The sequence below is a fragment of the Halomonas sp. TP35 genome (assembly GCF_052375975.1).
In the GTDB taxonomy this organism is placed as follows: domain Bacteria; phylum Pseudomonadota; class Gammaproteobacteria; order Pseudomonadales; family Halomonadaceae; genus Vreelandella; species Vreelandella citrativorans.
Map to the genome: position 1 here is coordinate 1 of NZ_JBQSUZ010000015.1, position 57671 is coordinate 57671.

Genomic DNA, 57671 nt, shown 5'->3' on the forward strand with positions numbered 1-57671 from the left:
ACCCCGGCAGCGCGGTGCGCTGCTTTGCGCCGGGCCGCCGCTGCGGGTGCGCTTCGCTTACACCGCACTACATATGCATCATTTACGCGGTGGTGGCATTTTTCCGTTAATGCCCCCAAACAACAAAATCCGGGTTGAGGGTTTCGTTGGGGTTGGCATAACAAAGCGGGGTGCCGTCCAGGGTCACTACCCGTCCACCCGCTTGTTCGACTACCGCTTGAGCGGCGGCGGTGTCCCATAGGCTGGTGGGGCCGAGGCGTGGATATACATCGGCACTGCCTTCGGCGATGATGCCAAATTTCAACGAACTGCCCATGGGCCTTGTCTCGTGAGGGCCTAGCTGCTTTAACCAATCTTCCAAATAGGGGCTGGCATGGGAACGGCTCCCCATTACGCGCCACGGGGTACCTTCTTTTGGCCTACCGGAAACATGAATAGCGACTCGCTGCCCATGCTTATCAATCTTAAACGCCCCCACGCCGCTGGCTGCGATATACGCCACGTTGAATACCGGTGCCAGCACAACACCCAATACAGGCTTGCCGTTCTCGATGAGAGCGATATTCACCGTGAACTCATCATTACGCTTTACAAACTCTTTCGTGCCATCCAACGGGTCCACCAGCCAATAGCGCCCGCTGGCATCCGGCCCGGTGAACGCCTCGCCCCCTTCTTCTGAAAGAACAGGGATCCCCTCTGGAAGCGCTTTCAGCTTGTCTAAAATAACCTGGTTTGCCGCGTTATCGGCGGCAGTGACGGGGCTGTTATCCGATTTAATCGCTACGTCGAACGGTTGAGCGTAAACACGTAAAATAGCATCGCCCGCCTCACGAGCAATCGCACATACCTCTGTTAACAATTCATTCATACCGCCCCCTTATCTGCTACATCGTTTTAACCCGCACCCTAGGCTTTGTACGAAAACTGCTTGCGCTCGACCATACGGCGTTAAAAATCAGCTCGTACGCGAGTCCGATCAAAATATCATTTACCCATGTAAACTCGCGCGCGAGCTCGGTCCGTTTTTTCGCTGATTTTTGCCTTGTCTGGCCTTCGCTCAGCGACTTTTCGTACAAACCCTAAAACGCAAAAGCCGCCAAACGTGGCGGCTTACGATGCAAACATATATGCGTGCTAACTTACAGGCTATAGCCCGCCTCACGGGCAAGCGTGTTATTCGCTTGCAGCCAGCCTTCGATATGGCCGCAATCGAAGGTGCGCCCTTGCATTCGGAACGCCTGGACCTGCTGGCCTTCCTGCATTAAGCGATCAATGGCATCCGTCAACTGAATTTCATTACCAGCGCCAGGCGGCTGGTCGCGTAAAAGCTCCATAATCCGATACGGCAGAATGTACCGGCCAATGACCGACAACCGTGAAGGCGCGTCTTCGGGCTTGGGTTTCTCGACCACGCCACGCATATCCGCGCTTTCACCGGCACTGGGCTCATCGCAGTCAACAATACCATAACGATAAACGTCTTCCTGGGGCACTGCTTCCACCATAATTTGTGCCGCATTACTGGCACCCCAAAGCTCCACCATACGACCCAAATCACAGGTATTACTACTTGGCTGGGGCTTTACCAACACATCCGGAAGGATAACCGCAAACGGCTCATCCTTACCCAGTAAATGCGCGGCGCAAAAGACCGCATGCCCCAAGCCCTTGGCATTTGCCTGGCGCACGCTGGTAATTTTAAGTTCTGGCGGGGCAATGGCTGCAAGCGTTGCCAACAATGCATCTTTCCCTTTACTGGCCAGTGCATCCTCAAGTTCAGCATGGACATCAAAATGGTCTTCAATCGCCGATTTACCTGAACGTGTCACCAGGATAATTTCATTAATGCCAGCTGCCAATGCTTCCTCTATGACGTGCTGAATTAAGGGGCGATCCACAACAGGCACCATTTCCTTGGGGATGGCCTTGCTAATAGGCAATAACCGCGTACCAAAACCGGCGACGGGGATAATCGCTTTGCGCACCTGGCTCATGACTTATTTCCTTATTTCATTTCGTAACGGGCGCCACCTGCTGGCGGGTAACGCGCTATAAAATAGCCGACAGCAATGCCTTGGCACTTTCAATCAACTCATCCAAATGCTCAGGGCCTTTGAAGCTTTCAGCATATACCTTGTAGAGCGATTCTGTGCCGCTGGGGCGTGCAGCGAACCAGCCGTTTTCGGTGGTCACCTTGATACCTCCAATGCTCGCCCCATTACCGGGCGCCGTCACCAGCACAGCGGTAATCGCCTCTCCTGCCAGTGTTTGTGCCGTCACGCTCTCACTGTTCAGCTTTTTGAAAGCCGCTTTTTCTTCAGGCGTACAAGCGGTATCGACGCGTTTATAGCAAGGCTCACCAAAGCGCTGAGTCAACTCGCGGTAGTAAACACTAGGCGTTTTTCCGGTAACGGCTAAGATCTCGGCTGCCAGCAAGCACAGCGCAATACCGTCTTTATCAGTTGACCACGCTGCTCCATCGCGGGTTAGCAAGCTGGCGCCAGCACTTTCTTCGCCACCAAAAGCCAACCACCCTTTATGTAGGCCATCGACAAACCACTTAAATCCAACCGGTACTTCATAAAGCTCACGATTATGCGACGCCACCACTCGGTCGATCATGGAAGATGATACCAGCGTCTTACCGATTTTTAGCGACGCCGCCCACTCAGGCCGATGCGTCATCAGGTAATCAATACACACCGCTAAAAAGTGGTTAGGGTTCATCAAGCCATTGGCATCCACAATACCGTGGCGGTCAGCATCCGGGTCGTTGCCAAAGGCGATGTCGAAGCGGTCTTTCATTGTTAACAGGTTCGCCATCGCCGCCGAACTTGAACAATCCATACGGGTTTTACCGTCATGGTCGGGCGGCATAAACGCAAAGGACGCATCCACCTGGGTATTGACCAACTCCAGTGTCAGCGCATAGTGCTTTGCAACCGCCTGCCATACGGGCAGCGCAGTGCCGCCCATCGGGTCGGCCCCCAGGCGCAGGTCTGCCCGCTGAATAGCCTGCATGTCGATAACGCTGTTCAGCCCTGCCACATAATGAGCGGTAAAATCGTACTCCTTTGCGTAGGCAAGTGCTTCTTCTAGAGAAACAAGCGGCACATCGTCCAATTCGCGCAGCAGGTACGCGTTGGCACGTAACTCAATCCACGATGTCACGTCGGTATCGGCCGGGCCGCCGTGGGCGGGGTTATACTTAATACCACCATCTTCAGGCGGATTATGCGACGGCGTAATAATCAAACCGTCGGCTAACGCTGCGTTGGACGCATTGTGTTGCAAAATGGCGTGGCTAACCAACGGCGTCGCGGTATAGCCGTGCCCTTTTTCAACCAATACGGGTACGTCGTTAGCGACCAATACCTGCAATGCACGCTCCCAAGCAGGCCTGGAAAGCGCGTGGGTATCGAAGCCTAGAAACAGCGGGCCTTGGTAGCCTGCTTCACGCCGAAAATCCACCACGGCTTGAGTAATAGCAGCAATATGAGCAGCGTTAAAGGTACGTTCACCTGCGCGGCCACGGTGGCCAGAGGTACCAAAGGTTACGCGTTCTTTGACAACATTGGCATCGGGAATTTCGTCAAAAAATGCATTTATGATCGCTTCCATACAAACATCTTCCTAATCAGCTTAATCGTTGCTCTGCCGAGCCAGCCAAAACATGACGGTCTGTTCCAAGTCACCCATATATTGTGAGGCGCCAGGACATGGTACCCAACACCAACCCCGGTAGCGCGGTGCGCTGCTTTGCGCCGGGCCGCCGCTGCGGGTGCGCTTCGCTTACACCGCACTACATGAACCACTCCGCATCGATATAGCAAATCGTAGCGCGCGGTAACACAGGCGAGGAACGAGCCTGCGGCACCCGCGAGAGGCGGTGCCAGAGCCGCCCGTACATGGGCACCCAACGTCAACCCCGGCAGCGCTGTGCGCTGCTTTTGCGGGTGCGCTTCGCTTACCGCGCACTACATGAACCATTTCGTATCGATATAGCACATCGTAGCGCGTGGTAACGCGGGCGAGGAACGAGACTGCGGCACCCGCGAGAGGCGGCGCCAGCCGCCCGGATGTGCCACCTTGGCCTACCCCGGCAGCGCTGCCGCCGCTGCGGGTGCGCTTCGCTTACCGCACTACGGTTGAACCACTCCGCATGATATATGCTTAATCGCTGCCAAACAGGTCGCGGGTATATACCTTGGCTTCCACATCCTGAAGCTCTGGCACCATGCGATTTGCTAAAATAATATCGCACTTCTCTTTAAACGCCGCTAAATCCCGCATAACGGTTGAACCGAAGAACCTATCTTCTTCTAATACCGGTTCATAAACGACCACTTCTATACCTTTCGCCTTAATGCGCTTCATCACGCCCTGCATGGCACTGGCGCGGAAGTTATCCGACCCTGTTTTCATAATCAGACGATACACGCCAACCACAGAAGGGTTACGACGCAGTACCGACTCTGCAATAAAATCCTTGCGCGTACGGTTGGCATCTACAATCGCCTGAACCATGTTACTCGGCACATCGGCGTAGTTCGCTAGCAGTTGCTTGGTATCCTTGGGCAGGCAGTAACCGCCGTAGCCAAAGCTTGGATTGTTGTAGTGGGTGCCAATACGTGGGTCCAAGCCAACGCCCTGAATAATCTGCTTGGTATTCAGGCCTTGGGATTCTGCGTAGCTGTCCAGCTCATTAAAGTACGCTACCCGCATGGCGAGGTAGGTATTAGCAAACAACTTGATTGCTTCGGCTTCGGTGCTGTTGGTCAGCAGCACTTCAATATGTTCAGCCGCTGCCCCCTGCTTTAAAAGCGCAGCAAAGGTTTCACCACGCTCGGAGCACTCGCCCACAATAATGCGGGAGGGATGCAAGTTGTCATAAAGCGCTTTGCCTTCGCGCAAAAACTCTGGCGAAAAAATAAGGTTTTGGGTATTAAAGCGCGCCGATGCCCCCTTGGTGTAACCCACGGGCACCGTGGACTTAATCACCATAACCGCCTGGGGGTTAATACGCATCACCTGCTCAATCACCGCTTCAACACTTTGCGTATTAAAATAATGGGTTTGCGGGTCGTAATCGGTAGGGGTAGCGATAATGACAAATTGCGCATCCGCATAGGCCTGCTCGGCATCCAGCGTGGCTGAAAAACGCAGATCGTCACGTTTCAAGAACGCTGTTATTTCAGCGTCTTCAATCGGAGAGTGGCGATTATTCAGCAACTCAACCTTTTCAGGCACAATATCCACCGCGACCACGTCGTGGTGCTGCGCCAACAGCATGGCATTGGAAAGCCCCACATAGCCCGTACCGGCAACAGCAATTTTCATTATCATCGATTCCTAAAGCTGAGCTTAAAAAACTAAAAAAGCCAGCTTCGTCGGCTGGCTTTTAAACACCCATAAACAAACCAACAACGCAGGCATTAATAACAACATTATGACAATACTATGCTAGCGATGCAGCAATGGCTTCAGCTGCCTTTTGTGCTTTGGTAGTGTCTACAGCTTCAACCATTACACGAATCAACGGCTCAGTACCTGATTTACGCAACAGCACTCGGCCACTCTCGCCAAGCTCGGTCTCCACGTTAGCAACTACCGTTTTCACTTGCTCGCTTTCTAATGGGTCAATACCCGCCGCAGCAGCATAGCGCACATTAATGAGTGTTTGGGGCAGTTTCTGCATACCCTGCTTTGCCTCGATCAACGATACATTCTGTTGTAGCAAGCAGGTAAGTACGCGAAGCGAGGCAATAATCGCATCACCGGTTGAAGCGTGATCCAAGCTAAGCAAGTGGCCCGAACTTTCGCCGCCCAAGCGCCATCCAGTAACTTTTAGCTGCTCCATTACATAACGGTCGCCCACCCTCGCACGCTTGAACGGCACCCCCAAAGAGGCAAGCGCCAGCTCTAACCCAAGGTTACTCATTTGAGTACCCACTACACCGCCCGTATAGCCCGATGCCTTGGAATCTTTCGCCAACAGAAACAGCAGCTCATCACCATCGACAACCGTACCTGTGTGGTCCACCATCATCAGGCGGTCGGCATCTCCATCCAAGGCAATTCCCATATCAGCACCGTGATGAAGTACCGCTGCCTGAAGGCTTTCCATTGCGGTAGCACCGCAGCCCGCGTTTATGTTAACGCCGTTGGGCTGGTCATGAATACTCACCACCGTCGCCCCCAGCTCACGATAAACTGCTGGGGCGACTTTGTAGGCAGCGCCGTTCGCGCTATCCACCACTACTTTCAGGCCGCTTAAGCTCAAACTGCTGGGCAGGTTCGCTTTGCAGTATTCGATATAGCGCCCAGCCGCATCGTCTACTCGGCGGGCTTTACCCAACTGCTCCGAGCCCACACACGTCATGCCATCTTCAATGGCGGTATGCAGCAGGCGCTCGATCTCTTGCTCTTGCACGTCAGAGAGTTTTAAACCGCCCTGCCCAAAAATCTTAATGCCGTTATCGTGAAACGGGTTATGGGAGGCACTAATCACCACCCCAGCGTCCGCACGAAAAGTGGACGTTAGATAAGCCACTGCGGGAGTGGGCAGCGGCCCCACCAATGCCACATTCACACCAGCGGCTGAAAAGCCCGCCTCTAGTGCCGACTCCAACATATAGCCACTCGCGCGAGTATCTTTACCGATGATGACTTCTTTAATGCCTTCTTCGCCCAGCACTCGCCCTGCGGCCCAGCCAAGCCTCATGGCGAAATCTGGCGTCATGGGGAACTCACCGACTCGACCACGAACACCATCTGTACCAAAATATTTTCGCATCATCACTTACCTATATTTTGTAAGAATTAAAGCGCGTTTGTTTGATTGCTCTCCTTTTAATTAACTGCTTCTTAAAAAAGCTTACCTTGTTTTCCAACTTTACATTAGAGGACTCTATTTCGTTACGCTTATGAACAATCTGACGAATAACAGATTCGCACGTTGTAAACCCTTTTAAAGCCGGGTCCCAGTAACGAGGATAACGCAATAAAACGCCGACCATTAGCTCACTAAGAGTCAAATCTTTTATACGCCTCTTTAACGCTTGACTGTTTATCGCTCGATCTTCAGTCAGCCCCCATCCAGCATAAAAAGGCTCACCGTACGTTACCACTTTTTTATCTCTAAGCAGTGCATCAAACCCTACCAAAGATGTCATTGTATGAACGATATCACAATACTCAATACAGCTAATTACTGAGCAACTTGTTTCAACAACATCTGCATAATGCGTAATTCTATCAACTGCCCCCGCTCTGTTTGCAAAAACGACATCGGGATGAGGCTTATAAACGATGAGTGCTTGTGGGTGAGACTGCCTGGCTGCTTTCAAGAGTGCCTCATTAGAACTAATAGTTTTAGATCCATAGCGGATGGATGCATCATCCTCCACTTGGCCTGGCACGAGAACTACTTCTTTTCCGTTATCAGCCCAATGAGGTATAGATTTAGGCTCAATATTATACTTTGTAATGCCCTGGCGAATGATAATTTCACGAATCCGACGAGCACGCTGCAATTCTTCGGAAGTGCACTCTAATGAAGCCAAAAGCAGCTCCAGTCTTGATGGCGTAGAGGGATCAAAATAAATGCCATTGTCATCAATTACCAGGGACAGAGGAGCAACCATATTGGCGCCTAAGCCTACCGATCGAATAAAACCATCTTCCATACGCCAATGCCTAGCGCCAGAGCGGGATACGATAGACTGAATTTCAGAAGACATATCCCTCCCCCATACCAGCACCTGGTCATTATTACTAATATTTAGTTTATTTAGTTCATGAGCTGACCTAGCAAATATTAGCTGCTCAGGATTTAAAGAGAGTAGCGGTGCAAGATTAGCAGCTTTCCACTTACGCAAGCCCACCGCAATACGCCTCCCTGGCAATGTTGCCTCTTGCTCTTTTTGCAAAATCAGCCAATTAACAACATCAACTATATTACCGGCTTTGTGAGTAAACGGGTTCAAGTATTTTGTGTAGTGAATATAAGCAGCTGCAAATAATTCTTTAACAGAGCGGTGATTAGTCCTTCTTGCACAATGCTGGCGGTCATCCGTCACGCCCCAGCCCGCATACCAAGGCATACCAAAAACGGTTACGGGCTTGTTGAGCATTAACGCCTCAAACCCCATCGTAGATGTTACAACATATACTTTTACTACATATCGTAACAAACTCACTGGGTTGCATGGTGTAGTGATTTTCACGACTCTAGGATGGTCCGGAAAATCACTTAGATAACCACGCTTCTGGCCGCTTGAAACTTCTGGGTGCGTTTTGATATAAATTACTGATTCAGGATTTTCATCTAACGCCACCTTAACCATTTTCTGAAAATCTGCAACACTAGCCCCACCTTTAGAAACACTAAGGTCTCCGTAAGTCTGGTCTATTACTAACACACCATCTTTTTGCGATTTACCTAAAACATTTTCATCTATATCAGGGACGTAATTGTATTTACTTATTTTGTTTTTTTTAATCAACTGCATAACATGATTAACATTGACATTAATATTATGAAGCACGTTTTGAGGAGATTCCAGAAGATCCTCTAAATCAGATGGCCGTGTCGCATCATAATATATGCCTACCTTATCGACGATTAATGACAACCCAACTGCCTTGGCACCAGGTAAGTAAGAGCGTATAAAACCATCTTCTAAATGCCAGCACTCAACCGAATACTCACTTGCCAACCTTTCAGCGCGCAGGCCACTCGCTTTCACTCCCCATCCCAGAATAGCTTTAGGCTGTTTAAGATATTTTTTTGTTTTTTGATAATAGATAACATCATCAACCAGTAGCTGCGTTGTAATAGAAGATGCAATGGGGCGAGAAGTAGCAATATACAAAACAGTATTCCAAAAAAGCCAGCCTTACGGCTGGCATGTATGTTGGTTAGATAGCGTTAAGATCAAACCTACTCTACAGTTACACTCTTCGCCAAGTTACGGGGTTTATCAACATCCGTACCTTTTACCAGCGCCACATGATAAGAAAGCAGTTGCAGTGCTACCACATGCAACACCGGCGAAAGCAACCCGTAATGCTCAGGCATCAACAGTACGTTCACACCCTCAGACGACTTCACCGCGCTGCCACCATCGGCAAATACATAAAGCTGACCACCACGGGCGCTCACTTCCTGCATGTTGGCTTTCAACTTCTCTAACATTTCATCGTTGGGAGCAACCACCACCACAGGCATTTCGGAATCGACCAGAGCCAACGGGCCGTGCTTCAGCTCACCCGCTGGGTAGGCTTCCGCATGAATGTAAGAAATCTCTTTGAGCTTCAGCGCCCCTTCCAAGGCAATGGGGTAATGCCGACCACGGCCCAAAAACAGCGCATGGTGCTTATTGGCAAAATGCTGTGACCACGCCTCAATGCTGGGCTCTAACGCCAGCACTTTATCAACGGCAATGGGTAAGTGACGAAGCTCGTCTAAATACGCCTTTTCATCGTCATCACTCAAGCGCTGGTTCGCCTTGGCAAGCAGCAGCGTGAACAAGAACAGCGCGCTGAGCTGAGTAGTGAATGCCTTGGTAGAGGCCACGCCAATTTCTGGGCCTGCGCAGGTAATGAAGCGCAGCGCAGTTTCACGCACGATGGCAGATTCCGGCACGTTACAGATCGCTAGGGTGAAGGTATGCCCCTGCGCCTTTGCGTGGTGCAGCGCCGCCAGGGTATCTGCGGTTTCACCAGACTGAGAAATAACCACTACTAGCTGCTTTGGGTTGGGCACGCTATGGCGATAGCGGTACTCGCTGGCAATTTCTACGTTGCAAGGAATCCCCGCCACCTGCTCAATCCAGTGCTTTGCCGTCATGCCTGCGTAGCTAGAGGTACCACACGCCAGAATCAGCACAGACTCCACCTGCTGGAAAATCTCAGCGGCTTCCGCACCAAAAATGCCGGGCTGCAACTGCCCTACCCCACTAATCATTTCCAGCGTGTTGCTAAGCGCCTGGGGCTGCTCGAAGATTTCCTTCTGCATGTAGTGGCTGTAATCGCCCAACTCGACCGCATTGGCGTTCAAGCTAGAGGTGACAATGGCACGTTCGACCATCTGGCCAATACCATCGACCACGACTGCCGCATCGCGGCTCAAACGGGCTACATCCCCGTTTTCCAAGTACATCATACGTTTGGTAACGGAGAGCAGTGCCGAGGCATCAGATGCCGCATAGTAGCCATCTTCTGCAACGCCCAGCATCAGTGGAGAGCCTTCACGGGCAACGATCAAGCATTCCGGCTCTTCCTCACTAATGACCGCTAACGCAAACGCCCCCTTCAAATGGGCAACGGCACACTGCACGGCAGAAAATAAATTTTCGGCGGGTTCGCCCATTTGGCCTTTAAAACAGGCTTGAATCAGGTGAGCAATGGTTTCTGTATCGGTATCCGAGGTGAACACATACCCCATGCCTTGAAGCTGCTCACGCAGAGACTCGTAGTTTTCGATAATGCCGTTATGCACCACCGCCAAACCAGAGGAAATGTGCGGATGAGCATTGCGCTCGGCGGGAACGCCATGGGTAGCCCAACGCGTGTGGGCGATACCTACATGCCCATTAATACCGGCTTGCGCCACTTTGTTGGCAAGCTCCGCCACGCGCCCTTTAGCACGGGCGCGCTGCAACCCATTATTGAGTACCGCCAAGCCTGCTGAATCGTAGCCGCGATACTCCAGGGTGGATAACCCCGCGAGTAGAAAATCGGAGATTTCCTTTGCGCTTATCGCGCCAACAATTCCACACATTGTATACCTATTTATTCAAGGATAAAGGCTTATAAAAAATAACGAACATAAAGTTTCCTGCCACTTTTTCAAAAAAGGTTCCGTACCAATGAAGATTAAAAAACTGGACCAAAAGACGCAAACTACTACCCCAAATATCAACATATAGAAAACATTAATAAAAACCAAGCGAGATAATACACTTGCATTGCACAGCTCACTGCTCTTAGACAAAAAACTTATCTATACGCTTTCACGCTCCACTCTTTATCAAATCTAGCCATCTCTTCAACAAATTTTTGTGTATCAAAAACTATGGAATAAAGATCAAACTTATAACTCTTATCATTTTGCATTCCCTCAAAATACGCATAAACATCTTTACGCAACTCCATAACTTGCCCTTCAAAAACCTCCAACTTCAACCCTGGTAAAAGAGGCTTCCAAAAAGGAAATAAAATACCATGCACACGGACATTAAGGGGAACAGTTGTTACATTTGATAGCACTTGCATTCGCTGAGCCATCACAGGTTCAGCGCCTCTGCTAGGCGCAGGATAAAGCAAATAAGCCTCAATATTAGTTTTATCAATTAACTCTAAAGCGTCAGCGTGAATCAATGCTTTTTTATTATCAATATTATTTTCCCATATTTTAACAAGAGAAGGTGGTGCAACATCAACCAACCCATTATCTTCAAAAAAGTTTTTATCTAGTTTTGTATATGCAGAAAAAGCGAATATTTTAAAGGTAATCTCGGGGAACAATACTGACAGCTTGCTGGCAAATATAAAGCTGCCAGTATTCGACTTACTAGTCCCAACGAAATTAACTTCATTCGGCGTAAGCACATCTATAACTTTTACTATTTCTTCTACCCTCTCATCAATATAATCCAAATACCAATCACCGGTCATTTGTATATTATTTCTCCTAAACCCTCCACAAATATACTTACTAAAGCCAAGCAATACAGTTACAGTTTTGTCACTTGAATCTATAAGATTAAAAACAGTAGGCTTTTCTTTTTTCACTTTACGTCCCCCGTCACTCAATACTTGCAAAAATATAAACAGTCACTACTCTAACGCAGGCTTACAAATCGACATCTATAGAGGATAAGCTCAGTCGAAAACTTCTTTTTCTATTTTATTCTATAAATACGTTTATTAATATTCTTAACAGTACGAATCAAACTAGATATCTCAGGAAAGGGGAATCTGGCATTTTTCAAACAAAATTTAAAAAAAACCCATAGCAGACGGTAATTAAAAATATGAATGCGAAAGATCCCTGTTCTAGGTTTACTTGAAAGTTCGGTTTTATTCAAAAGAGAGTACAGTACAATAGGGCAGGGCGACTGAACAAATTGCAGGTACCAAGAGTTAATCTCAAACTTCAAATTGACAATTTTTTTCAAACGCGCCATGTAACCAGAATATTGAAACAGATCATTACCCCAGCTTTTCTTTACACCTAAGTCACGGATAAAAAGTGTTCTCTTACCCCAAGCCAAGCTACTATAAGCTACTGAAGATGATATGGTTGCCACACGATGAGAACGCCCTACTAACTCATCAATGTCACCCAGTACAAATTCCAGCGGGTTATCGCCAGCCGTTAAATGCTGACTAATTTCTTCCAGACAAAATTCCAAACAATGGGAGCTAGCTTGCCCTTTACGAGCACGTAAAGCGACAACGACTCTCCAACCTGGATGCTGGTGTGCCAGTGCGATCAAACACTTTACTAATCGGGTACGATCATAAAAAGTATTCGGAACTATGGACTGTTCGACAAACAATAGATCAATATCACAACTCTTGTTTGGCATAGGCGGCAGAGAAATCCAAGGCGCACCAAACAGCAATCCATTATCTTGACCCGTTGTGGCTAGTGCTAGCTGTTGATAAAGGTGATAATCTCGCTTGCAATTAAGTAAGACAAAATCACAATTTAATCGACTAGCAAGTGATTCAAAAATGCGCAGATGCAGCACACCGGGGAAATAACCTATAATTCTTGGTAGGGCCTTATCCTTAGGAGCCTCTCCCCTCTCCCCTTTCAACTTATAAATAAGTCGATTAAGGTCACTTCCTCCCATCCCTGCAAAGATCAGATCCGCCTGCTGTAGAATTTTATTTTGCTCAGCCAGACTATTATCCAATGAATCCATATCCAAAAAAACCAGATTCTTGTCTAAGAGTCGCCTAGAGGTAGTAAACCAACTAACCTGCACCTTACCCTGCTCTTCCAGCAATGCGCAAATGTTACGCGCCCCTTTAAGGTATGCATCATGAGCAGAAATAAAGACCACTTGAAGCGGTTGCAACTGATTTATTAAATTCAGCTTCATTTAGCAATATGCGCCTTACCATGCGGAAATTCATTACAGTCATAACGTGGAAGACAAAGCGGTCTCTGCTTTATATCTATAGGGGTAATATCTGAAGAGTCAACACAAAACCCATAAGTAATACCTTGAAGCTGTAACTCAGAGAGTACCTGCTCATTCCATGAATCAGGCCCCCCGTAGGGATAGCAAAAAGTATTTGATGGCTTTTCAAGTACAGTATTTAGTGACTGGACGGAGCCTGTCACTTCACGAGTGAGGGCTCCTTTACTGAACTTTGTTAGCAAGTTATGACTCTTTCCATGGGCACCGAAGGTAAAACCTTCATCTACCATTTCACGAATCTGAGCAGCATTCATATAAAAATCTTGTGCTATCTCGCTTTCATTACCTACAAACTCTTGAAAAAGTTTTTTCAGAACTATATCTTTGCACTCAGGCTTGAGAGCATAATTGACCACTTTTTTCACACGTAAAGAATGATCATCCATCGATTGCATGGAGTAGGGTGAAACTTTGAGTTGTTCAAAAAAACCATCGATAAGTAGGCTGTCATCTAAAAGCTTCTCTAGTGCATTCAGTACTCTTGAGCCACCAAATCGGCCAAGTAAATAATGAACTCGGTGAACATTTAATAACTCTTGCGCCTGCAAAGAGGCACTTGAAACATAAAAAATCCCCCATATATCACGCTCTAACAGAATCGGGCGTACATAACGATAGTGGTCAATCAATCCATCATCAAAAGTCAAAATTACGCCTTCTGGAAGAGCATTTTCTGGCCTCTCTAACGCCTCTTGCCAATGAGATTGCTTTATAAAACCGTATTCATATTCAAAAAAGTCAAGCTGACGCTGAAAATTATCTAAGTGTAGATAGAAAAGGTGCGGCTGCAAAACATCTGTTGGCCGTATGTAGTGATACATTATAGATTTCATAACTCACCTTACACTTATTGAAAAGAAGAAAGAAGCTGGGCCTTATTGGCTTTAGTTACATCCCATAATCTTTCTTTACTTTCTCGTATATTGCAAATAAGCTTATCCTCGTATTTTATAAAGTAACTAAGACGATCAATCATCCCATCAACCACAGCATCCATCGCCGTAGGGTTATAGCTATGTGGCGCAAGATAAATTGGATTATTAAAATAGTCTGTAGGCATAGGCTTGCGTACATCATTTCCAGTTAAAAACAGCGAAGGCGTTTCATAAGCCATAAATGGAAGAAATGAATGTAACCTAGCCCCAAATGCAAACCGGTAGCCAGAAAAACGACTAAAAATGCAGTCTATACTTTCCCACTCTTCCTGTATTCTCGCCGACGATGTAGTTTTATCTTTAAATAAAGAGCTAAAGATAAAACTTTTTAACTCCTCACTAACATCAACATAGTCAAATATGTCAAAAACATATTCATTTATATCCTGTGTATGATTGGGCGAGAACTCACACTCTAAGCCGCATGACCGAGCATAGCTAACAAACCTGCGTATTGGATGCTTTTTATAATTTTCAGCTGTAAGACCGTTCATAAAAGGGAAATTAACAGCTACTTTATTGGTTTTTTTCTTTGCTGACTTTGCCATAGAGTCAATAAAAATAGAAGGGCATGGCTGAAAGATCAGTTTCTCAGCATCTTTGGAGGCACACATAGTTTGCAATCGCTGCCTATCATAATTACCGCGAACATATACACCACTCGAGATTGCAAACAAGTCTGCAATTATTCCTTCACTTACTCTAGAGAAAGGCTTCTGATTTTTTTTTGCTCCTAACGGGGTATTAGTGCCTGTACCAAAAAAAGCTAAGTTTTTTCCCTTCTCCTTCCAATCTTGAACACGCTTGGAAGTGAGGTGTCGAATCAACCACTCATCCGGATGCTTTTCAGGTGTATAAGATCCAGACAAAATACCACCTGGACCAACAAGTATATTGTCCTGTACGTTATCTAACTTATCTGCTCTAATATGATGGTACTTAAAGTTAATTTCACCCTCAAAAAGCTTTTCTATTGCTTTATGGATAAGAACATCGCCAGCATTAGAGCAGGGGCCATATACTAAAAGGCTTGCTTCTATTTTTTCTTTAATAGGAACCTGATTAGTTGATTCGTGCTTTCCAGCAATAGATCTCTTAACTCTACTTAACATAATTAATCCTTAGGCTTTTGGGCAATGATGTATTAGGTCGTTCTTGGTCTCCATCTGCTTTGAATACTGGACCATCAAATCCATTTTCCATAGCACATTGAAGATCAATGTTCTGAGCCACAAAAGGTTCAAAATAATTTGGAACAACTACATCACTTAAACAAGAGTTACGATTAATAAAACCACTTTTCTGTAGCTGCTCACTTAGCTCGCTATATACGTAAAAATCCATATACTCAATCTCTTGTCGCTGCAGGTAATCCTCAAACCAAGCTAGAGACTGGCCTAACAGTAATAACGAACCGTATACATCAACTAATCGTAAAGCATATCCTCCATTCGCGTTCATTATGCGACCGATCGCATAGCTGATCTGGCCGTCACACTCAATGCGAAATAGCTGATAACAAGTAAACGGATTATGTACATACCGATTAATAAAGTACTCTACTCTACGCCCTCGACTATCTTTGATATTTTTAGCGTCTGCGTGCAACTGCTGCTCATCACTACCGGTCAGCTTCACGCTACCGCTAAATGGATGACAACAATATAAAGGCAAGCAACCTCTCAATAGTTGGTAAGAATTCAAATAACGGTTATAAATAAATAATTGATCTAAAGTCTTTACTTGGTATCGTAGCAAACTATAAATTTTACTCGCGGCTTCACTCAACCCCAATACCGCAATTGATCGTTGGGGATAACGCTTTTTTAGTTCCAAAATTAGACGGAGTCCAAGCCCTGGCGCACGAACATCCTCACGCACTTTCCAGAGTGCTAGCCAAACCTCAGAATACTCGGGTGTTGATTGATAAAATCTATCAGTATCAATATAGCCCAAAACACCTATAATATCGCCATCTCTTTTAGCCAGTAAGAAATTAGCCCCTTGCTGAGTTCCATAATACCAATCCAAGACATCTTTTTCTCTAGATAAAATATGTCCTTTCCGCCAGTGTTGGTCGATAAATTTCATCAACGCTGGCAACTCATCACGATTACACTCAGCGATCTGCATAACGAAGATCAATCACTTCAAAAAAATCAAGGCTAAACTGATAAGATGCTGCACTAGCAACACCATTAAAGTTGTCATCAGTAATAATGTTTTCCCGCTTCATAAACTCGTAAACTGGTCGATTTTTAGCGGTTTTCTCATAGCAGACTTCGAGCTGATCTATACCTATTGATTGGGCATAGCGAACAGCACAATCCAGCATTGCGCGCTCAACATCACGCCCCATAACTCGGCAACTAAGAATAAAGTCTGCTAATTCAGCTCTGCTTTCACTAAGACTCAATCCTACTAAACCAGTCAGCCCCATATCGCCAAAGCGGTCTGCAACCCGGAAAGCAAACATCTGATTGCCAGCTTTAAGCCAGCGCTCTAATTCACCTTGGGTTAGGCGACGGGTGCGTAAATTGAACTGGTTTGTTTTATTTAGCAACTGGACTACACGAGAAATATTATTAGCATATACATTTTCAATTGTTAGTTTCATCTCCAATGAAGCTAGCCATTCGCTTTTATCGGTAATATTGGCCTTTAGGACGCTACGCTGCTTTTCTTGCAAGAACATCTTAGTTTTCTGGCGATCTTCAGTTGACAGACTAGCCACTGAAAAGCATGTCAATTTCCGCAGAGCGGTAACGTATTCACATGGATCTTCTGGCCATTCTGGAACAAATACCTCTGGCAGTGCTTCAGCAATACGTCCACGCTCAACTGGGTTGTCATCAATAAATACAACCGAATGAAGCCCTATGTTTAAATCGTTAGCAATAGCCAAAATATTTGCTGCTTTGTCTTCCCAATTGATATGCCATGCGGAAAAATCCTCCAGTTTCAGCTGCATCTCTGGATGAGATCGGATAGCTTCCAAAGCATTATCTTCGTAGTTCTTGCTGGCTATAGCGAGTGCGATACCACGATTTTTCAGCGCTCTAATCTCCTTTTGGAATTGAGCAAAAGCCTCGCCTATAGCACCTGGAGCACCTAATTTTAGATTTTCGAGTCCATCATCACCTAAGATCCCCCCCCAAAGGGTATTATCTAGGTCTAATACCAGTAGCTTTCGGCTACGACCATTAATTGCTTCAATAGCAGCTATTAAGTCTTCAGCAACGGTACGGAAAACTTTTTGGTTAAATGGTATCTTGCCAGCATGGTATAACTTACCATTATAAAAGCCATCACTCTGGAACCAGCGGTTTTGATCCAAGCACCAAGCATTTCCCAATGTCGATAATGCTTTGTAAAGTTTCAGATTTAGCTCAGCCAATAAAAAACCGGGGTTGCCTTCAGACAGATTACTCAAACCGCTGCCTTGCATATAGGCGGGTAGTACAAAATTCGCAACCAACAGACCTTTACATCTACCAGACAATTGAGTTATTAAAGCAACATAGTTATTTAAGTCGTCATCTAATTGCGCCCGGTCAAAAGGTTCAAAATTTAACGCTGCGCCATAACTCTGAGACCAGCTAGAAAAATCAAGCCATAAAAACACTAAATCGTCGTATCCCTGCTCAATGCAAGTATATATCGACTGCATAAACTGTCCATAGGGTTGCTGTTCTACATATATCGAGGAATTCAAGTTAGTAACGATTCGCTCTAACCCCGTAGAGTTAAAATCAGTAATAATTTTCACTTTCAAGGCTCCCCATTAATATCTGGATAGCTTTCAATTAAAAGATCTGAAAATTTCCGTAGATCCATATCTGAAACACTTTCTAAATCTAAGGCAGAAAACCACTCTACTAAGGAGTGTCCGCCTAGCACATCTGTGCCTAAGCTTTGCTCTAGCTCAACTAGTAATAACAAAATAGCAAAGGAGTCAAACACACTCTCACTACCCAACAACTTTAGCTGAGGGGTAATCATATTACTTTCTAAACCTTCCACTTGCATGGCGATATTGCTTGTCGCTTCAGTTACTTGCTGTAGAGCACGGTTTTGTAATTTTGTCATAGAATTTCACCATTAGCTTTTATATCAATTAAAATGCGTAGCGCCTTCTCTAATTGAGTGTTATCTACTATTTTCATTTGGGACTCACCAACTGTAGCCAATGCGCTTTCTAGAATATTTTCAAATGCCTCAGGGCTATCTATATGAAACACCATTCCCAGCTCAATAAAGTCACTGTAATTAAGAAATCCTTGGTACCCACAAACCACACTAGGCACACCAAAATAATCAGCTTCAATAACCGTTGTTGAGCATTCAGTCATGTGAATATCCGCAACCCTAGCTAAAGCCATAAAGCTGATATTATCAATTTCTCTACTATATGTAGCCTTACCTTTCAGTGAAGAAAGATCGATACTCTGGTGCTTAGGATGACGCTTAATAATCCACTCTATACGATCTGATGTATCAAGAATAATTTTTTCAAAGAGAAAAGGAAGGGAGATCTGATCCTGTAAAGTCAGCACACCAACTTTTTTGTTTTTTTCGGTACTAGAGGGCTCCCCAACTTCACGAACACCAGAAGCACCCTCATGCATCTCTTCTACGAAGCTCGTGGTACTATTTTTTTTATTTATAATATGCTTTTGTAATCTCGATAACGAAGCTGGTAATACCTCGTCCATGAGATCTTTCTGTCGCTCCAACCAAGGAAAACCTCCAATTAAAGGCTCTATACCACACACTTCTGGATCATCACCAAAGTTTTCACGTATCTTATTAGCATCATAATCTCCCCATACCCAAAAAACATCTGGAAGTAGCTCATAACCTTGCCTAGGTATTGCCTGCCAGCGATTATACACAGGACTCCAACCAGCCTGCACACCATGTTGCAAATCTACAGTTTTAATACCAAGTTTTTTTGCCGCACAAACTAATGCATAATGATAGTCAAAACCTACAAAAAAAATTACTTTAGGATTGTAGCACTTTAACAACTGCAGGTAGAAGTCACGCTGATGAAAAAACCACTCTACACATTCATTATAACTTCTTTCATCGAATTTTGCTTCAGGTAAATATTTCTGAACATGCACAAGAAAATCTTTCGGCCTATCTGTCAACGGAGCATAACCGACCTTGCGAAGCATGGGAGGTAACACTACATCTACATCGTGTACACGATGTGATGTAATATCACCAATTGATTTAACTACTTCAACTTTTTTAGCTCGACCTAATGTGCGTGCTACCTCAAAAACTGGATCGGTAATGCGATTGTATATATATCCATTAATACGTGTTTGCTCAGTACCACGAAGATTAGTAAAAAATAAAAAATCGCAATTTTCTTCTGGCAATGTTTCCAATGTTTTTATGGGTAACTTTCTTGAATAATGCTCCTGCCATTCGCGAGAAATATAAAGTTTGCATGTATTAATCTCGGATGCATTTTTCCCCTTATAGGAAGCCTGACAACGAACCCATAATATATGACGAAAGAGAGGCCACATTAATAGCCCCGGAGCAGCAGCTCCTCCCTGCAAACTATTAACTGGAAAATTAACCTCAAAATCTAATAGCTTGTTAGCTAATTGTAAATCCTCACTTCTATTTTTAGATAAACTCTTAGCCTGGTTACTTTTCCTGGAAGCTACTTCTTTAGAATCTTTCTTTTGTTTTTTGGACTGCTGCTCATCCTTATACTCACTAGCAATAAGCCCAAAGCGTCTCTGCTCCTCTAGACTCATTTGGTCAACTTTTCGCACAGCTGCTTTTTTTTTAGCATCTTGAAAAAACATGCGAGGCGAATACAAAAATTTAGTGAATTTGCTCACTCGACCTCCTTATATTAATAGATTTTACGCCATTAAGCTCGCAGACCTTCAGGCGAACGAGAGTAGAGTGGGTGTCACACCATGTGCACCTGTCGGCCTACTCACCGGCGCTGAATCTGATTGGGATACTGTGGCATCAGATAAAATACGCATGGCTGCTGTTGATGCTTACCTATCGTTTGCCCCTTCTGCGAAGAGGTGCCCCGGCTATTCGGTGGCTAACGAACTAATCACATGACTAATTTCGAATAAGCATCTATAAGCACAGCATGTATACTTAAATTAACAGTACCAATTAATTCTATTCATCAACATCGGCTTTTTTTAACTGAGCACCCTTTTTAATTTTTTGTGTTGCCTTTTTACCAACCAAATTGGCATAGTCATCCGCTGAAAAGTCACCAGTACCGGGACGTTTCACCCATAGGTTCTCTTCTGTGAACTCTTCACCTTCTGCAATATCTGCTTCAGCCACTACTGAGGCAAATGCAAACTGCATAGTAATGCGCTCTTCTTCAGCCGCCTCTTTGGTACCACCACTTGCCTCATAAATTGCTTTTGAGCCGTTAATAAGATCACTCAGTGCGGCAGGGTCCATTGAGCACTCGATGTCAGGACCAGGGCGGCTCATGTCATCGGTAAAGTGGCGTTCCAATACACGCCCGCCCAACGCCACAGCGCCCAAACATGCATAATTATCGACTGTATGGTCAGATAAGCCGACGATCGCATCCGGGAAGTGCTCAGCTAGAGACACCATTCCACCCAAACGTACTAATTTGTAAGGTGTCGGATAGACATTGGTACAATGTAGTAGAACGAATGGGACTTTAGCATCTCTTAAAATATTGACTGATTTTTCGATGCTTTTAATATCATTCATCCCAGTAGAAAGAATGACAGGCTTACCAAATGATGCTACGAGCTTCAAAAGAGGATAGTTATTGCATTCACCAGAGCCAATTTTATACGCAGGCACGTTCATACGATTTAATCGCAAGGCCGCAGCACGAGAAAATGGAGTACTGATAAACTCCATTCCTTTAGACTGAACATACTCCATAAGCGCTGTTTCATCTTCCTCATTTAATGAGCAACGCTCCATTATTGTATAAATTGAAACATCAGCATTGCCCGGAATTACACTTTTAGCATCATCAGACATTTCATCTTCAACCACATGGGTTTGGTGCTTAATGATTTGAGCACCCGCGCCATAAGCAGCATCAACCATTTCTTTGGCAACGGTTAATGAACCTTCATGATTGATACCAATTTCAGCAATTACAACTGGCGGTAAATCTTTACCTACTTCAACAGAACCAATTTTGAAAGAACTCACTTTAAATCTCCTTGGCTAACATATTAGCTAGTTTAAGGTCTAGCTCAGAGTCAATGTCAATTGAACTCTTAGCATCCATTTCGTAGACTTCGATTGGCTGTGTGTAAAAGGTTTCATTTCTTATCAGCTTAGAAATATCGTTAATAAATAACGCACCATTTAGCCTTAGTGCTTTAGGCATATATTGCCTTGGCATATCAAAATAAGATATATCTTTGATTGCATTTAAGCCTGCATCTGTTTCAACAAAAAATTTAAACGGATGATGCTCAGCCTCACAAACTGAACAAAGGCTTTGCGCTTCTGTTTTTTTGTACTTAACGAATGCTTCTCTTATGTGCGAATGATTTCTTAGTGGGCTAGTAGGCTGCAACAACACTACAGTACCATCCATATAACCCAAGGTGGAGATTGCATGTTTAACAGCGTCAATTGACTTTGCAGCATCACCTGCAAGTTCTTTGGGCCTCAAGACAACTTCAGCACCGTATAACTCACCTTCTTTTGCGATTTCTTGCCCATCAGTCGTCAAAACTATATGATCAAAAATTTGACTTTTTTTTGCTGCAAGAATGGCTCTACCAATTAGGGAAACACCGTTTACCAAACGTAAATTTTTATTTATTACGCCTTTTGAGCCTTCCCTTGCTGTAATAATAGCGACTACTGGGCTTAAATCAATCATAAGTCAACAAACCTTTTCTGTACCGGACGTTCCCAAAACTCTTGTGAGCGTACCGCTACTGCAAATTTTTGAGTACTGTCCCCGTCACCAAACCATTTACAAGAAGAAATATCGCTTTGCACTTTAGCCGCTTTGATGCTTTCTAATATAGATTCTGAAGTGTAATCAGCATTTACTATTGAAGCTCCCATATATCGGTCACTTTGCCTTGTTCCGACATTGACCGTTGGCACACCATAAAATGGGGCTTCCCTAATACCGGCGCTTGAATTTCCAATTACATAATTTGCATGCTTTAGAAGCACTAAAAAGTATTCAAAACGTATAGATGGATAAGACTTAATCTTCTCACCGCTAATTTTTATGAGCCTTGCAATTATCTCGGCGCTCCCAGAATCATTATTAGGATAGATAGAAACAAAATTATCACCACTCACCTGTAATGCATTATAGTAGTTCTCCGCATACTCGCTTATTCTACTCTCTTCAGTTGTTACTGGGTGAAACATAGAAACGGCATAGCTATTAAAGTCGATATCGTATTTTTTTTTAACTTCTTCCAAGCTTGGAAGCTTATTGCTATTCATCACATCTAAATCAGGAGAACCAATAATATAAATACTTCCCTCAGCCTCTCCCATTTGCATTAGCCGCTTCTTTGCTTCTTCATTCGCCACCATATGAATATGGGCTAGCTTACTTACGGAATGGCGAATAAGCTCATCGACTGTTCCAGATCGTTCGCCGCCCTCAACATGGCAAACTAAGCGACTTTGCAGAGCTCCAACCGTAGCCCCAGCCAGTGCTTCAAGACGATCACCATGAACAACAATGAGGTCTGGATCAATTTCATGAGTAATTCTAGAGACTAATGAAATGGTATTTCCTAACACGGAGCACATTGGTTCGCCAAAGTGCTGATTAGCAACAAAGTAATTATGCTTGTATTTTTCTCTTTCAACTTCCCGATAAGTAGAGCCATAGGTTTTCATCATATGCATACCAGTCGTGATGACATGAAGCTCAAAATCCATATCATCTTCAATGTTGCGCATTAATGATTTCAATTTACCAAAGTCTGCACGTGTACCGGTCAAAAAAACAATTTTTTTCATTTCAAATTCCCTTTGATTACTCACTGTCATGATACATTTTGATAGCATTAGTTGCGCTATCAGACCAAGAGGGTTCACTGTCTTTACATATCCGCATGATTCACAAATATTGCGTAAAATTTCTTCGTAGGAAGCCCTCTACATTAGTAATAGCTTATCTTTTCTTAAGTACATTTTTCTTTTACTTTAAATTCACTATTACCAACTGCTTCTTTACCAAGTTTATAAATCTCAAATCTGAACAACCATTGGTTTCTAATAATATTTATAGCCTAGCATTCATCACATGCAATTGACTGCTAGTCATCGCCATTGATGACCTCAAGAGCCGCTTCCATTTCGCTCTTACGAAGATAAGCGAGTTTTTTAGCTTTCTCTAATGTTGCATATTCTTTTTCTGACCACTTTTCCTGTAATGCTAAATTTAGACCATACTCAATGCCTATCACGGTGCGATCAAACTTAGCTACCTCGCCTTTGGCTGCTTTGAGAATTCCTTCAGGCGTTGCATTGGTAATATTTACCAACTCATTCCCTCGCGCTTTTGCGTGTTTATGAGCCTTGCGCAACACATCTAGCTCTTCTTTTGTCCACTTTAGCTCTTTAGCCTGCTGAATGAGTATATGCAAACCATTTGCTCTAGGTCGGACATTTTTCAGCTCTTGCTGAATTGCATTAATCTGCGTTTTACTCAGAGCAGCTGGATCGACATCAAGCGATTTTTCGTTTAATTCATGCAACAGCGATTTATCATCGGTATCTTGATGATAGTCAGCAATGGCTTCGTTGATGTCGTCATACCAAGCTGCACCGCCATCTTTAAGATAAATGCCTGCTTTGCATAAATCGCGAAGGATGCCTTCGCCATGAGACACCATAATTAACGAGGCCTGACCTACCCGCTCTTTAAATAGCGCTTGTGCCTTTGCTTTAAAGGCACGGTCACCAACGGCTGTAGCCTCATCAGAGATATATACGTCAAAATCAAATGCAAGAGATAGCCCAAAGGATAGGCGCGACTTCATACCTGAGGAATAAGTACGTATCGGTTCATCAAAAGCTTCACCTATTTCAGCGAAGTCTTCTACAAACTTAATGATCTCTTTGATGTCTTTTCCACGCCCTTGAGTACGTGCTACAAACTTTGCGTTCTGGCGCCCTGTCATATTGCCTTGCATGCCGCCTGATAATCCTACAGGCCAGGATACTCGACTGTGTCGAATCACCTCTCCCCGCTCGGGCGTATCCATACCCGCTATTAGACGTAAAAGGGTGGATTTGCCCGCACCGTTAGCGCCAATCAATCCCACGCTAACCCCTGTGGGGATCGTGAAGTTGATGTCTTTGAGCACCCAATCGCTACCATGGTGGTTGTGGTAGCGCTTGTAGAGGTTTTTGATTTCAATCATTTGGTGTTAGTAACCGATGGTAATTCAAAACAGAGCGCGATGATTGTGTTGCGGGGGTGGCGAAGACATTCGAAGATCATCTGAAGCGGTGCTAACGGTGAGCACGGTGGCGAGATCAGGGCGTCGTGCCGACGCCTTCCGCGGGTGCCTCATTCGCTCGTTCCTCGCGAGATTCGTTACCACGCGCTACTAAGAACTGGTAACTCTCACTTCCCTGCCCTTTCGTTCGTACATTGCTTCTAGCTTGCTTTTCAACACTGCGCGGGCGTTTTGGTCGCCGTGTACCAAACGGATGGTATGGGGCCAGCGGCGCATGCGTTTTACAAAGTTTAGCAGGTCGCGCTGATCCGCGTGGGCGGAGTAGCCGCTGATAGAGGTAACGCCTGCGTTAATGTCGATACGCTGCCCATCGATTTCGACCCAGCCGCCCTGGCCGTATTGCTGTATGGCGCGGCCAGGCGTGCCTGCGCCCTGGTAGCCTACAAACAGCACTTGGTGGCGGGCATCACCCAGCATGGCTTTTAGGTAGTTCATAATGCGCCCACCTGCGCACATACCGCTGGCAGCTATTACCACGGCGGGCCTGCCGGTTTTGGCTAAATACTCAACCGTTTGCTCGTGTTCGGTGTGGCTTTCTACGGTGTAGAGGCTGGCAAAGTTGAGCGGGTGGCGGCCCCTTATCAGACGCTTTTGGGCTTCATCATCCCAGTAGGGTTTTAGCTCGCGGTATACCTTGGTAAAGCGGGCGGCCAGCGGTGAGTCGACGATAATTTCTAGCGTGCTCCACTGGTGGTTTTTGGCTTCATGAATAATGCCTTCCAGTTCGTAAAGCAGTTCTTGCGTGCGGCCTATGCTGAAGGCGGGCACCATGACCGTGCCGCCGTTAGCTAGCGCTTGTTCTATCGCTTTTCTTAACACGGCGCGGCGCTGACGGCGGTCCGGGTGGGTGCGGTTGCCGTAGGTGCTTTCTAGCACTAGCTGGTCGCAGCCGTGGGGCGATTTCGGTGCAGGTAGTAGTGGCGCGTGAGGTGCGCCCAGGTCGCCGGAGAAAACGATACGCTCTTTTTCATTAGTTTCAGCGGCTTGATAGGCTATTTCCACGTAGCAGGAACCGAGAATATGACCTGCCCGCTTAAGTTTTATGCGTGCGGTGCCGATAGTATTGTGAGCAACGCGGTGCCACTTGCCATAGGGCACGCTTACGATCTGCTGTTTTAACTGTTCCTGAAAGCGTTGGATCAGTTGGGCGTTGCGGGTGAAGCCAATTTTTAGCGCGTCTTCAATCACCAGAGGCAGTAGCTTGGCAGAAGGCTCTGAGCAGATGATGGGACCTTTGAACCCGGCTGCCAGCAAGTAGGGTAGCCGCCCTACGTGGTCAATATGTACGTGAGTGATGACAAGCGCCTGTACGGTGCTGATATCAAATTCGATTTGTAGCTGTTCGAAGCTGTCTTCTTCCGCGTCTTCGCCTTGAAAGAGGCCGCAGTCGATTAGCAGTGAGTGTTCGCTATTCAGTATGAGCTGATGGCAACTGCCGGTAACGCCGGTTGCGCCGCCGTGATGAATAATATCGAGCATGAGGCGCCTTTTTTGGTGTTGTGAGGTAGCTTCACCGAAGCCAAGTAGTGATTGGTGGCGCATCCGGGGCGTCGTTCCGCCGCCTTTCGCGGGTGCCTTTTGCTCGTGCCTCGCAAAGCGTTACCACGCGCTACACAATCAGCAGGGTAGATATTTCGTAGCGTGTGGTAAGCGCAGCGCACCCGCAGCGCACCCGCAGCGGCGGCCCGGCGCGGAAGCACCGCAAAGCGGTGCCGGGGTGGGCGTTGGTGGCGCATTCGGGCGTCGTTCCGCCGCCTTTCGCGGGTGCCTTTTGCTCGTGCCTCGCAAAGCGTTACCGCGCGCTACGTTTGAATAATCAAGGCGTTAGCTAACTTGTAGCGCGTGGTAAGCGCAGCGCACCCGCGAGAGCAGCGCGAAGCGGTGCCGGGGTTGGGCATTGGGGCACATCCGGGCGTCGTTCCGCCGCCATACGCGGGTGCCTTTTGCTCGTGCCTCGCAAAGCGTTACCGCGCGCTACTCGAAGGTGTGCCTAACATCTACTAGCGCGCTTAGCGCCCACTAGCGACCCTAGCTTGAATAATTTTTTGATAATAACCGCTTAGTTGTTTCTTTTTCTGCCTTAACGCATCGATTTCGGATCTCGTCAGCGGTTCTAAAGCCGACGAGATAACTTGCTTCGTTGGCGGTGAGGGCTGAGGTTTGTATTCCGAAGATATTTTTGATTTCATCACCAAAGCGCTCCTCCAATAATTGGATATGCTTTTTTACTGCGCGAAAATTTGTTGATCGACCAGCATTTACCAGCAGTATAGACCCAATTGCGTTTCCGCCGTTCATTAACAGGTAATTAGCCAACTCTGCCAATGTGCTCCCCATGCTGGTCACGTCATCGACAAGCACATATTTTCCACCCTGCTCCACAGTTCCTTCAAATGAGGGCCTTGAGATTAGCCTTTCCATGGGGTCTGCGCCGGTATGAAACACTCTTTGCAGCTGGACAATATCTGTCTCACTGGTACCCCCACACACTTCAGCACATAAAAGTGAAAGCATGAGTGGTATCGCATTATCACCAGCGGCTTCCTTGGCATAAGGAGAAACAAAAATAGCATCCTCAGGAAACTCACCATTGAGCGATGCTAGAAACTCAAGAGCCAACTCCTCTACAAGCTGTAACGCAGCATCAGGGTTACCAGCTTTCGCAGTTACGTAGTCCGGATGCTGCTTTATATCATTATCATCGTTAAAACAATGAAAGTGCTTAGCCCCTTCCGGGAAGGCGTATACCCTATCCATTGTCTTTACCCACAGTTCGTTGCCTTATGTACACAATGTACTTCTTGGAGATTTGCGTTAGTCGGTCCAAGTCAGCGTGTATATTTTGGCCCGTGCCACGATGCGTGTATTTTCGGTAATGCCCGGGTTGGGCATTCGTGGCGCCTCCGGGGCGGCGTTCCGCCGCCATTCGCGGGTGCCTTTTGCTCGTGCCTCGCAAAGCGTTACCGCGCGCTACACAACCAGCAGGGTAGATATTTCGTAGCGTGTGGTAAGCGCAGCGCACCCGCGAGAGCAGCGCGAAGCGGTGCCGGGGTAGGCATTGGTGGCGCATCCGGGCGTCGTTCCGCCGCCTTTCGCGGGTGCCTTTTGCTCGTGCCTCGCAAGGCGTTACCACGCGCTACTCGGGGTTTTCACCCTTCACCCTTCACCGCTATCAGTCTCGGTGATCTTTTATGATCATGAGAATCATGCTGAAGATAAAGGCGAGGAAGATGGTGATGATGGCAAAGACACTGCTGTTGTAAAGTCGATTGGGTTCAGTGGGGTATTCAGGAAATAGCGGGCTTTGTAATACGCTTACCTGTTTAAGCTGACGCGCAGCTTCCAGGCGGGTGTTTTCCAATACAGCTAGCGCGTTTGAGTAGGTTTCCTGGGCAAACTGAGCCTGTAATTCTAGTGTTTGGTACTCTGATGAAACCCGGTTAAGCGAGTTTCCGGTGGCCTGGGCCAAGCGGTCACGCTGCTCCTCAATTTGGTCGCGCAGCGCCGTAATGTTCCGTTCTACCTGGCGTAACTCGGCGGATTGTGTGCTTTGAAAACTTGCCAGTGCATTACGCTGCGCTTGAAGACGTGCCAAGTCGCCTTCCAAGGATGCGACGACCTGATTAATCCCTTCTACCGTGGCGGTGGGCGATACCAGGCCATATTCGTTTTGAAACTCAAGTAGCTGGGCACGCGTTTCTGTAAAGCGCTCTTCCAAGCCTACCATTTGGCGTTCTAAAAAGTGTACCTGCTCATCCGCCAAACGGTGCCCCATTTGGTTCATATGGTCTTCGCCCGCGTTTAGTAGTAGCGATGCCATATCGTAAGCAAACTCTGGGGTATAAGCCTGCACTTGAATATTGAGTACGCCCGCATACTCATCCAGTTCTATATCCACTCGGCGCAAGTAGTATTTATGCAGGTCTTCAATAGGCACATCAGGATTACGCAACCTGGCAAAAAAATCGCCGTGCTCACTGTAATGCTGACGAACATTAAGCTGCTCATCAAGCAGGCGCAGCATATCGACTGAAAGCAAATGCTCACGTAGCAAAAGCAGATCGGCAGTGTTACCTGCACCGCCTCCCATTAGCGATGACAGGTTAAATTCCGGCGTGGCCACTTGGGGGCTTTCAAGCACTACCGTGGCATAGGAAACATAACGTTCTTGCGCCCATACAAACCAGTAAAATGACACAAGCAAAATCGCCAAAATAGCGATGGCCCACTGAGGCGATTTATTAAAAAAACGACGTAACGAAACAGGCATGGGTTATTGGGCCTTTAATCGGTCAACAAAGCGCAGGTGCATTAATAGCCCTAGCGCGTTCAACGTAAGGGTTACCATCCAAAAATAGAGCATGCTGGTGCCGTGAATGGTTTTATAGTTTTCGAAAAAACCTAAACGCAGGGTTTCTAAACCATGGGGAATCGGATTAAGCATTAGGTATTCAAGCAGCCAGTGCGGCATTTGATTAAGCGGAAATATAACGCCGGAGATAATTAATAGGGGCAGTGAGAGCATCCGTATCACTCTGCCGACTTCAGGCACCAAGACGGAGGCTACAGAGGTTACTAGCCCTAAGCCCACTCCAAGACTCCAAAGCGATAGCCAAGCAGCCATGGCTCTGATGGCATTATCGGGGTACATATCCAACCCCAGCATCAGGCCTCCCGCCATAAACAGTAAGAAAATAAAGGTACGCAGCATCCCCTCAAGGAAGTTGCGAACTAAAACTGGGTCTACGGGCTGTACTTGGCGATAAGCAAACAGTGCCTTGTTGCCTTCAATCGCCCCCATACCGCGCAACATGCCCTCCCTTACCAGGAAGAACCCCATCATTCCCGTAATCATCCAGGGTATAAAAGGGGCATTTACGATTAACCGATCACCACTAACAAAGCTGCGGATACCGACCATAATAGCGACCAGGGCAAACGGCTCGAAGATCATCCAGAACCAGCCCATGCGGTCGGCCATGGTGCGTGAAATCGCTTCACGCATGAACATGGCGTACCACACGCTGCGAGTGACTTGCCAGGGCGTGCGGGCGCCCCGGCGTGTTGCTTGTGTTTCAGCCATGACGGGTGCCGCCTTAAAGTGCGTGTTGCTTGTCATGTGGTTTGGCTTTTTACGGGATAGGTAGCGGAGTCTTCGCGGGTGCCTCGCTGCGCTCGTTACCGCGCGCTACGAGGGCACCCCTTTAGCGACTCACCAAGCACTCATTACAGGTCCAGCGCGACGCGGGTGGTCACGGCGATCTGGAAGAGGATCTGCGTTAGCGTAGAGGCCAGCTGTAAGTTGTGTACCGGTGCCTTGGGCATTACGAGGATTTCATCACCCGGGCGTAGCGGTGAATTACTTGCATGCTCGACGGCACCGTTTTGGCGCACCAGTAGAATCTGGCTCTCATCGGCACGCTCGGTAAAGCCACCGGCACCCTCTACGTAATCAATAACGCTCATACCGGGGCGGTACACCACGGCCTGGGGCACCACAATTTCACCGCTGATCAGAACCGAATCACTGATTTCAGGAATGGTAATGACATCGCCGTCTTGCAGGCGGATATCCGAAATCTTCCCGCCTTGCGCAACTACCAAGCGGCCACTGGGTTCCAGGCCGCTTGCGCGTTCAATAAAGCGTTCAATCAGCTCGGCTTCACGCAAGCGAATCTGGGCTTCTTCGTCGGTGCGCGAGGAGGCGCCCAGGTAGGTGGTTTCCAAGCGGCGCAAGCTATCTTCCAATGCCTGTTCCTGCTGCTCTTTCACACTTTCACGCCGGAGGGAGACGCTTTCAACGGCGGTAAGGCCTTGGGGTACGGCAATGGCATCGAGCAGTTCACTCAAGCGAGCATTGCGCGGCAAGGCATAGAGTGAAGGCCCGAAGTAGCTGCCTTCTATTTCAACTACGATGGTTTCATTGCGTTGGTCTGCAGTGAAGGTGACTTCGTCGCCACTGCGAATGGTTTGGCCAGCAAACAGGGCGATGGGGAAATAGTGCGCAATAGGGCCATCCTTGCGATGACCACGTAGTAACACGTTGGACACTCCGCTTCTTAACCGCGCCAGGTTTAAAAGCTCGGCGCCGCTAAGTGTGTTACTGGTTAGTTCGTAACGCATCTCGCGGTGCACGTCTCCAATAACGGCAATCGCCGGGCCGCGCTCTTCTACAACGATGGTGTCGCCGTCCTGGAATTGCGGGCGTGCAATCGTGCCGTTAAGTAAAAAGTCGTAGAGGTCCACCGTTGCAACCAGGCGATCGTTACGCATTACGCGTACTTGGCGGTAGCTGCCCAGGTCTTGCTCGATCCCGCCTGCCTGATCAAGAAAGTAGAGCAGCGAGTCATCGGGCGTACCGGCATAGCGCCCGGGGTTTTGCACATAACCTGTTACATAAACGGCAACGGGCTGGACGCCTTGCAGGTTGGTGTAAACCTCAACGTTGTCAGGATATACCGAGGTAATCGCGCGGCGAACGCTGTTATCGACCTCTTGGCTACTCTGGCCTTCCACATTCAAGGGGCCAGAACCAGGGATGAAGATGTTGCCCTGGGCGTCAACCGGCAGCACGCGGTCTAACTCAAACGCGCCCCAGGCACGCACGGTGACCTGGTCGCCTGGCTTAATGCGGTAGTCGGCGTTCAGGCCATCACCCATGGCGCCACGAAAACCACCTGTGAAGAGGTTATACCCAAAGGGGGGCAGCGCATCCGGGTCGCGGGGTGGTGTGGCAATGGGGCCGTAGGTACCACTGCGCCAATCGGCGCGGGGCATGTCGTCTACCTGACCTTGCTGCTGCCCCTGCTGGCCTTGAGACGATGACGCCTGACTGCTGCGCTGGCCTGAGAGGGTGTCGTCCGGCAGGCTGATAATCTGGGCGGAGGCAGGCGCGCTGAGCACGACCAAACAGACGAGCGATACGGTGGTCAGCGCTTTCGATAGGCAAGCGCGCTTGCATGCTTCAAAGAGATTCATTAAAGGCGCCCCTCTGCCGTTTGCGTTATGACCCGCTGGTTGACCCATGCTTCTGACGACGCTTTGCATACCAGTGCGCGGCGTGCTTCGCCACTCATGCCAATCACTTGTAGGCGGCGACATTCGCGCCCACTGGCTGCCAAGTAGGGTTCGTCGGCCACAATCTCAACATTGTCGCCCCATGGGCTGTTAGCCACGCTGATAACGCCGCCAGCAGGCGTTTGATCCAGAAAGCCGTTCACACTTTCATCAAGAATGGGCTTTGCGGAGTCATCATTAAGGACATAGCGCGGCTGTAGGGAGGTGCTGCCAGAAGGGTAGCTCGTAGCGCACCCACTGACCACGACAAGGCTTAACGCGACCAGCAGCATGCGAGCTGGTCGCGCTATTAAAAAAGAACTATTTGGCATAATAATTTCCAAAAAAAAGGCACGCTACCGCCCAGGGATCGTAACGGGCGCATTCCCTTGCCCAACGCTGTGCGGATAAAATTTGATAATCAATGCTATTTAAGTGCTCGGGCATTGTAAGGGATTAGTCGGCCTGGCTCTACTCTTGAGACTATTTGCGAGCCTATTCATTTTATATTTATCCTCAAGTGGGGTTAATGTAATCGCCTAATGGACTATTGAAGTTCAAATGAGTAATAAAAAAATAATTAAATTTAAAAAAAACCACTCTGATCGCCAGAGTGGTTTTACGCGTAACACCACATAAATAGAGTCCATCTACTGCGGCTTGCTAAGTAGCCGAACATAAATTTTCCGCTATGCTTATAATCCTGACAATTGAACCAGGACGATGAGCATGACGTTCCGCTTTGTACTACCTCTGTCCGACACTGATCTTCAGGCGCTAATAGCTACCTACACACATGGAAAAAAGCCAGCCTTGCGTCGCCGTGCCCATGCCATCGTGTTGAGCCATCAAGGTCACACCATTAACCAGATTTGCAAGATCCTGTCTGTCACACGAGAGACGGTCTCGCTCTGGTTCGATGCTTGGGAAGCACATGGACTCGAAGGACTCAGTGATAAGCCTCGTACTGGTCGTCCTTCTATCTACAGCGACGAGGAGCGGGAACGGTTACGGGCGCTTATAGAAGAACAGCCTCACCAGCTGAAAGCGATCCAGGCACAACTCCAGCAGGAAACGGGAAAATGTTCTAGCACCATGACGATCAAGCGAGCATTAAAAAAAACTGGGGTATAGCTTCAAACGAGCGCGGCGATCTCTTAAGGAACGACGTGACGAGACGGACTTTCGTAATACCCAAGGCCTACTGGCCGAGCTTCAGCGCTGGGAAGCTCGAGGCGAAGCTGACCTGTACTACTTCGATGAGTCTGGCTTTTCCCAGTCGTCGGTCTTGCCTTACGCCTGGAGTCCCGTCGGATATCCTCGAAAGATGCCCGCTTACTCACGCAGTCAGCGTTTGAATGTACTGGGCTTTCTGAGTCGCCAAGGCAAGCTGATTTACCATTCGACAACTGACACAGTCACTACCGAGGTTGTTATCGACGCCTTTGATCACTTTATTACCTGCAAATCGCCGGATACCTTTGCCATTGTGGTGATGGACAACGCTAGTGTTCATCGCTCGGCCCTGTTTCAGCGCAAGCGACTGGAGTGGCTGAATCAGCGGGTTTATGTGATCTACCTTTCCTCCTATTCGCCAGAGTTGAACCTAATCGAGATTCTCTGGCGCAAGGTAAAGTATGAGTGGTTGCCACTAACGGCTTATGAAAGCTTCCACTCCCTAAGACATCATGTGCAGAAGGTGTTGTCAGGCTATGGCAGAGAATATCGGATTTCTTTTGTATAGGTACTTATAAACCTCTGCAGCTTTAAACGCCCTTCCCGCTTGATCTTTTTCAGATAGCGCAAAGGGTACCGGTAGCTCTGGCCACTGAATGTTCAGATCCGGGTCATCATAACGGATACATCGCTCGGATTCAGGGTGGTAAAAGTCGGTGGTTTTGTAGAGAAAGTCCGCCGTTTTAGACAGCACCACAAACGCATGACCAAAGCCTTCTGGCACCCACAGCTGGCGGCTGTTCTCAGCAGAAAGCTCAACGCCTACCCACTGGCCGAAGTGAGCTGAGTGTTTACGCAAATCGACCGCCACATCCCACACAGAGCCCTGCACCACGCGTACCAACTTGCCCTGTGGCTGCTCTAACTGATAATGAATGCCACGCAATACGCCCTGGCAAGAACGGGAGTGGTTATCCTGCACAAACTTACGTGTGCAGCCCGTGGCCTCTTCAAACGCCTTCTGATTAAAGCTTTCCATAAAGAAGCCGCGTTCGTCTCCAAATACCCTGGGCGTTAACGCTACCACGCCGGGCAGCGAGGTCTCTTCAATCTGCATTACAGGCTCCCCTTGGCATCCAGCCGCGTCAACAGGTACTGACCATAGCCGGTTTTAGACAGTGCATTCGCGCTTTCACGCAGTTGGGTATCGCTCAGCCACCCCTGCAGCCAGGCAATTTCTTCCAGGCAGGCTACCTTCAGCCCTTGGCGGTGTTCGATGGTTTGCACGTACTGACTGGCTTCCAGCAAGCTATCGTGTGTGCCGGTATCCAGCCATGCAAAGCCGCGCCCCAGGCGCTCAACACGCAGGTCGCCACGCTCAAGATACGCGTTATTGATGCTGGTAATTTCCAGTTCGCCGCGCTCTGAAGGTTTCACCTGGCGGGCAATGTCCACCACATCGTTATCGTAGAAGTAGAGGCCAGTAACCGCATAGGGCGACTTCGGCGTAGCAGGCTTCTCCTCAATGGACACCGCCTTACCATCATCATTAAACTCCACCACGCCAAAGCGCTCGGGGTCTTTCACTAAATAGCCAAACACCGTGGCACCGCTTTGCTGCTCAGAAGCCCGTTTCAGCTGGTCCGAAAAGTGCTGCCCGTGAAAGATATTATCGCCTAGCACCAAACAGACCGGCGCACCGCCAATAAAGTCTTCACCAATTAAAAACGCTTGCGCCAGGCCATCCGGGCTTGGCTGCACCGCGTACTCAAACCGTACGCCAAACGCGCTGCCATCGCCCAGCAGGTTTTCGTACTGAGGAAGATCTTCAGGTGTAGAAATAATCAGAATTTCCCGAATCCCGGCCAACATAAGCACCGAAATGGGATAGTAAATCATTGGCTTGTCATAAATAGGCAGTAGCTGCTTTGAAACACCGCGTGTAATTGGATGCAAGCGTGTACCGCTGCCTCCTGCCAAAATAATGCCTTTACGTTGCATCGCTTTTTGCTCCTTGCTCATGGCTGCGCGGTTAACGCGAGCGGGCTATTTCTTCCACTGTCAGTGCCAGTTGGCTTTGCCAATTCGGCAGCTGTACTGCTAGCGCTTTTTCAAGTTTATCAACGGATAGCCGCGAGTTCAGCGGGCGCGCAGCGGGCGTCGGATAATCCGTGGTTGGAATAGCCGAAACGCCGTCCGGCGTAATGACCAACGGTAGACCGCACTGCTTTGCCGCCTTAAAAATCTCACAGGCAAAGCCATACCAACTGGTCTCGCCACGCGGTGCCAAATGATACACCCCGCTGGCCAGGGTGGCACCTTCGCTTAGCAACCTCGTTAGCGCCTGCTGCGTTACCAGCGCAATCAAACGTGCTGGCGTCGGCGCGCCCATCTGGTCATTAATAATGCTTAACGCCGAACGCTCCGCTCCCAGGCGCAACATGGTGGCTAAAAAGCTTTTGCCAAAGGCACTGTAGACCCAACTGGTACGAAAGATCAGGTGTTGGCAGCCGCTATTCGCTACCGCCTCATCACCGGCAAGCTTGGTCGCACCATAGACGTTGCACGGCCCGGTGGTGTCACTCTCCTGCCAAGGCTCACTGCCTTGGCCGGTGTATACATAATCGGAAGAGTAATGAATCAGCCATTTGGATGGCTGCTGGCAGTATTCAGCCAACTGCTCGGGCAGCGCCGCATTCAAGCGCTCAGCCATTGTCTGGTCGGATTCAGCGTTATCCACCGCCGTATAAGCCGCCGCATTCACCACTACATCAGGCTGATGCGTTTCCAAGTACGCCGCAACCGCATCAGCATCGGAAAGGTCCAGCGCCGCTCTGCCGGGTGCCAGCACGTTACCCAGTGTTGCCAACTGGCGCTTGAGCTCAAACCCGACCTGACCATTGCCGCCAGTAATGAAAATCTTCATACCCAAGTCCTTTAGGTCACAGTGATCCGTGGGCGGGGTTACAAACTACCCAACCGCTCGCCCTGGTAGCTGCCGTCTTGCACGCGCTGCCACCATACGCGGTTATCAAGGTACCACTGAACGGTTTTACGCAGCCCGGTTTCAAAGGTTTCTTCCGGGCGCCAGCCAAGTTCGCGCTCGATTTTACTGGCATCAATCGCGTAGCGCAGGTCGTGACCTGGGCGGTCTTGTACGAAGGTGATCAAATCGCGGTAACGATGCTCAGCGGGCACCAGTTCCTGCAGTAAATCACACAAGGTTTCGACCACCTCAAGGTTCGCCTTCTCGTTATGGCCACCGATGTTGTAGGTTTCGCCTACCACGCCTTCGGTCGCGACCTTTACCAACGCCCGGGCGTGGTCTTCTACGTACAGCCAGTCACGCACCTGCTGGCCATTGCCATATACCGGCAACGGTTTGCCCGCCAGGGCGTTCAAAATCATCAGCGGGATCAGTTTTTCAGGGAAGTGGTACGGCCCGTAGTTATTGGAGCAGTTAGTTACCAGTACCGGCAGGCCGTAGGTGCGGTGCCAGGCACGCACCAGGTGGTCCGAGCTTGCCTTGCTGGAGGAATAGGGCGAGCTGGGCGCATACGGCGTTTCTTCGGTGAAGAGGTCTTCCGGGCCTTCTAAATCGCCATACACCTCATCGGTCGAGATATGATGGAAGCGAAACGCCGAGGCTTTTTCCGGTGCGCTTGTTTGCAAGCCTTTCCAGTAATGACGAGCCGCTTCCAACAGCGTGTAAGTGCCCACAATGTTGGTTTGAATAAACGCCGCTGGGCCATCTATAGAGCGGTCCACGTGCGACTCTGCCGCCAAGTGCATCACCACATCCGGCTGGTAGCGCTCAAAAATAGCCGCCATACGCGATGCATCACCAATATCGGCCTGCTCAAAAGCGTAGCGCTTGTTGCCTTCAACCGCGGCTAGCGACTCTAAATTACCGGCATAGGTTAATGCATCGATATTGACGACCGTGTGCTCGGTCTTTTTGATAAGTGCTCGCACAACCGCCGAGCCAATAAAACCTGCACCGCCTGTTATTAAAAAAGTTTTCGTAGACATAGTTTCTTCGCAAAAGGCCCATTTAATGATTCACCGTTATGCATGAGCCTGCGCTTTAAGCCAAATGTTTTGACATGCAGGCTCTTTAGCAAACGACACATGGATGTAAAAAATTTTAAATACAGCCAAGTCGCTTGGGAGGCTAGGCGCAGGCTTGTGTAACCCGCGATATAAGCCTCCAAGCCTTGATTGAAAAGCATCTGCGTCGACGATGGGTCGTTACGAGCAGAGCACTCATTTACACGTTGCAAGCTGCTTTTACGCACACTCTGTATAGTGGCAAGAAACCCGACTAAGATACTGGTGCTTGATGAGTCACCCGCGTTTGATTAGCGTAGATCCCCCACAACACAGCCAGCAAAAATGCGTACATCATTACGCCGCTGTTGTGGGTTAAAAACGCTTGAGATAATCCAAAGTCCATAAAGGTAACCGGTAGCAGCACGCCCGCCGTTGCAACCGCACGCGTCGCTAAATCTTTTGCATTTATTTGTTTGGCGAATAAGCGCATGGGTACTAGATAAAGCGCTAACAGCACGGCCAAACCAAGTATGCCTCGCTTTGCAAACGCGTCTATAAATTCATTATGCGCGTGCCCATACTGAGTGACCTGCTGTTCAATAATCCCTTGCTCGCCCAGTGCTTTCATTGCCTGTACGTAACCTTGCGTACCCCAGCCTGTGAGTGGCTTTTCCATTATTAAGTGACTGGCACCCCGCCACATTTCAAAGCGGGCACCTAACGAATTAGTGCGGTTCTCACCACTTATATAATTATTAAGATCGTAAAAGGTGTAGTGCACCCTATCCTGAACACCTGTTTGAGGGATCAAGTAAACAGTCAGACCCGCTGCTATAACAACGCCAACGATGGCAAGCTTCATCCAGGTAGCAAAGAGGCTTCCGTAAGCGCGGTAGAGTATCAGTAAAATGACGGGGAAGCCGACCCAGCCGCCACGGCTACCAGAAAAAAGCGACCCAAGTACGCCGCCTAAAAAACCAGCACAGAGCAGCATTATCCATAGCATACGGTGCTGCCGCTGGACATGCGCCCACCCCAACCCCGCCAGGCAGAGCACGCCTAACAGCATGCTTAAATTGCCGAACTGAATAACGTGCGTGAATCCTTGCGCTCTTTCAATACCTTCGGCCAGTTTTTGCCAGCCTGCCCAGCTTCCTGCGCTTATCCCTCCTAACGCAATACCGGCCCACACAACGCTTAAATGGGGCGGGTAGCGTAACACCCACCATAGTGCAGGTACGGCCAATATAAAGCGTACAGGCTTATCGATGCCGCTACTGCCTTGACCATCCCATAACGCTTCGGCCATGCCTACTAGTGCATAAGCGCATAACACCGCCACAATCAGCCAGTCTTCACGAGCAAGTGTTGGGAGGTGCCAGCGCAGCAATAAGTAAATACCCGCTAGCATTAAAACAACAGCGCCCAATGAGTAACCGCTGGGGATAATAAGCGCGATACTGACCAGTAGAAAAACAGCGGCATCCGTTAGAACCACGGAAAACGAGCGAGACGCACGGGGGGCGTGCATATTCATTGCAGGCTTCAAGTCAGGCACCCTTCGATAAACGCTGCTATAAACGGCAGCAGAAAGAGCGCGAATGCTACCACAGTTAAAACCCGTACAAGAAAAGCATGTGTGCTTTCCAAACGTCTAGTGCCGCTTTTAGGCTAGCAGACTTACAACATGCCCATGTGTCGTACGGACGAAAATCTGCTCCTTTTAGATTCAGGTATGGTTAGCCATTGCGTATTGCTGCCAGCGCCATGTATCTAACAACATCTCATCGAGTGATTTTTCAGCACGCCAGAATAGCTCCTTCTCAGCTTTAGCGACATTGGCCCAAAAAGCAGCAAGATCGCCCTGGCGGCGGGGCGCAAATTGATAAGGAATATTAACTCCCGTTACCTTAATAAAGCTCTGCACCATATTGAGTACCGAGGTTCCACATCCAGTACCCAAATTGTAGTAACTCACCCTTGGTGCCTCCAATACGCGCAATGCAGCACGGTGCCCCTTGGCGAGATCGACAACGTGCAGATAGTCACGCATGCAGGTACCGTCCGGGGTTGGATAGTCATTACCAAAAATCATAACACCTGGAAGCACTCCCGCCGCCACCTGGCTGATATAGGGCATCAGATTATTAGGCGTCCCTTGGGGAGACTCACCAATGAGTCCCGTAGGGTGCGCTCCAATAGGATTAAAATAGCGCAGCAGAACGACAGACCAATCCGGGTCGCTTGCGTGCAAATCTTCAAGTACTTTTTCAACCATTCCCTTGGATACGCCATATGGGCTTGTCGCGATACCTCTTGGCATACTCTCCAGGTAAGGCACCGCTGACTCGGGTCCATATACCGTCGCTGATGAGCTAAAAATCAGCTGTTTGACGTTGGCTTGTTGCATGGCCTGGCACAAGCATATCGTGCCATAGACGTTGGCCTCATAATAAGCCAAAGGCAAGCGGACGCTTTCTCCCACCGCTTTTAATCCTGCACAATGAATTACCGCATCAATTGGATTTGCAGCAAAGACAGAAGCCAAGAAGGCAGTATCGCGAACATCACCCTCGTAAAATGGAACCGAACGCCGCGTAATAGTCTCTATTCGCTCAATAACACTGTGTTTACTGTTACAAAGATTATCGACAATAATCACTTCAACGCCAGCATTAAGCAGTTCTACTGCGACATGAGAGCCGATATAACCCGCACCGCCTGTTAACAAAATCATAACAACATCTCATCAATACGCATTTTTATGCTTGAATCCCTTAAAAACCGTCATAAAGATAATTTTCAGGTCAAGCCAAATAGACCAATTATCGACATACCATAAGTCGTACTCAACGCGCTTTTGCATTTTTTCCAGCGTGTCGGTTTCGCCTCTTAACCCATTGACCTGCGCCCAGCCTGTAATACCGGGCTTTACTTTATGTCGCCGCATATAGGATTCGACGAGTTCTTTATAATATTCATTGTGTGCTAGTGCATGTGGGCGTGGACCAACTATTGACATCCTTCCTTGCAACACATTATAAAATTGCGGTAATTCATCTAATGAGGTTTTGCGCAGAAAGGCGCCTATCGGTGTAAGGCGGCTATCTCCTTTGGTCGCTTGCGTCACGACACCTTGCTTTTCTTTATGAATTTTCATAGAGCGAAATTTATATACTTTAAAAACCTTACCGCTTGAGCCAGTTCTGCGCTGTTTAAACAAGACAGGGCCCGGCGATGTAATTTTAATAATCACGGCAATAGCAGCACACACAGGCAAAATCATTAGCATAATGAGCGCACCCAATATAATGTCCTCTGCACGTTTAAAAAAACGTGACATACCGTTTATGGGCGACACACTCAGGTCAATTGCCAAGTGTCCTGCCATTTCGCTAGTACGGTGATTCAACAAGCGCATATCTTTAAAGTCAGGAATTAGCCGAATATCCTCGGTATGGTTTCTTAGCGCATAAAACAGGGCATGTACGGTCTCCCCCATTTCTAGCGGGGCACATATCCATACTTCAGCAGCACCAGAGCGGCTAATCCTATCCGATATATTTCTTAGCTGATTATCTGTAGGGGGCGATATTGTATGAAAGCGCTCTACCCCTGCGATAGAGTGCCCCTCCCAGGCAGCAGCTCTCATTCCCTTGGCAACCTTAAGCACGTTTTGACCAGTGCCCACTAAAAATATGGGCCGCCGGGCCCCTCCACGAAGACGAATACTATGCAGGCCAAGCTGCACAAGCACCCGGGCGATTGCGGCCAGCATAAAGGAACTCAGCATCGTGAACCCCACCCATAATCGAGAGTAACGCTCCGATGCATCTGCAAAATATATAATTGATGTAACAACGATCCCCACGGCAAGCCATACAAATAGCAACTTACTGATTAAGTCTATTGTGGAAGATACACGCCAACGTTTATAGCTGCCTGTGGAGCTATTAACCATTACGACTATTAGCGATATACATGTCAAAGCGAGAACATAACGTTCATGCAAAGCGATGGTATCAAATCTCAGTAGATAGACGCCTACCCCGCAAAGAAAAATAATCAATATATCCAGCACTGGAAATATGACTTTTGGCGGGAAGCGCTCTGAGAAGACAATCCCTTTTTTTCGTCGTTTGGCTTCGCCACTCATTTATTTACCACCCTATTCAGATGCTTCTTAATATAGTCTAAAGGGAAAATGCGAACCTTTTTGCTGCCGCTATCGCTCATAAAAACAAATGCTGCGATGTACACAAAAAGAAAATTAATGACGTTAGTAGATTTAGTTGTATAGGATTCCGTTATATTTGAAAGCAAAAAAAGTGTCAAAATTGCGAAGCAAACTACCATTTCCTTGAATCCAAAACAATCGTTTCTTACAAGGCTTTTTATAATAAGATAAAATATAACGCCATACAGCACTACTCCCAACAGGCCACCTTGAATAATGATATCAATATAGCCGTTATGAGCATCTTCTGGGAAAAAATCGCCCATTCCTTGCATCGGACCAAGCAAATAAAAATTCTCTCTTGTCCAGAACCCATCCAATCCATAACCAAACCAAAAATGTATACCACTCAAATGAGTGAGCGCAAACTCCCAAATCGTTAGGCGCCCCGTCAAAGACAAAAACTTACCATAAACACTAATTCCATCTTGCCCTGAGAACAAATCAACCACTTCAGTATTCATAACTACAAGCAATGTAGCTATTGAAATTTCTGCACCTAAAATCGCCAAAAACGTTTTCTTATAAAAATAGTCGCTTCTCAAGACATAATACGTTAAACCGAACGCAAATGTAATTAGAGCGACCAACACTCCCGTGGCAAGGCCAGTGCGTGATCCTGCATTTAACGTAACTATCGCAGCAGATATTAAGGCAAAAACGGAATACAGTTGGACTGCCCTATCTTTGCTATAAAAAATCAGCAACATAGAAAACACTATCAGCAGTGCTCCAACTCTTCCCAACGCATTTTTCTGATCGTAAATGCCTTTCCAGTCCCCTTCAAACTTACCGACCTCTAATCCAATATGGGGTAAAAACTCAGACACAGCAATATTGGCTATCAGTAATAAAAAAAGCGACACTACCACTGTTTCAAGAAACTCCAACAGCGTTAATTTATTAGCAGAGAAAGCTGCCACTCCAACAACCAAGCTAAAAGCGGCAACCTTGACCACCTCCTTTCCTGAACCTCCAAAAAAAACACCAACTAACAACATATAGAAAAACAAAAATGGAAAAAGAAACATCTTAGGACTCAAAATGATTCCTCTAACGAAAACCATAGCACCAAAACACGCCAATACAGCAAGCATCAAACTGTATTGCTGCCCAAACGTTAGTATTCTGTCATCAATCTCTCCACCGCTTAAAAAAAGCCAGCCTCCCAGAAACATTAATACAATATTAATCCCCTTCATTGCACCCTCACTCACTGAGCATTTAATTTTCTGGAAGCAGGTCTTTTTAGCATCTTATTAACTATTTAAAAACTTTCTTTTGAGTCTTTCAAAAAAACTCATCTTCCACCCTTTACCCCAATGGTGTATTAAATAAGTATCCTTCTCTATATAGCTATACATAAGCTGCTTTCTATCGTGCACCTTGGCGTAGGGGTTATAGGGATAAAAACACGGCCAGGGTAACAGCTTAATGTCTGATGCATCTTTTTTTACACAGATATTCGCCACTTCTGGCGCTATCAGAAAAGGTTTGTTTTCGCGATGACGACTTTCAATAAGTTCAATAGCATCCTGAAAAAAATGGTGGCCCGCTACACCTCCCAACACGGCGGTATTGAGCCGACCTTCATCTTCATAACCTAAAAAACAGTCATGCTTCAACAGAGGCTCTAAGCTGCGAACGGCTTCAATATCTACGTCGAGGTACACCCCTCCATGGTCACGCAACGCCACCATACGCATATAATCTGAAAGAAACGCCCACTGCTTTTTTTCCAAGCAGAAAGCGATAAATGGATGACTTCGATCAATAGAATTTTCGTTCCACTCTATGATTTCAAAATCAGGCATAGCAAGGCGCCATGTTTCAACGCATTGTTTATACAACGCAGACATTTCACGCCCACCAAACCAACAAAAATGAATTTTCTTAGGTATCATAAATTACTCAATTTTATTGCCGAACTTGATCAAAAAATAAGGATAGTCGCTAAAGTAGCGCTTAGACAGGCGACGCGGCTCTTTCAATAGGCGATAGAGCCAACGCAGATGAAATTTATTTATGAATTCAGGGTAGTAATCATCCCCACGCGCCTGCACTAGCTGATCCAGATATCCGCCGCAGGTAAAACCAGTACCTTGCCATCCTTTTGTACGGGCATTCAGCAACACTTGTTCCTGTTTTCCTGCCCCCATGCCAACAATCAAAATGTCAGCAGGTGCCACCATATCCAGGCAGTTTTGATAGGCGTCCTCATTATCAAAATAGCCCGGCTCGGCAAACAGTATCCTTATGCCGGGATACTTGTTCTCCAGCAAATTTTTAGCTTGTAAGATATTTTCTTGCGTCCCTCCGATCAAGGCGATAGATAGATTATTCTGGCAGGCACGGTGAAAAACAATCGGTGCCAACGAAGTATCATCAAAGCTGGTGCGCTTAATGGTTCTCTTTTTAAACAATCGAGCATAGACAACGATAGCGATACCATCGGCCAGAAAGTTTATCTTCTGGCACTCTTGATAGGTCAGTGACTGACATACCACGCCAAGCGAATATGGGTTAATAAAACTATAATCTTCGCCTAACTGAAAGATGAATTCCTCTTCTAACTTTATCATCAAAGCTTTCCTATTTAAAAATTAACGTTGCTGCCTGTTAGAAGCCAATATACCTCGCCAATCCACAATTAGAAAACCAAACTCCTTAAACACAATATATACAGACATGAAGTTCTGAATAACTAAACATAAAAGCAGTGAATATGCGGCGCCTTCTGCACCAAATCGCGGTATTAAAACAACAGAAGCGAGACCAGCTATCAGCACCGAATAAATGAGAATATTTCTTGCTATTTTTTGATGATCGGTCATTAACAAAAACAAAACAACAGAGCCTGTCATTACGTTAATTAACTGAGCCACGACTAAAATGCGCAGCACACTACCTCCAGACTTATACTCTTCTCCAAAGAAAGACAACACCCACTCGGGCCACGCTAAAAAAAAGATAGAAGGAATAAGTGAAAAACAAAACATCTGCATAGCACTTTTTTGTGCCAAGAGACTTAGAGCTTGTATATTATTTTCATGATGCAAACCTGAAAACCGTGGCCCTAAAATACTATCGTACACCGTTAGAATAAACCCAATGACCATTGCCATTCTTAAGCCAAGACTAAATATCGCCACTTCACTCTCGGTCTCGAACAGGCCAAGTACAATACCTAATCCCCACTGAGTATAGAAAAATATAATACCTACTAACAAAAAGTCAGGCAGACTACTATAAAAACTCCTAGAAAATGTTAGTTTATCTGTAAAGACAAGGTTACTTTTCTTATAAACACCTACTACCAACCCAAGCGCCACTACCAGGTATATAGCCAACACAGCCGCCAGCATTAATACCAAATGAATAACATTTAATGAAACACCTAGCAATATTGAACACGCTATAATCACGAGACTAAGCAAAATCGAAATACAGCCTATTTCAAATAAACAAGAAATATTGGCCTTACCCCACCCTTTTAAAATGAAATTACATAGATAAATAATAGTATACAAGGGCGCAATAGCTGCCGTTACCCTCAAGCTTGCCACCCCTAAACCGTGATCAGAGAAGAACCACTCGGATACAGCGGGTGCCAAAAACCACAGCAAGGTAGCTAATAGCACACTAAATACCAAGTTTATAATAAAGGCTTGCTTATAAACCCAGTACACTTCATCCCTGCTTTTATTTGAAAGTGCCACACCCATAAATTTTAGTGTTGCCCTATCCGTCCCTATACTGGCAAAGACCTGCAAGCCAATCATAATAGAAAAACATATCATGAAAGCGCCAAAATCTTGAACGCTCACCTGTGTAGCAAGAACATAAGAAAGCAAAAAAGTGCCGCCTGCAGCAACCCCTCTGGCGGCAAATGTTGTTAATAACTGATTTTTAACTAAGCTCATATACACTCTTTAATGAATTTATTAGCAGGTATTAAACCGCACCTTCTCTATATGATATTTTTGCGGGCATCATATCACGGCCTTTTAGGCTATACACAGCACCCGGCACTTCCTGCCGCTAATAATAAGTAGGAATAATAAACTCTTTCTTACCCCTATGCACGCGACAGAAAACTTCTGCCTCAAAAACCTCACTCAACAACTGCCTTCAAGCTTAGGCTGCACAAACAAAGCCGAGCGTATAAACGACCCTAAAGAGCTAATATCTCCCTACGAAATTGATTGTTAGCTACAAAAAAACCGGCCTCACAAGAGGCCGGTTCTATTAGGTCTGCTAGGCAGGTTACCCTTAAAGCAAGGTTATTAAACCAAGGCTTAGAAGAAGTAACGAACGCCTGTCAGCCAGTATGCATCGTCAGTCAGGTTATCAACCTGGCGACGAGTGCTGTTGTCGCTGCCACTACCAGCTTTGGCATCGTTATCGTTAACTTCCACGAACACGTCCATAGCGCTGGAAACTTTGTAGTAACCACCCAGAGACCAGGCTTTGCTGTTGTCCTTGCCGTCACGGTTGATGTTGTAGAAATCACCCGTGAATGCCCAAGGACCTGTAGTATAGGTAGCACCCAAGCCAACGGTATTGTAACCATTGTCTTTTGTTAGGTTGTTCTCCATGTAATTTGCATAGCTTGCGCTGTTGTTATTACCACGACCTTCGTAACCCAAGCGTGCAGAGAACTGGTCGGTGAACTCGTACTGACCGACTAGGCCATACATCATTTCACCGTTACCACCACCACGACGTACGTCTTCAACAAAACCCAGACCTACCGTAACAGGGCCGTTCTCATAACGAACACCACCTTGCGGTGCGATAACGTTACCTTGTTCAGAGACAACGCCGTCTCCGCGATCAAGAACAACGCCATCCGGCTGACCAACTTCACGCAGGCCACGCTCGCTGTAGTTTTTTAGCTGCAGGAAGGCAGTGAAACCAGACAGTTCAGGCGTGTAGTAACCAATGGAGTCGCCACGTGACTGTTTGCCGTTACCAGCGAAGTGCAGGCCATTGTTGATGTAAACATCGAACGGCTGGGAAACAAACTGCAGGTAGAAGCTGTCGAAGTTACCCGCTTGGAAGGTACCGTACTGCTGGCTCTGAATACCCAAGTAGCTCTGACGCAGCTCGTCAAAGCCGCTATCAGCGTCTTCCCGGCTGTTGGCTTTAAAGCGCCACTCAAGACGACCAAACGCGGTCATGTCGCTAGTGATCGCTTGGCTCATGCGCAGACCAAGACGCGAACCAACGTTGACGAATTCAGCGCTACGGTTAATACGCTCGCCATCATTGTTGTACTGCGCGCCACCACCTTCAACACCCAGACCAATACGGCCATAGATATCCAGCTTGGTGCCGTCCTGGTCATATACGGTAGCTGCTTGAGCGGCAGCCGTGGCGCTCAGGGCGCCGATGATAGCAGTCGCTAAAAGTGTCTTTTTCATGATTTAGGTTCCTTAAACTAGCTTACTGTTTCGATCGTAGCTGCCGGGCTTTAGCGCCTTCAGCAGTTGGCTTGCGGGCCGTACTCGTTTTCTCATCCTCTGGTTTTTCCCAGTGGTATGTGGCACGTCCTCAAACAAACCTTGTTATAGTCCAATGCTCGCATGTCAAACTCTATACCGGGATTCCCCCGAACGCAATAAAAAAAACAGTGTTTTTTTACGAAATATGGAATTTTGTGGAACCTCGCTAATACAACCAGGTCTCAGTGCGCTTTATACTTCTGCTGTAGGCCTTTTAGCTTATCATCCAAGCTAAGCGTCTTTGGTTGTTCGGTTTTATTTTCATTTTCGTGCGCAGGCTCACTAAGTTTAGGCGCATTGACTGTCATTTCCAAGCGAGCGCTTTCTTCTAAAGGGGCTTTTTTAGGAGTGCTTGGCACACGTGCAGGCGCTCTTCCCTCTTGCTGTTTAGCTTTACGTTTTTCCGCAGCGTGCAAAGCTGCTTCTTTATCTACCTTTCCGGCCAACTGGCCATCCAAGTCAATACGTTCTGCCCCTTCACGTACTGATTTTAAATAACGTGGTAAATTCACGTAGTTAGCCAAGGCGCGGCGAATCAACTTTCCTGACCAAGGCTCGCGCGCTGCCAGGTCTTGATGAATACCGACTTTTAAGGGCTTCGTATGGCCTTTGAAAAAGGTATCCGGGTAACGTTTATACCACTCTTTTAGAAGGGCATGAGGAGACGGCGGCTGTGCCCCCGCCTCAGTCGTCTTTGCTACTGCTTCAACACCTGAGCTTGCTGGCACGGGCTGAGGCTGCTCGGCCGGATATTGAGAAGACGGCGGCGTAACATTTTCACCCACACTCGTCGCACTTACCTGGCTTGACGTGTTGACGCTATCAAGCGTGACAGCTTGACCCATGAGTTGCTCTTTTAGCTGTATGTTCTCCCGCCGCAGGGCTTGCAACTCCCTTTGAGCCTGCTCAAGGCGCGACTCCAGGCTGTCTAATAACTGCATTACGCTGGCGGCCATACCTTCTCCTTTGACCTTTTTTAGTCTGCAGTGCGCTCATAAACTACAAAATCGTATGCCGGCTTGCCTTCAGAAGGTGTTCCAGCCACACGCTGTACTTCCCGCCACTCATCTGCTGCCAATTCGGGGAACGCAGCATCACCTTCCACCTCAACATCCACTTCTGTGATGTAAAGCCGCTGTGCGAATGGTAGCGCTTGGCGGTAAATCTCTCCTCCCCCCATCACCATAATTTCTTCAGCCGCATCAATCGTTGCCTGCTGGTCTGCCAGTGCCAAAGCGGCGGGCAAATCGTGGCAGACTCGAACACCATCGGGTGCGAACGCTTTATTATGCGTTACGACTATATTAAGCCTATTCGGCAGCGGCTTACCAATGGAGGTATACGTTTTGCGCCCCATTACCAACGGTTTCGCCTGAGTCATACGTTTGAAGAATTTAAGATCTTCCGGAAGATGCCAAGGCAGCTTACCATCCACACCAATAACACGGTTTTTGGACATTGCTACAATCATGGCAACAGGGACTAAAGATTCAAATTCATTGCTGGTAAGGCTCATACCGCCACCTTGGCTTTTATATGGGGGTGGGCGTCATACGCTTCGATGTGGATATCATCAAAGGTAAATGCAAATAAATCATTCACCTCAGGATTCAGCACCAGCCGAGGCGGTACTTTCGGCTCACGCGTGAGCTGCTCTTTCGCTTGCTCAAAATGGTTGCTATAGAGATGTGCATCCCCCAGCGTATGAACAAACTCCCCTGGCTCAAGCCCCGTTACCTGCGCCACCATCGCCAACAGTAGCGCGTAGCTTGCAATATTGAACGGTACGCCAAGAAAAATATCGGCACTGCGCTGGTAAAGTTGGCAGGAAAGACGCCCGTTTGCTACATAGAACTGAAACAGACAGTGGCAAGGCGGCAGTTTCATTTCATCAACCTGAGCAGGATTCCAGGCAGAGACTATCAACCGGCGCGACTGTGGTGTGGTACGAATTTGCTTCAATACGTTGGCAATTTGGTCGACGCTGCCCCCTTTAGGATCGGGCCAGCTGCGCCATTGATAGCCATAAACAGGGCCAAGATTGCCGTGCTCATCCGCCCATTCGTCCCAGATGCGTACCCCGTTTTGCTGTAAATAGGCAATATTGGTATCGCCTTTCAGAAACCACAAGAGCTCATGGATAATAGAGCGCAAATGCAGCTTTTTCGTCGTTATCAGTGGAAAGCCGCGTGATAAATCAAATCGCATTTGATGACCAAACACCGAGCGCGTGCCCACCCCGGTACGGTCGTCGCGGTCTACGCCATGCTCCAACACAGTGCGCATTAGATCCAAATACGGCTGTTCAAGCGCAGGTTGAGCGCTGGCATTCATCGTCATATTTGATGTAGGCGTGGTAGCAGTCACAGAGTTTCCAAAATTGCAGGCTATATAGAGGCGTATTCTAGGCCGCTTGGTTGCGAGGGTCTAGCGCGAGGGGTTAATGACTGATGAAGCATCCGCAAGCCGTAAGGCACAACGCCAATGGCACCTCTTTTACCCTTGCACCGCTGCGCGGTGCTTCCGCGGGTGCGCTGCGCTTACCACGCGCTACAAATTCACTTAACTCATTGATTATTATGTAGCGCGTGGTAACGCGCCGTGAGGAACGAACGGCAAGGCACCCGCGGGAGGCGGCGGTACGACGCCCATTGGCACCTCTCTGCATCTTGGCACCGCTGCGCGGTGCTCTCGCGGGTGCGCTGCGCTTACCACGCGCTACAAATTGGCTAACTTTTTGATTATTTGGGTGTGACGCGCCGTTGCTTTTGGCACTTACTTCACTACTGACGTTTAAACCTTGGCATCCACCGGTTGCGAGCGTGACCATGCCATAAGCACTAATCCTAGCGCGACCATGGGCACTGTCAGCAACATTCCCATGGTGACCCATCCGAATGCAAGGTAGCCAATATGCGCGTCGGGCATGCGGACAAATTCAACCAGGAAGCGGAATGCGCCGTAGCCGAGTAAAAACAGCCCTGAAATGAACCCTCGCGCGCGGGGTTTGGCAGATACCCACCACAAAATCACAAACAGCACCAGCCCCTCAAGCAGGCCTTCGTAAAGCGCTGAGGGATGGCGTGGCTCTGGCCCCATCCCGGGGAACGGCATCCCCCACGGCAACGATGTTACTCGCCCGGGAAGCTCATGGTTAATAAAGTTGCCCACTCGACCAGCGCCCAAGCCAATGGGAACCAGCGGAGCAATAAAATCCGTCAGGGTAAAAAAGGCAAGCTGCTTGCGGCGCGCAAACCACCAGGCTGCCAACAGTACACCGAGCAATCCGCCATGAAAACTCATGCCGCCATCCCACACCCGGAAGATCCATAGCGGGTCAGCCGACCACTGCCCTAATCCGTAAAAAAGTGCATACCCCAGCCGCCCACCTGCGACCACACCTATCGCACAGTAGAATATCAGATCACCAATATCATCTTTAGTAAGCCCTATCCGAGAAGCTCGCCGACAGCCCAACCACCACGCGGCGATAAACCCCACGACATACATAAGGCCGTACCAATGCACTTGAAGCGGCCCGAGGGAGAACACCACAGGGTCAATTGCTGGGTAATTCATCATTGAAATACTCTAATTACGGAGGAAGAAGAAAGTCACCATGACCATTACTACACTAGGCTTTGCACGAAAACTGCTTGCGCTCGACCATGCGGCGTTAAAAATCAGCTCAAAATACTCATTTACACATGTAAACTCCGTTTTTTCGCTGATTTTTGCCTTGCCTGGCCTTCGCTCAGCGACTTTTCATACAAACCCTAATTAAGCCAAAACGAAGCGTAGACCGACCACAGCCAACAGCAGCGCAAAGCACAACCTTAATACATGAGCAGGTAACACATGGGCCAGGCGAACGCCAACACGCGCAAACGGTACGCTGGTGACGACAATGCCAAAAAAAGCAGGCCACATCACAAACCCAGTGGCCCAGGCAGGCAAGAGGGGATGACCCCACCCCATTACAATAAAGGTAATGGCGCCCACTAATGCGATAGGCAGCCCGCATGCAGCAGAGGTACCTACGGCTTGTGTCATGGTGGCCCCACACCGAGACAACCATGGTACCGTCATTGCGCCGCCGCCGATGCCAAATAAAGCGGATATGGCGCCTACTATACCGCCGGCCACGACCATCGCAAATTTGCCTGGGGCAATAGAGTCTGGCTTGGGCGATAGACCAAAAACCATCTTGGTTGCTAACAGCAGAACAAAGATGCCAAAGAGCGTGCCCAATACGCCACCCGAAAGACTACCCGCAATAAACACGCCGCCAATGGCGCCCACCATCAAACCCGGGAGCAACGCTAGAAACCAGGGCCGATAAATACTTCCTTGACGAAAATGCCCCAGCGCAGAGGAGGCCCCGGTGATGACAATAGTGGCCAACGACGTGCCTACGGCAAGATGCATGGTGATCTCTGGCGGTATGTTTTGCAGGCCAAATGCAACGACCAGCACCGGAACGATAATAATCCCACCACCGACACCAAAGAGCCCCGCCATCGTACCTGCAGCCGCGCCCAAGGCTAAGTAACCCAGCAAGATAGCCATCACACTCATTGGCCAAGTGCCTTGATTGCGCTATCGGGCAGCCATTTGGAAATCATTCCCAGTAATTTTTCAGGTTGATAAGGCTTGGTGAGCAAGTCATTCATACCTGCTTTTTTGCATTCGGCAATGCCTGCATTGTCCGCATTGGCCGTTAGCGCAATCAGGATGCTAGGGCGCTTTCCGCTTGCCTGTTCATAAGCCCGCCAGCGCCGGGTGGTTTCTAAGCCATCAAGAGTAGGCATAAAAATATCCATAAATACTAAATCAAACGCGGTAGATTGTTGGCGCTCAAGCGCTTGTTCGCCACTACTTACACCCTCGACATCTAACCCGTGAACTTCCAGCATTTGCCGCGCCAGCATCAGGTTAACCGGACCATCATCAACCACAAGCACGCGTAAAACGTGGTTTGATACTGTATTGGCAGGTGTCACGTCGTCTTCATTAACACTTTGATAAACCAGATTGGTCAGCAACGTGCGCACATCCGCCAAGTGCTCACGGATATCCACGACCTGATGGCGACACTGCGAACATTCGTCACTTTCCAGAATGCGTCCTAAATGCTCATTCAAGTCATCAGTTTCACGCTGAAGCAGTGTTAAATAACCTGATTTTAAACGTGATTCTTCTCGAGCCCGGTCACGCCCGGCGACAAGTCGCTTTAGCTGCTGCTGTTGATGATGAATATCATCCAACAGTGCCTGATCTTCTTTTACTTGCTCGGCGGGGTGGCGTGATCGCTGAGCGCTTTCAATATAGCGCCCAAGCCCTGAAAACATTTCATTCATTTGGGCCAGGCGTCTCAGCGGTCGAACAGGCGCCCTGCTGATTTCAGGTAGGGTGTGCTTTTTGTCAGGCAACATTTGCAAGACACTAAAACGCAGCGACTCACTATGCCGTTCAAGCTCGTCCAGTTCCTGTATAAAATAGGCCTCTTCCTGTTTTGTACGTACTTTAACCAGCATCAGAAAGGCGGATACATTCATGGAACTGCCCAATAGCAGTGCAAGCGCCATCCACAAGGTGGTGCTCCATGGCACCTGTGTAGGCGACATCCACCAAACGGCGAGTCCAACCAGCATGCACAGTACGATTAACGCTGCCTGGATAAGCAATATTGGCCAGAGAATAGGCCAAATGATGGCGTTCCAGAAATGCTCTTCGCGATTGCGTTGCATGCGTTCGCGCCTTCCTGATTGGCTAGAGACAATTCACCCCGATGAGGTGATGAGCGTTACGTTACTCGCACAAGTGTACGACGATGCCCTTAAGCTGTCATGCTGAGCTTGTTGATAATGACCAATGCTGAGGACTCACTATGTGCTTGATGGCATTCGCTTGGCAACCTGGCACAGCGCTGCCCTTACGCTTGGCAGGTAATCGTGATGAACGTCATGTCCGGCCAACGGCGCCTTTAGGCTATTGGGATGACGTCCCCTCCATTTTAGGCGGGCGTGACCTTGAAGCAGGCGGCTCATGGCTTGCTGCCACACGAGGCGGTAGAGTCGCAGCGCTTACCAATGTACGCGACCTTGCGATGATGACACCAGCCGATGCGCCCAGCCGGGGCGAACTTGTCGCTAATGCGCTTCAGTGCAGCAATATTGAGCAGTGGCTAACCGACCTTGCTCACCATAAAGCTCAGCGCTACGCAGGGTTTAATTTGTTAGTCGCCACCACAGAGCGACTTTGGTATCTCCATCGCGGCCAGCACGGCATTACGCTCTGCGATGTGCCGCCCGGCGTGCATGGCCTTTCTAATGCGGAATTGAACACTCCCTGGCCAAAAGTGCAAAGCGTGCGAGAAGCACTAGCGCAAAGCTCGCTGGATAACTGGCGCTCTCCTTTGGGCCAAGCGCTGCATAATACTCAACAAGCGCCGGACTCCCAGCTACCCAAGACAGGTGTTGAGCTTGCGCTTGAGCGAAGGCTTTCTGCCGCGTTTATTCTGGGCGAGACTTACGGCACGCGCGCCACGAGCTGGTTAACGCTTGATCACCAAGGCCATATAGACATCACCGAACAACGCTTTGGGCCCATGGGTCGTTTCAAAGGCGAAACGACCCTGGCCATATAGTGAGGCAGCAGCATTAATCGCGTGGAGGCAACAGATGCGAAAGCTGCCACTCGTCCATGCGCTTATTAAGATGCTCGTGTACCTGGGAAGGCGTATCCAGGTCCATGATTTCAGCCAGTAGAGTTTTGGCATCCTGAAGTGTCACGCGTCGAATGGCCGCACGCACCTTGGGTAAGCTGGGGGCGTTCATTGAAAGCGTGTTAAACCCCATAGCCATCAATAACAGCGCCCCCGCCGGGTCACCGGCCAATTCTCCGCATAAAGAAATGGGTTTATTAAGCCGCTTGGCATCCTGGGAAAGTTCCTGCAGGGCGCATAAAAGTGCTGGGTGCATCGCATCATAAAGGCTGGAAACCCGTGCATTGTTACGGTCAACCGCCAGCAAATACTGGGTTAGATCGTTACTACCCACAGAGAAGAAGTCGACCCGCTTTGCCAGCGCATCCATTTGATAAATGGTCGCCGGCACCTCAATCATCACGCCCACTTTGGGACGCTTTATGATGATGCCCTCTTCCCCCAGTTCAATAATCGCGCGATCCAATAGTCGCAGCGCCTCATCCACTTCCTCAACATTGGTAATCATCGGGAAAAGCACATAGAGGTTGTTCAAACCATGAGAAGCCTTGAGCATGGCACGCAGCTGCACCATGAGCACTTCAGGATGATCCAGCGTTACCCGCATCCCGCGCCAGCCTAAAAAAGGATTGGCTTCTTCAATAGGGAAGTAAGGCAGGTCTTTATCGCCCCCAATATCCAGCGTACGCATCACCACGGGCAAGGGCGCAAACCCTTCCAACTGTTCGCGATACATACGCATCTGTTCTTGTTCGCCGGGGAAGCGCTCAGTAATCATAAACGGCACTTCCGTACGATAAAGCCCAACACCTGCAATACGGCTTTTAAGCAGTGCGGTGGCATCTACCGCTAGCCCCGTATTGACCATAAGCGGCATTTCATGGCCATCCGGGGTCGTACTAGGCAGGTCCTGCTCATGCTCCAGAAGCTCGCTTAACGCCTGCTCTTCCGCAATTAAGCTTTCATAACGCGACGTCAGTTCAGCCGACGGACGAACAAACAGCCGCCCACGGTGACCATCCAATACAACCGGTGCGCCATTTAAGCGTGGCAATGGTAAATCCATCATGCCCAATACCGTGGGGATACCCATAGCACGGGCGACAATGGCAACGTGCGATGTACCTGAACCTCGCACAGAAACCAACCCTTTGAGCTTCTCTCGCGGCACTTCGCCCAACATGGCGACACTAATTTCATCGCCCACTAAAATGGCATTATCGGGGTAGGTTTCAGGCGTTGAAGGCGCTCCCTCTTGCAAATGGGCCAATACCCGGCGGCCTAAATCACGAATATCCGCAGCGCGCTCGCGGAGATAATCGTCATCTACCCGTTCCAGATATTGAACGTGGCGCCGCACCACATCGGCCAGCGCACCTGGCGCCCACTGCCCTTCACGAATACGCTTTTCGACCTCTTCAGAAAGGGCTGCCTCCCCCAGCATTTGCTGGTAAACATCAAAAAGCGCCAGCTCCTGGGTGGAGATTCGACTGGCTAGACGCTCGGCCGCTGCACGAATTTCATCGCGCGTTTTACCGATCGCCTCTTTTAAACGCGCAATTTCATACGCTTCATTATTGGGAATAAGGTCTGGCACGCTATTAAGGTCAGCCGGTGGCGTAATAACGACCACCTCGCCCATGGCAATACCGGGTGACGCTGCGACCCCTTTAAACATGGCCTGCCCGCCCGGTAATGCAGGCCGCGCAAGGTTACCCGTTGCCAGCGCATGAGCCAGCACGCCTGCCAACTGAGCGGCCATGGTGACCAGGAAGGCTTCATCTTGATCATCATAGCGGCGTTTTTCAGCCTGCTGAACAACCAGCACACCCAGCATATGACGCTGGTGAATAATCGGTACGCCTAGAAAACTGGAATAGCGCTCCTCACCCGTCGCTTCAAAATAGCGAAAATGAGGGTGGAGCCGCGCGTCTTCCAGGTTCAAGGGCTCGCTGCGCTTGGCTACCAGGCCCACCAGCCCCTCCCCTAACGGCAGCACAACGTGTCCTACCGCTTGAGTACGCAGACCAATCGTTTCCATTAAAACGAGCGACTCAAGCTCTTTATCATAAAGGTAGAATGAGCACACATCGGTCTGCATGGCCTTACGGATACGACGCACCATCGTCGACAGCGCGACGTCCAGGTTGCGTGCACCATTTACTTCCTGAATAACACGACGCAATACCTCAAGCATGGACGTTTTACTTTTCACATTGTTTGCCTCGCTGAGGATCTTTTCGACAGACTTTCACCGCTCATCCAGAGCCGTGGAGCACGTTATCTTTCATCATCTTGTGCCAAGCGCTGAACGCGGGGAGAAAGCTCTCTTAGCGCGCGCCGATACACCTCTCGTTTGAACGGTACCACTTGCCCGAGTGGGTACCAATAGCTCACCCACCGCCAACCATCGAATTCAGGTTTGGGCGTTGCCGTCATACAAATTCGATTTTCCTGACAGCGAATTTTTAGCAAATACCATTTCTGTTTTTGGCCAATACACACTGGCCGTGAATGGGTACGAATCATGCGTCGTGGTAGACGGTAGCGCAGCCATCCCCGGGTACAGGCGATAATATCAACATCATCGGCGGTTAGGCCGATTTCCTCAAAAAGCTCACGAAAAAGAGCCTGTTGCGGTGTTTCGCTTGCGTTAATGCCTCCCTGGGGAAACTGCCACGCATTCTGTCCTACACGACGCGCCCAAAGCAGCTGCCCCTGGCTGTTGGCAATTATAATGCCAACATTGGGGCGAAAGCCGTCAGCGTCGATCACGGACATCACCTTATTAAATTTTCAGTTATCCCCATTTTTCCACAAGGGCGACAAGCGTATCAATACAATATAACGCTAAGTCGTGAACGCGTGCGCGGCTCGGGTGGGAAAGAACCAAGGACTCTGCGATAATCCGCCCCTTTGTTTTGCCGTTCATACCTATAAATTTCAAACGACAATCGACCACAAGGGGAGCGCCGTGAGCCTGGCTATTTTCGATCTGGATAATACGCTGATATCCATCGACAGCGATCATGCATGGGGTGAGTTTTTACTCGAGCAAGGCGCTGTAGACCCCATCGCCTATCGCGAAGCCAATGAGCGTTTTATGGCCGATTACAAGGCTGGCACGCTGGATATGGCGGCGTTTCTGGAAGTGGCACTTAAACCGTTAGCGGATAACACGCCCGAACAGTTAGCGGCCTGGCATCAGCAATTTATGGCCAGCAAGATAGAACCGCATATTTTGCCCAAGGCCGAAGAGCTATTGGCGCGGCACCGCACCCGGGGCGACACGCTACTTATTGTGACCGCGACCAACCATTTTATTACCGCCCCCATTGCTGAGCGCTTGGGCGTTGATTATTTGATCGCGGTGAATCCGGAAATGGAGAATGGCCGGTATACCGGGCGCGTCTCCGGCATCCCCAGTTATCGGGAAGGCAAAATTACCCGCTTGCATGAATGGTTAGAAGACAAGGACTTTACGCTGGACGGCGCCTGGTTCTACAGCGACTCACATAACGACCTGCCGCTGCTTGAAGAGGTTGATCACCCCGTAGCCGTTGACCCGGACGACACCCTTCGCCAGGTAGCCGAACAGCGCCAATGGCGAATCATGAGCCTTCGTGATTAGTGCTTTAACGAGAATTCCCCGCTAGGTGGCTGCGTAAGGCTCCCGCGGATGGCGGCGTCAAGCCGCCCCGGATGTGCCACCGCATTGACCCCGGCACCGCTGCGCGCTGCTTTTGCGGGTGCGCTGCGCTTACCACGCACTACGAGAATCCCCCCAAATGGCCGCGTACATCGTAGCGCGTGGTAACGCGCCGTGAGGAACGAACGGCAAGGCACCCGCGAATGGCGGCGGTACGACGCCCCGGATGTGCCACCGCATTGACCCCGGCACCGCTGCACGCTGCTTTTGCGCCGGGCCGCCGCTGCGGGTGCGCTGCGCTTACCACGCACTACGAGAATCCCCCAAATGGCCGCGTACATCGTAGCGCGCGGTAACGCGCCGTGAGGAACGAGCGGCAAGGCACCCGCGAATGGCGGCGCCAAGCCGCCCTGGCTAAATAACAGCAATAAAAAACCCCGCAAGCAGTGCTTGCGGGGTTTGCATTAGCTAGCAGAGCCAGCCGAGCGTTTAGCCGAGCAGGTGCTCAACGGCTGCGCGCTCTTCACGCAATTCTTTCTCGGTTGCTTTCATCTTCTCTTGGCTGAACTCGTCAAGCTCAAAGCCTTG

50 protein-coding genes and 1 pseudogene (1 of these 51 running past the window's edge) are annotated in these 57671 nt (G+C 48.5%); 4 read left to right on the top strand and 47 right to left on the bottom strand.

The annotated features are described in order from the left end of the window. Positions 1 to 106 precede the first annotated feature (106 nt). The 15 genes from cysQ to ACT3RU_RS14780 form a co-directional block, all read right to left on the bottom strand. Complete coding sequence (cysQ, locus tag ACT3RU_RS14710; protein WP_483392782.1) at positions 107 to 868, bottom strand: 3'(2'),5'-bisphosphate nucleotidase CysQ; 762 nt, start codon at positions 866 to 868, stop codon at positions 107 to 109. A 271-nt stretch (positions 869 to 1139) separates the two neighbouring features. Next, a complete protein-coding gene (locus ACT3RU_RS14715; protein WP_483392783.1) occupies positions 1140 to 1994 on the bottom strand; it encodes a UTP--glucose-1-phosphate uridylyltransferase in 855 nt (284 codons plus the stop codon). A gap of 55 nt (positions 1995 to 2049) precedes the next feature. Next, on the bottom strand, positions 2050 to 3621 hold the full coding sequence (gene pgm, locus ACT3RU_RS14720) for a phosphoglucomutase (alpha-D-glucose-1,6-bisphosphate-dependent) (RefSeq protein ID WP_483392784.1): 1572 nt from the start codon (positions 3619 to 3621) through the stop codon (positions 2050 to 2052). 552 nt (positions 3622 to 4173) lie between these two features. Then, on the bottom strand, positions 4174 to 5340 hold the full coding sequence (locus tag ACT3RU_RS14725; RefSeq protein WP_483392785.1) for a nucleotide sugar dehydrogenase: 1167 nt from the start codon (positions 5338 to 5340) through the stop codon (positions 4174 to 4176). Positions 5341 to 5458: 118 nt separating this feature from the next. Continuing rightward, positions 5459 to 6796 (bottom strand): phosphoglucosamine mutase, encoded by a 1338-nt coding sequence (glmM, locus tag ACT3RU_RS14730; RefSeq protein WP_483392834.1) that lies wholly within the window; start codon positions 6794 to 6796, stop codon positions 5459 to 5461. A gap of 10 nt (positions 6797 to 6806) precedes the next feature. Continuing rightward, positions 6807 to 8876, bottom strand: a complete 2070-nt coding sequence (locus ACT3RU_RS14735; RefSeq protein WP_483392786.1) for a capsule polysaccharide biogenesis protein — start codon at positions 8874 to 8876, stop codon at positions 6807 to 6809. 68 nt (positions 8877 to 8944) lie between these two features. Then, positions 8945 to 10786, bottom strand: coding sequence for a glutamine--fructose-6-phosphate transaminase (isomerizing) (gene glmS / locus ACT3RU_RS14740; RefSeq protein ID WP_483392787.1), 1842 nt, complete (start codon positions 10784 to 10786; stop codon positions 8945 to 8947). A 218-nt stretch (positions 10787 to 11004) separates the two neighbouring features. Beyond that, on the bottom strand, positions 11005 to 11799 hold the full coding sequence (locus tag ACT3RU_RS14745) for a hypothetical protein (RefSeq protein WP_483392788.1): 795 nt from the start codon (positions 11797 to 11799) through the stop codon (positions 11005 to 11007). Between the two features lie 110 nt (positions 11800 to 11909). Next, complete coding sequence (locus ACT3RU_RS14750; protein WP_483392789.1) at positions 11910 to 13121, bottom strand: DUF6716 putative glycosyltransferase; 1212 nt, start codon at positions 13119 to 13121, stop codon at positions 11910 to 11912. Continuing rightward, a complete protein-coding gene (locus tag ACT3RU_RS14755) occupies positions 13118 to 14056 on the bottom strand; it encodes a polysaccharide deacetylase family protein (protein WP_483392790.1) in 939 nt (312 codons plus the stop codon). The genes ACT3RU_RS14750 and ACT3RU_RS14755 overlap by 4 nt, the downstream gene beginning before the upstream one ends. Positions 14057 to 14070: 14 nt before the next feature. Continuing rightward, positions 14071 to 15270 carry a polysaccharide pyruvyl transferase family protein gene (locus ACT3RU_RS14760; RefSeq protein ID WP_483392791.1) on the bottom strand — a complete coding sequence of 400 codons (1200 nt, stop codon included), beginning with the start codon at positions 15268 to 15270 and terminating at the stop codon, positions 14071 to 14073. Then, positions 15260 to 16291, bottom strand: a complete 1032-nt coding sequence (locus ACT3RU_RS14765) for a GNAT family N-acetyltransferase (RefSeq protein ID WP_483392792.1) — start codon at positions 16289 to 16291, stop codon at positions 15260 to 15262. Before ACT3RU_RS14765 ends, ACT3RU_RS14760 begins: the two co-directional genes overlap by 11 nt. Then, the gene (locus tag ACT3RU_RS14770; RefSeq protein ID WP_483392793.1) at positions 16278 to 17927 is read right to left on the bottom strand and encodes an HAD-IIIC family phosphatase; all 1650 of its coding nucleotides are present in this window, start codon (positions 17925 to 17927) and stop codon (positions 16278 to 16280) included. Before ACT3RU_RS14770 ends, ACT3RU_RS14765 begins: the two co-directional genes overlap by 14 nt. A 2-nt stretch (positions 17928 to 17929) precedes the next feature. Continuing rightward, positions 17930 to 18247 (bottom strand): hypothetical protein, encoded by a 318-nt coding sequence (locus tag ACT3RU_RS14775; RefSeq protein WP_483392794.1) that lies wholly within the window; start codon positions 18245 to 18247, stop codon positions 17930 to 17932. After that, positions 18244 to 20028 (bottom strand): hypothetical protein, encoded by a 1785-nt coding sequence (locus ACT3RU_RS14780; RefSeq protein WP_483392795.1) that lies wholly within the window; start codon positions 20026 to 20028, stop codon positions 18244 to 18246. The genes ACT3RU_RS14775 and ACT3RU_RS14780 overlap by 4 nt, the downstream gene beginning before the upstream one ends. A gap of 38 nt (positions 20029 to 20066) precedes the next feature. Here ACT3RU_RS14780 and ACT3RU_RS14785 point away from each other — a divergent pair. Further along, a pseudogene (locus ACT3RU_RS14785) lies at positions 20067 to 20250 on the top strand (IS630-like element ISHsp2 family transposase); the annotation flags it as partial. A 79-nt stretch (positions 20251 to 20329) separates the two neighbouring features. On the opposite strand, the gene ACT3RU_RS14790 reads toward ACT3RU_RS14785, so the two are convergent. The 10 genes from ACT3RU_RS14790 to ACT3RU_RS14835 all read right to left on the bottom strand — a co-directional run bounded on the left by ACT3RU_RS14790 (position 20330) and on the right by ACT3RU_RS14835 (position 32066). Continuing rightward, complete coding sequence (locus ACT3RU_RS14790; RefSeq protein WP_483392796.1) at positions 20330 to 21370, bottom strand: N-acetylneuraminate synthase family protein; 1041 nt, start codon at positions 21368 to 21370, stop codon at positions 20330 to 20332. Position 21371: 1 nt separating this feature from the next. Next, on the bottom strand, positions 21372 to 22055 hold the full coding sequence (locus tag ACT3RU_RS14795) for an acylneuraminate cytidylyltransferase family protein (protein WP_483392797.1): 684 nt from the start codon (positions 22053 to 22055) through the stop codon (positions 21372 to 21374). After that, positions 22052 to 23170 (bottom strand): UDP-N-acetylglucosamine 2-epimerase, encoded by a 1119-nt coding sequence (gene neuC, locus ACT3RU_RS14800; protein WP_483392798.1) that lies wholly within the window; start codon positions 23168 to 23170, stop codon positions 22052 to 22054. The genes ACT3RU_RS14795 and neuC overlap by 4 nt, the downstream gene beginning before the upstream one ends. Positions 23171 to 23469: 299 nt before the next feature. Beyond that, positions 23470 to 24579, bottom strand: a complete 1110-nt coding sequence (locus tag ACT3RU_RS14805; RefSeq protein ID WP_483392799.1) for an ABC transporter ATP-binding protein — start codon at positions 24577 to 24579, stop codon at positions 23470 to 23472. Between the two features lie 189 nt (positions 24580 to 24768). Further along, positions 24769 to 26157 (bottom strand): MBL fold metallo-hydrolase RNA specificity domain-containing protein, encoded by a 1389-nt coding sequence (locus ACT3RU_RS14810; RefSeq protein ID WP_483392800.1) that lies wholly within the window; start codon positions 26155 to 26157, stop codon positions 24769 to 24771. Positions 26158 to 26706: 549 nt separating this feature from the next. Further along, positions 26707 to 27435 carry a phosphoribosyltransferase gene (locus ACT3RU_RS14815; protein WP_444631786.1) on the bottom strand — a complete coding sequence of 243 codons (729 nt, stop codon included), beginning with the start codon at positions 27433 to 27435 and terminating at the stop codon, positions 26707 to 26709. 415 nt (positions 27436 to 27850) lie between these two features. Next, positions 27851 to 28948, bottom strand: a complete 1098-nt coding sequence (locus ACT3RU_RS14820; RefSeq protein ID WP_483392801.1) for a KpsE/RkpR family capsule polysaccharide export protein — start codon at positions 28946 to 28948, stop codon at positions 27851 to 27853. Between the two features lie 3 nt (positions 28949 to 28951). Next, complete coding sequence (locus ACT3RU_RS14825; protein ID WP_483392802.1) at positions 28952 to 29761, bottom strand: ABC transporter permease; 810 nt, start codon at positions 29759 to 29761, stop codon at positions 28952 to 28954. Between the two features lie 143 nt (positions 29762 to 29904). After that, positions 29905 to 31656, bottom strand: a complete 1752-nt coding sequence (locus ACT3RU_RS14830) for a polysaccharide biosynthesis/export family protein (protein WP_483392803.1) — start codon at positions 31654 to 31656, stop codon at positions 29905 to 29907. Continuing rightward, positions 31656 to 32066, bottom strand: a complete 411-nt coding sequence (locus ACT3RU_RS14835; RefSeq protein WP_483392804.1) for an RT0821/Lpp0805 family surface protein — start codon at positions 32064 to 32066, stop codon at positions 31656 to 31658. The genes ACT3RU_RS14830 and ACT3RU_RS14835 overlap by 1 nt, the downstream gene beginning before the upstream one ends. Positions 32067 to 32463: 397 nt before the next feature. Here ACT3RU_RS14835 and ACT3RU_RS14840 point away from each other — a divergent pair. Then, positions 32464 to 33478, top strand: a protein-coding gene (locus tag ACT3RU_RS14840; protein WP_192528708.1) for an IS630 family transposase whose coding sequence is annotated in 2 segments (ribosomal slippage) — positions 32464 to 32859 and positions 32861 to 33478 — 1014 coding nt in all. Because the reading frame shifts where the segments join, the coding sequence is not laid out codon by codon here. Here the strand turns inward: ACT3RU_RS14840 and rfbC are convergent. The 18 genes from rfbC to ACT3RU_RS14930 form a co-directional block, all read right to left on the bottom strand. Beyond that, positions 33440 to 34027, bottom strand: coding sequence for a dTDP-4-dehydrorhamnose 3,5-epimerase (rfbC, locus tag ACT3RU_RS14845; RefSeq protein WP_483392805.1), 588 nt, complete (start codon positions 34025 to 34027; stop codon positions 33440 to 33442). The genes ACT3RU_RS14840 and rfbC overlap by 39 nt on opposite strands. Continuing rightward, positions 34027 to 34911 carry a glucose-1-phosphate thymidylyltransferase RfbA gene (rfbA, locus tag ACT3RU_RS14850; protein WP_483392806.1) on the bottom strand — a complete coding sequence of 295 codons (885 nt, stop codon included), beginning with the start codon at positions 34909 to 34911 and terminating at the stop codon, positions 34027 to 34029. The genes rfbC and rfbA overlap by 1 nt, the downstream gene beginning before the upstream one ends. Before the next feature lie 31 nt (positions 34912 to 34942). Then, positions 34943 to 35836 (bottom strand): dTDP-4-dehydrorhamnose reductase, encoded by an 894-nt coding sequence (gene rfbD / locus ACT3RU_RS14855; protein WP_483392807.1) that lies wholly within the window; start codon positions 35834 to 35836, stop codon positions 34943 to 34945. A 38-nt stretch (positions 35837 to 35874) separates the two neighbouring features. Continuing rightward, positions 35875 to 36942, bottom strand: coding sequence for a dTDP-glucose 4,6-dehydratase (gene rfbB, locus ACT3RU_RS14860; RefSeq protein WP_483392808.1), 1068 nt, complete (start codon positions 36940 to 36942; stop codon positions 35875 to 35877). Between the two features lie 292 nt (positions 36943 to 37234). Further along, on the bottom strand, positions 37235 to 38500 hold the full coding sequence (locus tag ACT3RU_RS14865; protein ID WP_483392809.1) for an O-antigen ligase family protein: 1266 nt from the start codon (positions 38498 to 38500) through the stop codon (positions 37235 to 37237). A gap of 192 nt (positions 38501 to 38692) precedes the next feature. Then, positions 38693 to 39700 (bottom strand): UDP-glucose 4-epimerase GalE, encoded by a 1008-nt coding sequence (gene galE / locus ACT3RU_RS14870; RefSeq protein WP_483392810.1) that lies wholly within the window; start codon positions 39698 to 39700, stop codon positions 38693 to 38695. A gap of 12 nt (positions 39701 to 39712) precedes the next feature. Continuing rightward, positions 39713 to 41119 (bottom strand): undecaprenyl-phosphate glucose phosphotransferase, encoded by a 1407-nt coding sequence (locus ACT3RU_RS14875; protein ID WP_483392811.1) that lies wholly within the window; start codon positions 41117 to 41119, stop codon positions 39713 to 39715. Continuing rightward, positions 41116 to 42402, bottom strand: a complete 1287-nt coding sequence (locus ACT3RU_RS14880) for an O-antigen ligase family protein (protein ID WP_483392812.1) — start codon at positions 42400 to 42402, stop codon at positions 41116 to 41118. The genes ACT3RU_RS14875 and ACT3RU_RS14880 overlap by 4 nt, the downstream gene beginning before the upstream one ends. Positions 42403 to 42459: 57 nt before the next feature. Further along, a complete protein-coding gene (locus tag ACT3RU_RS14885; RefSeq protein WP_483392813.1) occupies positions 42460 to 43104 on the bottom strand; it encodes a glycosyltransferase family 32 protein in 645 nt (214 codons plus the stop codon). 3 nt (positions 43105 to 43107) lie between these two features. Continuing rightward, positions 43108 to 43782, bottom strand: a complete 675-nt coding sequence (locus ACT3RU_RS14890; RefSeq protein WP_483392814.1) for a WecB/TagA/CpsF family glycosyltransferase — start codon at positions 43780 to 43782, stop codon at positions 43108 to 43110. A gap of 21 nt (positions 43783 to 43803) precedes the next feature. Beyond that, complete coding sequence (locus tag ACT3RU_RS14895) at positions 43804 to 45123, bottom strand: oligosaccharide flippase family protein (protein ID WP_483392815.1); 1320 nt, start codon at positions 45121 to 45123, stop codon at positions 43804 to 43806. Positions 45124 to 45498: 375 nt separating this feature from the next. Beyond that, positions 45499 to 46626 (bottom strand): porin, encoded by a 1128-nt coding sequence (locus ACT3RU_RS14900; protein WP_483392816.1) that lies wholly within the window; start codon positions 46624 to 46626, stop codon positions 45499 to 45501. A gap of 263 nt (positions 46627 to 46889) precedes the next feature. Next, positions 46890 to 47663: a ProQ/FINO family protein gene (locus tag ACT3RU_RS14905; protein ID WP_483392817.1), complete on the bottom strand. Its 774-nt coding sequence runs from the start codon at positions 47661 to 47663 to the stop codon at positions 46890 to 46892. Positions 47664 to 47683: 20 nt separating this feature from the next. Then, entirely contained in the window at positions 47684 to 48223 is a 540-nt protein-coding gene (locus ACT3RU_RS14910; protein ID WP_483392818.1) for a dihydrofolate reductase, read from the bottom strand. Continuing rightward, positions 48220 to 49047, bottom strand: coding sequence for a thymidylate synthase (locus ACT3RU_RS14915; protein WP_483392835.1), 828 nt, complete (start codon positions 49045 to 49047; stop codon positions 48220 to 48222). The genes ACT3RU_RS14910 and ACT3RU_RS14915 overlap by 4 nt, the downstream gene beginning before the upstream one ends. 453 nt (positions 49048 to 49500) lie before the next feature. Then, entirely contained in the window at positions 49501 to 50289 is a 789-nt protein-coding gene (gene lgt, locus ACT3RU_RS14920) for a prolipoprotein diacylglyceryl transferase (protein WP_483392819.1), read from the bottom strand. A gap of 198 nt (positions 50290 to 50487) precedes the next feature. Next, the gene (locus ACT3RU_RS14925; protein ID WP_483392820.1) at positions 50488 to 51285 is read right to left on the bottom strand and encodes a sulfite exporter TauE/SafE family protein; all 798 of its coding nucleotides are present in this window, start codon (positions 51283 to 51285) and stop codon (positions 50488 to 50490) included. After that, entirely contained in the window at positions 51282 to 52457 is a 1176-nt protein-coding gene (locus ACT3RU_RS14930; RefSeq protein WP_483392821.1) for a response regulator, read from the bottom strand. The genes ACT3RU_RS14925 and ACT3RU_RS14930 overlap by 4 nt, the downstream gene beginning before the upstream one ends. 140 nt (positions 52458 to 52597) lie before the next feature. Here ACT3RU_RS14930 and ACT3RU_RS14935 point away from each other — a divergent pair, with 140 nt between their 5' ends. After that, a complete protein-coding gene (locus tag ACT3RU_RS14935) occupies positions 52598 to 53356 on the top strand; it encodes an NRDE family protein (protein WP_483392822.1) in 759 nt (252 codons plus the stop codon). A 13-nt stretch (positions 53357 to 53369) separates the two neighbouring features. Here the strand turns inward: ACT3RU_RS14935 and ptsP are convergent, their stop codons facing one another. Together ptsP and ACT3RU_RS14945 are read right to left on the bottom strand one after the other, a co-directional pair. Further along, the gene (gene ptsP / locus ACT3RU_RS14940) at positions 53370 to 55631 is read right to left on the bottom strand and encodes a phosphoenolpyruvate--protein phosphotransferase (RefSeq protein ID WP_483392836.1); all 2262 of its coding nucleotides are present in this window, start codon (positions 55629 to 55631) and stop codon (positions 53370 to 53372) included. An 83-nt stretch (positions 55632 to 55714) separates the two neighbouring features. Next, positions 55715 to 56209, bottom strand: coding sequence for an RNA pyrophosphohydrolase (locus ACT3RU_RS14945; RefSeq protein ID WP_087105735.1), 495 nt, complete (start codon positions 56207 to 56209; stop codon positions 55715 to 55717). A 199-nt stretch (positions 56210 to 56408) separates the two neighbouring features. Here ACT3RU_RS14945 and ACT3RU_RS14950 point away from each other — a divergent pair, with 199 nt between their 5' ends. Then, complete coding sequence (locus ACT3RU_RS14950) at positions 56409 to 57065, top strand: histidinol-phosphatase (RefSeq protein WP_192527991.1); 657 nt, start codon at positions 56409 to 56411, stop codon at positions 57063 to 57065. Here the strand turns inward: ACT3RU_RS14950 and ACT3RU_RS14955 are convergent. Together ACT3RU_RS14955 and ACT3RU_RS14960 are read right to left on the bottom strand one after the other, a co-directional pair. Continuing rightward, positions 57062 to 57511, bottom strand: coding sequence for a hypothetical protein (locus ACT3RU_RS14955; protein WP_483392823.1), 450 nt, complete (start codon positions 57509 to 57511; stop codon positions 57062 to 57064). The genes ACT3RU_RS14950 and ACT3RU_RS14955 overlap by 4 nt on opposite strands. A 61-nt stretch (positions 57512 to 57572) precedes the next feature. Beyond that, positions 57573 to 57671, bottom strand: partial view of a malate dehydrogenase gene (locus ACT3RU_RS14960; RefSeq protein ID WP_216657922.1) — the 3' end only. It continues 876 nt past the right edge of the window; the window shows 99 of its 975 coding nt (coding positions 877-975); the start codon falls outside the window, past its right edge; its stop codon occupies positions 57573 to 57575.

What these genes read in the sequence shown, in the direction of transcription:
- cysQ (WP_483392782.1), bottom strand. Translation starts at nt 868, where the DNA reads ATGAATGAATTGTTAACAGAGGTATGTGCGATTGCTCGTGAGGCGGGC.
- ACT3RU_RS14715 (WP_483392783.1), bottom strand. Translation starts at nt 1,994, where the DNA reads ATGAGCCAGGTGCGCAAAGCGATTATCCCCGTCGCCGGTTTTGGTACG.
- pgm (WP_483392784.1), bottom strand. Translation starts at nt 3,621, where the DNA reads ATGGAAGCGATCATAAATGCATTTTTTGACGAAATTCCCGATGCCAAT.
- ACT3RU_RS14725 (WP_483392785.1), bottom strand. Translation starts at nt 5,340, where the DNA reads ATGAAAATTGCTGTTGCCGGTACGGGCTATGTGGGGCTTTCCAATGCC.
- glmM (WP_483392834.1), bottom strand. Translation starts at nt 6,796, where the DNA reads ATGCGAAAATATTTTGGTACAGATGGTGTTCGTGGTCGAGTCGGTGAG.
- glmS (WP_483392787.1), bottom strand. Translation starts at nt 10,786, where the DNA reads ATGTGTGGAATTGTTGGCGCGATAAGCGCAAAGGAAATCTCCGATTTT.
- ACT3RU_RS14750 (WP_483392789.1), bottom strand. Translation starts at nt 13,121, where the DNA reads ATGAAGCTGAATTTAATAAATCAGTTGCAACCGCTTCAAGTGGTCTTT.
- ACT3RU_RS14755 (WP_483392790.1), bottom strand. Translation starts at nt 14,056, where the DNA reads ATGAAATCTATAATGTATCACTACATACGGCCAACAGATGTTTTGCAG.
- ACT3RU_RS14760 (WP_483392791.1), bottom strand. Translation starts at nt 15,270, where the DNA reads ATGTTAAGTAGAGTTAAGAGATCTATTGCTGGAAAGCACGAATCAACT.
- ACT3RU_RS14765 (WP_483392792.1), bottom strand. Translation starts at nt 16,291, where the DNA reads ATGCAGATCGCTGAGTGTAATCGTGATGAGTTGCCAGCGTTGATGAAA.
- ACT3RU_RS14775 (WP_483392794.1), bottom strand. Translation starts at nt 18,247, where the DNA reads ATGACAAAATTACAAAACCGTGCTCTACAGCAAGTAACTGAAGCGACA.
- ACT3RU_RS14795 (WP_483392797.1), bottom strand. Translation starts at nt 22,055, where the DNA reads ATGATTGATTTAAGCCCAGTAGTCGCTATTATTACAGCAAGGGAAGGC.
- neuC (WP_483392798.1), bottom strand. Translation starts at nt 23,170, where the DNA reads ATGAAAAAAATTGTTTTTTTGACCGGTACACGTGCAGACTTTGGTAAA.
- ACT3RU_RS14805 (WP_483392799.1), bottom strand. Translation starts at nt 24,579, where the DNA reads ATGATTGAAATCAAAAACCTCTACAAGCGCTACCACAACCACCATGGT.
- ACT3RU_RS14810 (WP_483392800.1), bottom strand. Translation starts at nt 26,157, where the DNA reads ATGCTCGATATTATTCATCACGGCGGCGCAACCGGCGTTACCGGCAGT.
- ACT3RU_RS14815 (WP_444631786.1), bottom strand. Translation starts at nt 27,435, where the DNA reads ATGGATAGGGTATACGCCTTCCCGGAAGGGGCTAAGCACTTTCATTGT.
- ACT3RU_RS14820 (WP_483392801.1), bottom strand. Translation starts at nt 28,948, where the DNA reads ATGCCTGTTTCGTTACGTCGTTTTTTTAATAAATCGCCTCAGTGGGCC.
- ACT3RU_RS14825 (WP_483392802.1), bottom strand. Translation starts at nt 29,761, where the DNA reads ATGGCTGAAACACAAGCAACACGCCGGGGCGCCCGCACGCCCTGGCAA.
- ACT3RU_RS14830 (WP_483392803.1), bottom strand. Translation starts at nt 31,656, where the DNA reads ATGAATCTCTTTGAAGCATGCAAGCGCGCTTGCCTATCGAAAGCGCTG.
- ACT3RU_RS14835 (WP_483392804.1), bottom strand. Translation starts at nt 32,066, where the DNA reads ATGCCAAATAGTTCTTTTTTAATAGCGCGACCAGCTCGCATGCTGCTG.
- rfbC (WP_483392805.1), bottom strand. Translation starts at nt 34,027, where the DNA reads ATGCAGATTGAAGAGACCTCGCTGCCCGGCGTGGTAGCGTTAACGCCC.
- rfbA (WP_483392806.1), bottom strand. Translation starts at nt 34,911, where the DNA reads ATGCAACGTAAAGGCATTATTTTGGCAGGAGGCAGCGGTACACGCTTG.
- rfbD (WP_483392807.1), bottom strand. Translation starts at nt 35,836, where the DNA reads ATGAAGATTTTCATTACTGGCGGCAATGGTCAGGTCGGGTTTGAGCTC.
- rfbB (WP_483392808.1), bottom strand. Translation starts at nt 36,942, where the DNA reads ATGTCTACGAAAACTTTTTTAATAACAGGCGGTGCAGGTTTTATTGGC.
- ACT3RU_RS14865 (WP_483392809.1), bottom strand. Translation starts at nt 38,500, where the DNA reads ATGAATATGCACGCCCCCCGTGCGTCTCGCTCGTTTTCCGTGGTTCTA.
- galE (WP_483392810.1), bottom strand. Translation starts at nt 39,700, where the DNA reads ATGATTTTGTTAACAGGCGGTGCGGGTTATATCGGCTCTCATGTCGCA.
- ACT3RU_RS14875 (WP_483392811.1), bottom strand. Translation starts at nt 41,119, where the DNA reads ATGAGTGGCGAAGCCAAACGACGAAAAAAAGGGATTGTCTTCTCAGAG.
- ACT3RU_RS14880 (WP_483392812.1), bottom strand. Translation starts at nt 42,402, where the DNA reads ATGAAGGGGATTAATATTGTATTAATGTTTCTGGGAGGCTGGCTTTTT.
- ACT3RU_RS14885 (WP_483392813.1), bottom strand. Translation starts at nt 43,104, where the DNA reads ATGATACCTAAGAAAATTCATTTTTGTTGGTTTGGTGGGCGTGAAATG.
- ACT3RU_RS14890 (WP_483392814.1), bottom strand. Translation starts at nt 43,782, where the DNA reads ATGATAAAGTTAGAAGAGGAATTCATCTTTCAGTTAGGCGAAGATTAT.
- ACT3RU_RS14895 (WP_483392815.1), bottom strand. Translation starts at nt 45,123, where the DNA reads ATGAGCTTAGTTAAAAATCAGTTATTAACAACATTTGCCGCCAGAGGG.
- ACT3RU_RS14900 (WP_483392816.1), bottom strand. Translation starts at nt 46,626, where the DNA reads ATGAAAAAGACACTTTTAGCGACTGCTATCATCGGCGCCCTGAGCGCC.
- ACT3RU_RS14905 (WP_483392817.1), bottom strand. Translation starts at nt 47,663, where the DNA reads ATGGCCGCCAGCGTAATGCAGTTATTAGACAGCCTGGAGTCGCGCCTT.
- ACT3RU_RS14910 (WP_483392818.1), bottom strand. Translation starts at nt 48,223, where the DNA reads ATGAGCCTTACCAGCAATGAATTTGAATCTTTAGTCCCTGTTGCCATG.
- ACT3RU_RS14915 (WP_483392835.1), bottom strand. Translation starts at nt 49,047, where the DNA reads ATGACGATGAATGCCAGCGCTCAACCTGCGCTTGAACAGCCGTATTTG.
- lgt (WP_483392819.1), bottom strand. Translation starts at nt 50,289, where the DNA reads ATGATGAATTACCCAGCAATTGACCCTGTGGTGTTCTCCCTCGGGCCG.
- ACT3RU_RS14925 (WP_483392820.1), bottom strand. Translation starts at nt 51,285, where the DNA reads ATGAGTGTGATGGCTATCTTGCTGGGTTACTTAGCCTTGGGCGCGGCT.
- ACT3RU_RS14930 (WP_483392821.1), bottom strand. Translation starts at nt 52,457, where the DNA reads ATGCAACGCAATCGCGAAGAGCATTTCTGGAACGCCATCATTTGGCCT.
- ACT3RU_RS14935 (WP_483392822.1), top strand. Translation starts at nt 52,598, where the DNA reads ATGTGCTTGATGGCATTCGCTTGGCAACCTGGCACAGCGCTGCCCTTA.
- ptsP (WP_483392836.1), bottom strand. Translation starts at nt 55,631, where the DNA reads ATGCTTGAGGTATTGCGTCGTGTTATTCAGGAAGTAAATGGTGCACGC.